At 63.9% G+C, this 53,966-nt stretch carries 58 protein-coding genes and 4 tRNA genes; 46 read left to right on the top strand and 16 right to left on the bottom strand.

Annotation, left to right across the window (positions count from 1 at the left end; all coding sequences use genetic code 11):
- Positions 1-252: 252 nt before the first annotated feature.
- The 5 genes from CXK94_RS20965 to CXK94_RS20945 form a co-directional block, all read right to left on the bottom strand.
- Positions 253-471, bottom strand: a complete 219-nt coding sequence (locus CXK94_RS20965; protein WP_037041244.1) for a Nif11-like leader peptide family natural product precursor — start codon at positions 469-471, stop codon at positions 253-255.
- A gap of 162 nt (positions 472-633) precedes the next feature.
- The gene (gene modC / locus CXK94_RS20960) at positions 634-1,731 is read right to left on the bottom strand and encodes a molybdenum ABC transporter ATP-binding protein (protein ID WP_102895754.1); all 1,098 of its coding nucleotides are present in this window, start codon (positions 1,729-1,731) and stop codon (positions 634-636) included.
- Positions 1,732-1,743: 12 nt separating this feature from the next.
- A complete protein-coding gene (gene modB, locus CXK94_RS20955; protein ID WP_102895753.1) occupies positions 1,744-2,424 on the bottom strand; it encodes a molybdate ABC transporter permease subunit in 681 nt (226 codons plus the stop codon).
- Positions 2,425-2,430: 6 nt separating this feature from the next.
- On the bottom strand, positions 2,431-3,183 hold the full coding sequence (modA, locus tag CXK94_RS20950; RefSeq protein ID WP_102895752.1) for a molybdate ABC transporter substrate-binding protein: 753 nt from the start codon (positions 3,181-3,183) through the stop codon (positions 2,431-2,433).
- A gap of 11 nt (positions 3,184-3,194) precedes the next feature.
- Complete coding sequence (locus tag CXK94_RS20945) at positions 3,195-4,001, bottom strand: TOBE domain-containing protein (protein WP_042921129.1); 807 nt, start codon at positions 3,999-4,001, stop codon at positions 3,195-3,197.
- Between the two features lie 396 nt (positions 4,002-4,397).
- Here CXK94_RS20945 and CXK94_RS20940 point away from each other — a divergent pair, with 396 nt between their 5' ends.
- From CXK94_RS20940 to CXK94_RS20890, 11 genes are all read left to right on the top strand, one after another.
- Positions 4,398-4,721 (top strand): HesB/IscA family protein, encoded by a 324-nt coding sequence (locus CXK94_RS20940; protein WP_011912526.1) that lies wholly within the window; start codon positions 4,398-4,400, stop codon positions 4,719-4,721.
- Positions 4,722-4,782: 61 nt separating this feature from the next.
- Positions 4,783-5,721 carry a Fe-S cluster assembly protein NifU gene (nifU, locus tag CXK94_RS20935; protein ID WP_102895751.1) on the top strand — a complete coding sequence of 313 codons (939 nt, stop codon included), beginning with the start codon at positions 4,783-4,785 and terminating at the stop codon, positions 5,719-5,721.
- Between the two features lies 1 nt (position 5,722).
- Positions 5,723-6,931: a cysteine desulfurase NifS gene (gene nifS / locus CXK94_RS20930; protein ID WP_102895750.1), complete on the top strand. Its 1,209-nt coding sequence runs from the start codon at positions 5,723-5,725 to the stop codon at positions 6,929-6,931.
- Positions 6,932-6,971: 40 nt separating this feature from the next.
- On the top strand, positions 6,972-8,117 hold the full coding sequence (gene nifV / locus CXK94_RS20925) for a homocitrate synthase (RefSeq protein WP_102895749.1): 1,146 nt from the start codon (positions 6,972-6,974) through the stop codon (positions 8,115-8,117).
- Entirely contained in the window at positions 8,114-8,857 is a 744-nt protein-coding gene (cysE, locus tag CXK94_RS20920) for a serine O-acetyltransferase (protein WP_102895748.1), read from the top strand. The genes nifV and cysE overlap by 4 nt, the downstream gene beginning before the upstream one ends.
- A gap of 12 nt (positions 8,858-8,869) precedes the next feature.
- Entirely contained in the window at positions 8,870-9,409 is a 540-nt protein-coding gene (locus CXK94_RS20915) for a hypothetical protein (protein ID WP_102895747.1), read from the top strand.
- A complete protein-coding gene (nifW, locus tag CXK94_RS20910; protein WP_102895746.1) occupies positions 9,406-9,753 on the top strand; it encodes a nitrogenase-stabilizing/protective protein NifW in 348 nt (115 codons plus the stop codon). The genes CXK94_RS20915 and nifW overlap by 4 nt, the downstream gene beginning before the upstream one ends.
- Positions 9,754-9,772: 19 nt before the next feature.
- Entirely contained in the window at positions 9,773-10,243 is a 471-nt protein-coding gene (locus tag CXK94_RS20905) for a nitrogen fixation protein NifZ (protein ID WP_042921139.1), read from the top strand.
- Positions 10,233-11,111, top strand: a complete 879-nt coding sequence (gene nifM / locus CXK94_RS20900) for a nitrogen fixation protein NifM (RefSeq protein WP_037041222.1) — start codon at positions 10,233-10,235, stop codon at positions 11,109-11,111. Before CXK94_RS20905 ends, nifM begins: the two co-directional genes overlap by 11 nt.
- Positions 11,108-12,424 carry an ATP-dependent Clp protease ATP-binding subunit ClpX gene (clpX, locus tag CXK94_RS20895; RefSeq protein WP_102895745.1) on the top strand — a complete coding sequence of 439 codons (1,317 nt, stop codon included), beginning with the start codon at positions 11,108-11,110 and terminating at the stop codon, positions 12,422-12,424. Before nifM ends, clpX begins: the two co-directional genes overlap by 4 nt.
- A 199-nt stretch (positions 12,425-12,623) precedes the next feature.
- Positions 12,624-13,166: a flavodoxin gene (locus CXK94_RS20890; protein ID WP_102895744.1), complete on the top strand. Its 543-nt coding sequence runs from the start codon at positions 12,624-12,626 to the stop codon at positions 13,164-13,166.
- A gap of 236 nt (positions 13,167-13,402) precedes the next feature.
- Here the strand turns inward: CXK94_RS20890 and CXK94_RS20885 are convergent, their stop codons facing one another.
- Together CXK94_RS20885 and CXK94_RS20880 are read right to left on the bottom strand one after the other, a co-directional pair.
- A complete protein-coding gene (locus CXK94_RS20885; RefSeq protein WP_102895743.1) occupies positions 13,403-14,671 on the bottom strand; it encodes an OmpP1/FadL family transporter in 1,269 nt (422 codons plus the stop codon).
- Positions 14,672-14,859: 188 nt separating this feature from the next.
- On the bottom strand, positions 14,860-15,705 hold the full coding sequence (locus tag CXK94_RS20880; protein WP_102895742.1) for a sulfurtransferase: 846 nt from the start codon (positions 15,703-15,705) through the stop codon (positions 14,860-14,862).
- Between the two features lie 198 nt (positions 15,706-15,903).
- On the opposite strand from CXK94_RS20880, the gene rnd reads away from it, so the two are divergent.
- The 12 genes from rnd (at position 15,904) to CXK94_RS20820 (ending at position 25,827) form a co-directional block, all read left to right on the top strand.
- Positions 15,904-17,028, top strand: coding sequence for a ribonuclease D (rnd, locus tag CXK94_RS20875; protein WP_102895741.1), 1,125 nt, complete (start codon positions 15,904-15,906; stop codon positions 17,026-17,028).
- Complete coding sequence (locus CXK94_RS20870; RefSeq protein WP_102895740.1) at positions 17,025-17,318, top strand: YcgL domain-containing protein; 294 nt, start codon at positions 17,025-17,027, stop codon at positions 17,316-17,318. Before rnd ends, CXK94_RS20870 begins: the two co-directional genes overlap by 4 nt.
- A gap of 85 nt (positions 17,319-17,403) precedes the next feature.
- Positions 17,404-17,820, top strand: a complete 417-nt coding sequence (locus CXK94_RS20865; RefSeq protein WP_037044696.1) for a hypothetical protein — start codon at positions 17,404-17,406, stop codon at positions 17,818-17,820.
- A gap of 128 nt (positions 17,821-17,948) precedes the next feature.
- The gene (locus CXK94_RS20860; protein WP_102895739.1) at positions 17,949-18,398 is read left to right on the top strand and encodes a YcgN family cysteine cluster protein; all 450 of its coding nucleotides are present in this window, start codon (positions 17,949-17,951) and stop codon (positions 18,396-18,398) included.
- A gap of 71 nt (positions 18,399-18,469) precedes the next feature.
- Complete coding sequence (locus tag CXK94_RS20855; RefSeq protein ID WP_102895738.1) at positions 18,470-19,690, top strand: hypothetical protein; 1,221 nt, start codon at positions 18,470-18,472, stop codon at positions 19,688-19,690.
- A gap of 82 nt (positions 19,691-19,772) precedes the next feature.
- Entirely contained in the window at positions 19,773-20,798 is a 1,026-nt protein-coding gene (gene ltaE / locus CXK94_RS20850; RefSeq protein ID WP_102895737.1) for a low-specificity L-threonine aldolase, read from the top strand.
- Between the two features lie 161 nt (positions 20,799-20,959).
- Positions 20,960-23,584, top strand: coding sequence for an alanine--tRNA ligase (gene alaS / locus CXK94_RS20845; protein ID WP_102895736.1), 2,625 nt, complete (start codon positions 20,960-20,962; stop codon positions 23,582-23,584).
- 150 nt (positions 23,585-23,734) lie between these two features.
- Positions 23,735-24,973 (top strand): aspartate kinase, encoded by a 1,239-nt coding sequence (locus CXK94_RS20840; RefSeq protein ID WP_037044687.1) that lies wholly within the window; start codon positions 23,735-23,737, stop codon positions 24,971-24,973.
- 180 nt (positions 24,974-25,153) lie between these two features.
- A complete protein-coding gene (csrA, locus tag CXK94_RS20835) occupies positions 25,154-25,339 on the top strand; it encodes a carbon storage regulator CsrA (RefSeq protein ID WP_003283978.1) in 186 nt (61 codons plus the stop codon).
- 62 nt (positions 25,340-25,401) lie between these two features.
- Positions 25,402-25,492 (top strand) — tRNA-Ser (locus tag CXK94_RS20830).
- A gap of 110 nt (positions 25,493-25,602) precedes the next feature.
- A tRNA-Arg gene (locus tag CXK94_RS20825) sits at positions 25,603-25,679 on the top strand.
- 71 nt (positions 25,680-25,750) lie between these two features.
- Positions 25,751-25,827, top strand: a tRNA-Arg gene (locus CXK94_RS20820).
- Positions 25,828-26,067: 240 nt separating this feature from the next.
- Here the strand turns inward: CXK94_RS20820 and CXK94_RS20815 are convergent.
- The gene (locus CXK94_RS20815; protein ID WP_102895735.1) at positions 26,068-26,550 is read right to left on the bottom strand and encodes a DUF4124 domain-containing protein; all 483 of its coding nucleotides are present in this window, start codon (positions 26,548-26,550) and stop codon (positions 26,068-26,070) included.
- Positions 26,551-26,898: 348 nt separating this feature from the next.
- Here CXK94_RS20815 and mgtE point away from each other — a divergent pair, with 348 nt between their 5' ends.
- The 4 genes from mgtE (at position 26,899) to CXK94_RS20795 (ending at position 31,676) form a co-directional block, all read left to right on the top strand.
- Complete coding sequence (gene mgtE, locus CXK94_RS20810; protein ID WP_037045152.1) at positions 26,899-28,341, top strand: magnesium transporter; 1,443 nt, start codon at positions 26,899-26,901, stop codon at positions 28,339-28,341.
- 138 nt (positions 28,342-28,479) lie between these two features.
- Positions 28,480-28,722, top strand: a complete 243-nt coding sequence (locus CXK94_RS20805; protein ID WP_102895734.1) for an OadG family protein — start codon at positions 28,480-28,482, stop codon at positions 28,720-28,722.
- Between the two features lie 22 nt (positions 28,723-28,744).
- A complete protein-coding gene (gene oadA, locus CXK94_RS20800) occupies positions 28,745-30,529 on the top strand; it encodes a sodium-extruding oxaloacetate decarboxylase subunit alpha (protein WP_102895733.1) in 1,785 nt (594 codons plus the stop codon).
- A gap of 10 nt (positions 30,530-30,539) precedes the next feature.
- Positions 30,540-31,676, top strand: coding sequence for a sodium ion-translocating decarboxylase subunit beta (locus CXK94_RS20795; protein ID WP_102895732.1), 1,137 nt, complete (start codon positions 30,540-30,542; stop codon positions 31,674-31,676).
- Positions 31,677-31,730: 54 nt separating this feature from the next.
- Here CXK94_RS20795 and CXK94_RS20790 read toward each other — a convergent pair whose 3' ends face one another.
- The 3 genes from CXK94_RS20790 to CXK94_RS20780 form a co-directional block, all read right to left on the bottom strand.
- On the bottom strand, positions 31,731-32,057 hold the full coding sequence (locus CXK94_RS20790; RefSeq protein WP_020307307.1) for an Arc family DNA-binding protein: 327 nt from the start codon (positions 32,055-32,057) through the stop codon (positions 31,731-31,733).
- A 254-nt stretch (positions 32,058-32,311) separates the two neighbouring features.
- Complete coding sequence (locus CXK94_RS20785) at positions 32,312-32,497, bottom strand: PA3371 family protein (protein ID WP_102895731.1); 186 nt, start codon at positions 32,495-32,497, stop codon at positions 32,312-32,314.
- A gap of 37 nt (positions 32,498-32,534) precedes the next feature.
- Entirely contained in the window at positions 32,535-32,747 is a 213-nt protein-coding gene (locus CXK94_RS20780; RefSeq protein WP_102895730.1) for a hypothetical protein, read from the bottom strand.
- Between the two features lie 298 nt (positions 32,748-33,045).
- Here CXK94_RS20780 and CXK94_RS20775 point away from each other — a divergent pair.
- A tRNA-Arg gene (locus tag CXK94_RS20775) sits at positions 33,046-33,122 on the top strand.
- A gap of 139 nt (positions 33,123-33,261) precedes the next feature.
- Here the strand turns inward: CXK94_RS20775 and CXK94_RS20770 are convergent.
- From CXK94_RS20770 to flgA, 4 genes are all read right to left on the bottom strand, one after another.
- On the bottom strand, positions 33,262-34,008 hold the full coding sequence (locus tag CXK94_RS20770) for a flagellar brake protein (RefSeq protein ID WP_102895729.1): 747 nt from the start codon (positions 34,006-34,008) through the stop codon (positions 33,262-33,264).
- Positions 34,009-34,061: 53 nt separating this feature from the next.
- Positions 34,062-34,532 (bottom strand): flagella synthesis protein FlgN, encoded by a 471-nt coding sequence (locus tag CXK94_RS20765; protein ID WP_102895728.1) that lies wholly within the window; start codon positions 34,530-34,532, stop codon positions 34,062-34,064.
- 42 nt (positions 34,533-34,574) lie between these two features.
- On the bottom strand, positions 34,575-34,904 hold the full coding sequence (gene flgM, locus CXK94_RS20760) for a flagellar biosynthesis anti-sigma factor FlgM (RefSeq protein WP_102895727.1): 330 nt from the start codon (positions 34,902-34,904) through the stop codon (positions 34,575-34,577).
- 126 nt (positions 34,905-35,030) lie between these two features.
- Positions 35,031-35,771, bottom strand: a complete 741-nt coding sequence (gene flgA / locus CXK94_RS20755; RefSeq protein WP_102895726.1) for a flagellar basal body P-ring formation chaperone FlgA — start codon at positions 35,769-35,771, stop codon at positions 35,031-35,033.
- A gap of 89 nt (positions 35,772-35,860) precedes the next feature.
- Here flgA and CXK94_RS20750 point away from each other — a divergent pair, with 89 nt between their 5' ends.
- From CXK94_RS20750 to CXK94_RS20665, 18 genes are all read left to right on the top strand, one after another.
- Entirely contained in the window at positions 35,861-36,793 is a 933-nt protein-coding gene (locus CXK94_RS20750) for a chemotaxis protein CheV (protein WP_102895725.1), read from the top strand.
- A gap of 38 nt (positions 36,794-36,831) precedes the next feature.
- On the top strand, positions 36,832-37,656 hold the full coding sequence (gene cheR, locus CXK94_RS20745) for a protein-glutamate O-methyltransferase CheR (protein ID WP_102895724.1): 825 nt from the start codon (positions 36,832-36,834) through the stop codon (positions 37,654-37,656).
- Between the two features lie 185 nt (positions 37,657-37,841).
- Entirely contained in the window at positions 37,842-38,246 is a 405-nt protein-coding gene (gene flgB, locus CXK94_RS20740) for a flagellar basal body rod protein FlgB (RefSeq protein WP_020307314.1), read from the top strand.
- Between the two features lie 14 nt (positions 38,247-38,260).
- Complete coding sequence (gene flgC / locus CXK94_RS20735) at positions 38,261-38,704, top strand: flagellar basal body rod protein FlgC (RefSeq protein WP_037039813.1); 444 nt, start codon at positions 38,261-38,263, stop codon at positions 38,702-38,704.
- Positions 38,705-38,723: 19 nt separating this feature from the next.
- A complete protein-coding gene (flgD, locus tag CXK94_RS20730) occupies positions 38,724-39,401 on the top strand; it encodes a flagellar hook assembly protein FlgD (protein WP_102895723.1) in 678 nt (225 codons plus the stop codon).
- Between the two features lie 42 nt (positions 39,402-39,443).
- Positions 39,444-41,051, top strand: a complete 1,608-nt coding sequence (locus CXK94_RS20725; protein ID WP_102895722.1) for a flagellar hook protein FlgE — start codon at positions 39,444-39,446, stop codon at positions 41,049-41,051.
- Positions 41,052-41,247: 196 nt separating this feature from the next.
- Complete coding sequence (gene flgF / locus CXK94_RS20720; protein WP_102895721.1) at positions 41,248-41,988, top strand: flagellar basal-body rod protein FlgF; 741 nt, start codon at positions 41,248-41,250, stop codon at positions 41,986-41,988.
- Between the two features lie 42 nt (positions 41,989-42,030).
- Positions 42,031-42,816: a flagellar basal-body rod protein FlgG gene (gene flgG / locus CXK94_RS20715; RefSeq protein ID WP_037039815.1), complete on the top strand. Its 786-nt coding sequence runs from the start codon at positions 42,031-42,033 to the stop codon at positions 42,814-42,816.
- An 88-nt stretch (positions 42,817-42,904) separates the two neighbouring features.
- Complete coding sequence (flgH, locus tag CXK94_RS20710) at positions 42,905-43,600, top strand: flagellar basal body L-ring protein FlgH (RefSeq protein WP_037039818.1); 696 nt, start codon at positions 42,905-42,907, stop codon at positions 43,598-43,600.
- Positions 43,601-43,614: 14 nt separating this feature from the next.
- Positions 43,615-44,715 carry a flagellar basal body P-ring protein FlgI gene (locus tag CXK94_RS20705; protein ID WP_164838444.1) on the top strand — a complete coding sequence of 367 codons (1,101 nt, stop codon included), beginning with the start codon at positions 43,615-43,617 and terminating at the stop codon, positions 44,713-44,715.
- A gap of 10 nt (positions 44,716-44,725) precedes the next feature.
- Positions 44,726-45,898 carry a flagellar assembly peptidoglycan hydrolase FlgJ gene (flgJ, locus tag CXK94_RS20700; protein ID WP_102895720.1) on the top strand — a complete coding sequence of 391 codons (1,173 nt, stop codon included), beginning with the start codon at positions 44,726-44,728 and terminating at the stop codon, positions 45,896-45,898.
- A gap of 3 nt (positions 45,899-45,901) precedes the next feature.
- Entirely contained in the window at positions 45,902-47,956 is a 2,055-nt protein-coding gene (gene flgK / locus CXK94_RS20695) for a flagellar hook-associated protein FlgK (protein WP_102895719.1), read from the top strand.
- Between the two features lie 11 nt (positions 47,957-47,967).
- The gene (gene flgL, locus CXK94_RS20690) at positions 47,968-49,242 is read left to right on the top strand and encodes a flagellar hook-associated protein FlgL (protein WP_102895718.1); all 1,275 of its coding nucleotides are present in this window, start codon (positions 47,968-47,970) and stop codon (positions 49,240-49,242) included.
- Positions 49,243-49,365: 123 nt separating this feature from the next.
- Entirely contained in the window at positions 49,366-49,683 is a 318-nt protein-coding gene (locus tag CXK94_RS20685; RefSeq protein WP_102895755.1) for a ComEA family DNA-binding protein, read from the top strand.
- A 369-nt stretch (positions 49,684-50,052) separates the two neighbouring features.
- The gene (locus CXK94_RS20680; RefSeq protein ID WP_037039825.1) at positions 50,053-50,502 is read left to right on the top strand and encodes a YkvA family protein; all 450 of its coding nucleotides are present in this window, start codon (positions 50,053-50,055) and stop codon (positions 50,500-50,502) included.
- Positions 50,503-50,637: 135 nt separating this feature from the next.
- Entirely contained in the window at positions 50,638-50,964 is a 327-nt protein-coding gene (locus CXK94_RS20675) for a helix-turn-helix transcriptional regulator (protein WP_102895717.1), read from the top strand.
- Positions 50,961-51,341 (top strand): hypothetical protein, encoded by a 381-nt coding sequence (locus CXK94_RS20670; RefSeq protein ID WP_102895716.1) that lies wholly within the window; start codon positions 50,961-50,963, stop codon positions 51,339-51,341. The genes CXK94_RS20675 and CXK94_RS20670 overlap by 4 nt, the downstream gene beginning before the upstream one ends.
- Positions 51,341-51,808 (top strand): sel1 repeat family protein, encoded by a 468-nt coding sequence (locus CXK94_RS20665; protein WP_102895715.1) that lies wholly within the window; start codon positions 51,341-51,343, stop codon positions 51,806-51,808. The genes CXK94_RS20670 and CXK94_RS20665 overlap by 1 nt, the downstream gene beginning before the upstream one ends.
- On the opposite strand, the gene CXK94_RS20660 is transcribed toward CXK94_RS20665, so the two are convergent.
- Positions 51,775-53,571, bottom strand: coding sequence for a bifunctional diguanylate cyclase/phosphodiesterase (locus CXK94_RS20660; RefSeq protein ID WP_102895714.1), 1,797 nt, complete (start codon positions 53,569-53,571; stop codon positions 51,775-51,777). The genes CXK94_RS20665 and CXK94_RS20660 overlap by 34 nt on opposite strands.
- Between the last annotated feature and the right edge of the window lie 395 nt (positions 53,572-53,966).

Here is a 53,966-nt window from a genome sequence, read left to right as displayed (position 1 = left end):
TCGTATAACTGAACAGCTCGTTTTGTTTGAGGTCGAGTCCACGCATCGGCTTGGGCTGGCTTCGGCAGAAGAGGATGGCCGCCATTTTGCCAGAGCCACGCGGGCTCTGGCTTTTTTCAACGGCCTGCTAGCCTGATTTATGAACGTCATCGAGGTGGGCTGAAGCCCACCCTGCTGTACTGAAAAGCATCGCCCTGGGGGCGGGCCTCCCACAAAAGCAGTTCCGTAGGGTGGGCCGGGCGGCGTTCCGTTTCAGGCCCGCAGCAGCGCCTTGGCCATCTTCGGCGACAGCTGGGCTTCGCTGAATTGCGGCTCGTTCGGCGGATAGAGCAGGTCCTCGATGATGCTGTAGCCGTGTTCCTTGCCGAGGGCGATCACGTCGCGGACCTTTTCACAGGCCTTGAGTTTTTCGCCGAGCGCCGGGTCGTTCAGGGCTTGGTTCGAGAAGGCTTGGATTTCCTTGATGGACATAGGGTTCTCTCTGTTGCGATGACTGGAACCAGCGCCGAACGGCTGGCGAGGCATGCCATAGCAACATCGATGCCTGAGATCATTCCATTGAATATCAATGGCTTATGATGTTTTGACGGGCTGCCGATTGTCGTATTGGCGACAATCGGACAACAGCCGGGCTCAACCCAGCAGGGCCACGGCCTTGATCTGTGCCCACAGCGTCAGCCCGGGAGCGATGCCCAACTGGTCGGCCGAGCGGCGAGTGATGCGCGCCAGCAGCGGCGTGCCGCCGGCATCCAGGCGCACCAGCACGTGGGCCGGGGTGTCTGCCGCGACCAGCGCTTCGACTCGCGCCGGCAGCAGGTTGGTGATGCTGCTGCCCTCGGCACGGGTCAGCGCCAGGCTGACGTCGCGGGCATGCACGCGAAAGCGCAGGCGCTGGCCGAGCGCTTCCGGCCGCTGCGCCACCAGCACCTCGCCGCCGGGGAAGGTCAGGCGGGTCAGGTGGTAGGCGTCGTCGTGTTCGGCCACGTGGGATTCGACCACCACGCCGGCGTCCTCGCCGAGGGCGGTGGGCAGGTCCAGTCGTGCCAGGGTTTCGCGCAGGCCGCCGGCGGCTACCGCCCGGCCCTGGTCGAGCAGCACCACGTGATCGGCCAGCCGCGCCACTTCGTCCGGCGAATGGCTGACGTAGAGCACCGGGATGTCGAGTTCGTCGTGCAGGCGTTCCAGGTAGGGCAGGATTTCGTTCTTGCGCTTGAGGTCCAGCGCCGCCAGCGGTTCGTCCATCAGCAGCAGGCGCGGGCTGGTGAGCAGGGCGCGGGCGATGCCGACGCGCTGGCGCTCACCCCCGGACAGCGTTCCCGGCAGGCGCTCCAGCAGGTGTTCGATGCCCAGCAGCTTCACCACATGGTCCCAGTCGACCCGGCGCTGGGCGGCCTTGACCCGGCGCAGGCCGTATTCCAGGTTGCGCCGTGCCGTGAGGTGCGGGAACAGGCTGGCTTCCTGGAACACATAACCCAGGGCGCGCTCGTGCGTCGGGACGAACAGCCCGCGCGCACTGTCCTGCCAGCGTTCGCCGTTGACTTCCAGGTACGCCTCGCCGGCGCGCTCCAGGCCGGCGACGCAGCGCAGGCAGGTGGTCTTGCCCGAGCCCGAGTGGCCGAACAGCGCCGTCACGCCGCGGCCAGGCAGGGCGAGGTCGACGTCCAGTTCGAATCCGGACCAGGCCAGGCGGAAGCGGGCGCGGATCTGTCCGGTGGTTGGTGAGTCGTTCATGCACGAATCCCTTCAATTGAGCCCGGGCTTGACACGACGGCTGGAGTACAGCGCCAGCAGCACGCAGAAGGAGAACACCAGCATGCCGCCGGCCAGCCAGTGGGCCTGGGGGTACTCCATGGCCTCGACGTGATCGAAGATCTGTACCGAGACCGTGCGGGTGACGCCGGGGATGTTGCCGCCGATCATCAATACCACGCCGAACTCGCCGACGGTATGGGCGAAGCCGAGGATCGAGGCGGTGACGAAGCCCGGCCTGGCCAGCGGCAGCACTACGCTGAAGAAAGTGTCCCAGGGACTGGCGCGCAGGGTGGCGGCCACCTCCAGCGGGCGCTCGCCGATGGCCTCGAAGGCGTTCTGCAGCGGTTGCACGACGAAGGGCATGGAATAGAACACCGAGCCCACCACCAGCCCGGCGAAGGTGAAGGGCAGCAGGCCCAGGCCGAGGCTCTGGGTCAATTCGCCCACCGGGCCGTGCGGGCCCATGGCGGTGAGCAGATAGAAGCCCAGCACGGTCGGCGGCAGCACCAGTGGCAGTGCCACCACTGCGCCGAGCGGCCCCTTGAGCGGCGAACGGGTACGCGCCAGCCACCATGCCAGCGGCGTGCCAATCAGTAACAGTAGTGCGGTGGTGAGGCTGGCCAGCTTGAAGGTCAGCCAGATCGCTGCGAAATCGACGCTGTCGAGCATCATCGCGGTTCAGTCCAGCTCATAGCCGTAGGCGCGAATCAGCACGGCGGCGGTATCGCCCCTGAGGTAGTCGAGCAGCGCCTGTGCCGCCGGGTTGCCCTCGCCATGGCGAAGCAGCAGGGCGTCCTGGCGGATCGGCGCGTGCTGGTCGGCCGGCACCACCCAGGCCGAGCCGCGGGCGATGCGACCGTCCTTGGTCACCTGGGACAGCGCGACGAAGCCCAGCTCGGCGTTGCCACTGGCGACGAACTGGTGGGCCTGGGCGATGTTCTCGCCCTGCACGAAGCGTGGCTGCAGCCGTTCGCGCAGGCCCAGGCGCTCGAGGGTTTCCAGTGCTGCGGCGCCGTAGGGGGCGGTTTTGGGATTGGCCAAGGCCAGGTGACGGAAGTCGCCGTCGGCCAGGATGCGCCCCTGCGGATCGACATAACCCTCGCGCGCCGACCACAGCACCAGGCTGCCGATGGCATAGGTGAAGCGGCTACCGGCGACGCCGGAACCCTCGTCCTCGAGTCGTGCCGGTGTGCTGTCGTCGGCCGCCAGCAGGATGTCGAAGGGCGCGCCATTGTTGATTTGCGCATAGAACTTGCCGGTGGCGCCGAAGGCCAGCACGGCGCGGTGGCCGGTGTCGCGGGCGAAGGCGGCGGCGATTTTCTGCATCGGCGCGGTGAAGTTGGCCGCCACGGCGACCTGCACGTCGTCGGCGATGGCGGTTAGTGGCAGGCCGAGCAGCAGGGCGGCGCAGAAGCGGCGGACGGGGTGCATGGCGACTCCTTTCAATCGACGGCGATGATGACGTGGGATGCCTTGATCAGCGCGGTGCAGGGCTGGCCCAGGGCCAGGCCGAGCTCTTCGGCGCTCTCGTTGGTGATCACGGCGCTGAGGGTGCGGTTGCCCGGCAGCAGCAGCTTGACCTCGCAGTTCACCGCGCCCGGCATCAGCGCGCTGATGGTGCCGGTGAGGCGATTGCGGGCGCTGATCTTCACGTCAGGATCGGGCGAGAGCAGCACGAAGCTGGCCTTGATCAGCGCCATGGCGGTATTGCCGGGCGCCAACTGCAGTTCGTCGATGCTGTCGTTGGTCAGCGTGGCGCTGATGCACAGGCCTGCGCCGATGTCCAGGCGCAGGCTGCCGTTGACGGCACCCTTGTCGACGGCGGTGATGCGGCCGCGGAATTGATTGCGTGCACTGGTCTTCATGGCGATGGCCCTCAGCAGCCGGTCGATGTCGTCGAAGCCTTCGATGCCCTCGGCGACCTGGGCGAGAAAGCGCTCGTATTCGGCCTGCATGCGCCGCCATACATGGAGCATCTCGCGGCCGAAGTCGGTCAGGCGCGTGCCGCCGCCCTGGGCGCCGCCGGCAGAGCAGATCACCAACGGCCGCTCGGACAGGTTGTTCATGGCATCCACTGCATCCCAGGCGGCCTTGTAGCTCAGCTTGATGGCCTTGGCGGCGCGGCTGATGGAACCGGTGGCCTCGATCTGCTCCAGCAGGTCGATGCGCTTGCCGCCCAGATAGCCCTTCTCGCCCCGGTTGAACCAGAGCTGGCCGTCGATGCGCAGGGGTAGGTCCGCTTCGTTCATGTCGTTTCCTCGGGCTCCGGCTCTGGGCCTGGGCCTGGAGCAAGCAAGAATGCATCCAGTCCTTTGTTTTCAAATAAATTCATGAAAATCAAAAGGTTAATGCTTTCATGGGAACTCTGTGGGCTGTCTGGAAGATGACATTGTGTGATTCGCTATATCGTTTTGTATATAGCGCTACAGAGGTATTCCGGCCAGCCCGAGGAACCGCGGCCTGGTGTGTCGCAAAGCCGACATTGCGCCCCATGCGTACCGTTCGCGACAGCGGGAAGGTCGTGCGATGAATCTATATGTATTTGAAAAATAATTGTTTTTCAGCTTGGCAAGGCTGGGCATGGGCGTTGCAGAAGTACCTGTGCCGGGTGGCCAGATCGCCGCCACAGCCGAGGAGACATGCCGATGATTACCCTGACTGAAAGCGCCAAGAGCGCGATTAACCGCTTCATCAGCAACGCCGACAAACCCACCGCCGGCTTGCGCATCCGCGTCGAGGGCGGCGGCTGTGCGGGGCTGAAGTACAGCCTGAAGCTGGAAGAGCAAGGCCTCGACGGGGACCAGCAGGTCGACTGCGGCGCCTTCACCGTGCTGATCGACGACGCCAGCGCACCGCTGCTCGACGGCGTGACCATGGACTTCGTCGACAGCATGGAAGGCAGCGGCTTCACCTTCGTCAACCCGAACGCCAGCAGCGGTTGCAGCTGCGGCAAGTCCTTCGCCTGCTAAGCGCCACTCGAGGCGGCCGGCCACGACCGGCCACCCAGCATTCACCGGGAGATCAGCCGTCATGTGGGATTATTCGGAAAAGGTCAAAGAACACTTCTACAACCCGAAGAACGCCGGCGCCGTGGCCGAGGCCAATGCCGTCGGCGACGTCGGTTCGCTGAGCTGCGGCGATGCCCTGCGGCTGTCGCTGAAGGTCGATCCGGACACCGACGTGATTCTCGACGCCGGCTTCCAGACCTTCGGCTGCGGCTCGGCGATCGCATCGAGCTCGGCGCTGACCGAGATGATCAAGGGGCTGACCGTCGACGAGGCGCTGAAGATCAGCAACCAGGACATCGCCGACTTCCTCGATGGCCTGCCGCCGGAGAAGATGCACTGCTCGGTGATGGGCCGCGAGGCCTTGCAGGCGGCGGTGGCCAACTACCGCGGCGAAACCCTCGAGGACGACCACGAGGAAGGCGCGCTGGTGTGCAAGTGCTTCGCCATCGACGAGGTGATGGTGCGCGAGACCATCCGCGCCAACCGGCTCTCCAGCGTCGAGGACGTGACCAACTACACCAAGGCCGGCGGCGGTTGCTCGTCCTGCCACGAAGGCATCGAGCGGTTGCTGGTCGAGGAACTGGCCGCGCGCGGCGAGATCTTCGTCCCGGCCGGTACCGGTGCCAAGGCGGCGAAGAAGGCCAAGGCGCCGCTGGTGACCCTGGAAACTCCGCAGGCGGCGCCCGCTGCGCCGCGCATGACCACCCTGCAGCGCATCCGCCGCGTCGAGCGCGTGCTCGAATCGATCCGCCCGACCCTGCAGCGCGACCACGGCGACGTCGAGCTGCTGGATGTCGAGGGCAAGAACATCTACGTCAAGCTGACCGGCGCCTGCACCGGCTGCCAGATGGCCAGCATGACGTTGTCCGGCATCCAGCAGCGGCTGATCGAGGAACTCGGCGAGTTCGTCAAGGTGGTCCCGGTCAGCTCCCCGGCCCACAGCGCGATGGCGGAGGTGTGAGATGAGCGGCATCTATCTCGACAACAACGCGACCACCCGTGTCGATGACGAAGTGGTGCAGGCCATGCTGCCGTTCTTCACCGAACAGTTCGGCAACCCCTCGTCGATGCACAGCTTCGGCAACCAGGTCGGCATGGCGCTGAAGAAGGCGCGGCAGAGCGTGCAGCGGCTGCTCGGCGCCGAGTACGACTCGGAAATCGTGTTCACCTCCTGCGGCACCGAGGCCGATTCCACCGCGATCCTCTCGGCGCTCAAGGCCCAGCCCGAGCGCAAGACGATCATCACCACGGTGGTCGAGCACCCGGCGATCCTCAGCCTGTGCGACTACCTGGCCGAGGACGGCTACACCGTGCACAAGCTCAAGGTGGACAAGAAGGGCCGCCTGGATCTGGGCGAGTACGCCGCGCTGCTCGGCGACGACGTGGCCATCGTCTCGGTGATGTGGGCCAACAACGAGACCGGCACGCTGTTCCCGGTGGAGCAGATGGCGCAGATGGCCGACGACGCCGGGGTCATGTTCCATAGCGATGCGGTGCAGGCGGTCGGCAAGGTGCCGATGAACCTCAAGGACAGCGCCATCCACATGCTCTCGCTGTCCGGCCACAAGCTGCATGCGCCCAAGGGCGTCGGCGTGCTCTACCTGCGCCGCGGCACGCGCTTCCGGCCATTGCTGCGCGGTGGCCACCAGGAGCGCGGGCGCCGCGCCGGCACCGAGAACGCGGCGTCGATCATCGGCCTGGGGGTCGCCGCCGAGCGCGCGCTGGCCTTCATGGAGCACGAGAACACCGAGGTCCGGCGCCTGCGCGACAAGCTCGAGGCCGGCATCCTCGCCGCGGTGCCCTATGCCTTCGTCACCGGCGATCCGGGCAATCGCCTGCCGAACACCGCCAACATCGCCTTCGAATACATCGAGGGCGAGGCCATCCTGCTGCTGCTGAACAAGGTCGGCATCGCCGCCTCCAGCGGTTCGGCCTGCACCTCCGGGTCGCTGGAGCCGTCCCACGTGATGCGCGCGATGGACATTCCCTACACGGCGGCCCATGGCAGCGTGCGCTTCTCGCTGTCGCGCTACACCACCGAGGAGCAGATCGACTATGTGATCCGCGAGGTGCCGCCGATCATCGCCCAGTTGCGCAAGCTGTCGCCCTACTGGAGCGGTAACGGCCCGGCCGAGGCAGTGGGCGATTCGTTCGCACCGGTCTACGCCTGACGATCGTCTGACCGCGGCGCCATCGCCGAGGAGGTTCAGCATGTCCATCGTGATCGACGACACCACCCTGCGCGACGGCGAACAGAGCGCCGGGGTCGCCTTCAGCGCCGAGGAGAAGCTCGCCATTGCCCGCGCCCTGGTACAGCTCGGCGTGCCGGAGCTGGAGATCGGCATTCCCAGCATGGGCGAGGAGGAGTGCGAGGTGATGCGCGCCATCGCCGGGCTCGCCCTGCCGGTACGGCTGCTGGCCTGGTGTCGGTTGTGCGACAGCGACCTGCTGGCCGCCTGCGGGACCGGCGTCGGCATGGTCGACCTGTCGCTGCCGGTCTCGGACCTGATGCTGCAGCACAAGCTTGGCCGCGACCGCGACTGGGCGTTGCGCGAGGTCGCGCGACTGGTGGGTGCGGCGCGCGACGCCGGGCTGGAGGTGTGCCTGGGCTGCGAGGACGCCTCGCGCGCCGATCCGGAGTTCATCGTTCGCGTGGCGGACGTCGCCCAGGCCGCCGGCGCGCGGCGGCTGCGCTTCGCCGACACGGTGGGGGTGATGGAGCCGTTCGCGATGCACGAGCGCTTCCGCTTTCTCGCCGGGCGCCTGGATCTGGAGCTGGAAGTACACGCCCACGACGACTTCGGCCTGGCCACGGCCAACACCCTGGCGGCCGTGCGCGGCGGCGCCACGCATATCAACACCACGGTCAACGGCCTCGGCGAGCGCGCCGGCAACGCCGCGCTGGAGGAGTGCGCGCTGGCGCTCAAGCACCTCCACGGCATCGACTGCGGCATCGACGTGCGCGGCATTCCCTCGATCTCGGCGCTGGTGGAGCAGGCTTCCGGACGCCAGGTGGCCTGGCAGAAGAGCGTGGTCGGTGCCGGGGTGTTCACCCACGAGGCGGGCATCCACGTCGACGGGCTGCTCAAGCACCGGCGCAACTACGAGGGGCTCAACCCCGATGAGCTCGGGCGCAGCCACAGTCTGGTGCTGGGCAAGCATTCCGGCGCGCACATGGTCGAGCTGAGCTACCGCGAGCTGGGCATCGAACTGCAGCAGTGGCAGAGCCGGGCACTGCTCGGCTGCATCCGCCGTTTCTCCACGCAGAACAAGCGCAGCCCGCAGAGCGCCGATCTGCAGGGTTTCTACCAGCAGCTGTGCGAACAAGGCCTGGCCCTGGTCGGAGGTGCCGCATGAACCTGTACCGCGAATGCCGCGACGATGTGCGCTGCGTATTCCAGCGCGACCCCGCCGCGCGCTCCACGCTGGAGGTGCTGACCACTTATCCGGGGGTGCACGCGATCATGCTCTACCGCCTCGCGCATCGCCTGTGGTGCCGCGAGTGGCGTTATGCCGCGCGCCTGCTGGGCTTCCTCGGGCGGCTGCTGAGCAACGTCGACATCCATCCCGGGGCCCGCATCGGCGCACGCTTCTTCATCGACCACGGCGCCGGGGTGGTGATCGGCGAAACCGCCGAGATCGGCGACGACGTCACCCTCTATCACGGCGTGACCCTGGGCGGCACCAGCTGGCGCAAGGGCAAGCGCCATCCGACCCTGGGCGACGGCGTGCTGGTCGGCGCCGGGGCGAAGATCCTCGGGCCGATCAGTATCGGCGCCAATGCCCGGGTCGGCGCCAACTCGGTGGTGGTGCAGGACGTGCCGGACGGCTGCACGGTGGTCGGCATCCCCGGCAAGGTGGTACGCCTGCGCGAGGCTGGCCGGCCCAACGTGCATGGCATCGACCTCGACCATCACCTGATCCCCGACCCGGTGGGCAAGGCCATCGCCTGCCTGCTGGAGCGCCTGGACAGCCTGGAGAAGCAGGTCGAGCAGGGCGGCCTGGTCGCCGCCGGCAGCCAGCAGCGGCGCTACCAGGAATGCCAGCCGGACAACAGCCTGTGTGAAAACGATTGTCCGGCCATGGCCGGGCGCTGACGGAGCACGCCCATGGACCTGCAGGATTTCGACGGCGCCGGCCTGTATTTCGACGAGCCGCGCCAGCCGCGCGTCGCGGCACTGCTGGACGAGGCGTCGGCGCAGTACGCCACCGGCACGGCGGAGCAGCCGCTGCTGGCGGCTCAGGCGCTGGCGCCGGGCGATCTCAGCGTGCTGGTCGGGCTCTACCGCTTCTACTTCTACCAGCATCGCCATGCCGATGCCTTGGCCATCGCCGCGCAGGTCCTGCAGGTGGTCGCGCCGCGCCTGGGGCTGCCTTGTGACTGGCGTGCACTGGATAGCAACTGCCTGGCACGCGTGGCGCCCGACGCCATCGGCCTGCTGCGTTTTCATCTGCTGGCGCTCAAGGGCGCTGGTTACCTGAGCCTGCGCCTGGGCCTGTTCGGCGAGGGCAAGGCGATGCTGAGCAAGGTCGCCGAGCTCGATGCGGACAACCGCCTCGGCGCGCGCCTGCTGCTCGATGTGCTGGCGGCCAACAGCGCCGCCATTTTCACCTTTCCCCCTGCTGCCACCGTGGAGACACGCCCATGAGCGAACAAGCCGCCGAACCGAACCTGGACGGGCCCCTGGACGAAGCGCTGGAAGAGCTGGTATCCGCCGAGGATTTCCTGAACTTCTTCGGCGTGTCCTTCGTGCCGTCGGTGGTACAGGTCAACCGCCTGCACATCATGCAGCGCTATCACGACTACCTGTGTCAGGCCGGCGACATCGAGCACCTGCAGGATGCCGTGCGGTATGCGGTGTATCGCAAGCTGCTGGTACGCGCCTACGAGGATTTCGTCGCCTCCGATGCGCAGACCGAAAAGGTCTTCAAGGTCTTCCACATGCACGAGCCGCAGACGACCTTCGTGCCCATCGATCAACTGCTGGGCTGACCCGCGGGAGGTGAGCGCCATGAGTCTGCCGCTCTACGAATATGGCCAGGCCGTCAGGCTGATCCGCAACGTACGCAACGACGGCACCTACCCCGGCAAGGACACCGGCGCCCTGCTGATGCGCCGCGGTGCGGTGGGTTGCGTCTACGACGTCGGCACCTACCTGCAGGATCAGCTGATCTACCGCGTGCATTTCCTCGATCAGGGCTGCACGGTGGGCTGCCGCGAGGAGGAGCTGATTCCCGCGTCGGACCCCTGGATACCCAACCTGTTCGAGTTCCGCGACCAGGTGGTCGCCACCCGCAGCCTGGCCGTGCGCGGCGAGGTGGTGGTGGAGCAGGGCCGCACCGGCAGCATCGAGAAGGTGCTGCGCGACCTGCCCGGCGGCATCCAGTACCACGTCTATTTCGGCGACGGCCGGGTGCTTCAGGTGCCCGAGACGAGCCTGGCCTGGGCCGACGCGCAGGCGGGAGGCGAGCATGAGCATTGATCTGGTCACCGGCGAGGATGCCCGCTACCAGCTGCTGAAGGTCGCCCACGAGCGTTTCGGCTGTGCCCCGGCCGCCCTCAGTTCGCCACAGCGTGAACAGGCCGAGCGCATCGTCGGTCGCCAGCTGCAGCTGGAGAACGCCGTGCTGCACAGTGCCGAGGCCTGCGGTGTGGTGATCCCGGACGAGCAGGTCGCCGATGCCTGGGCCGAGATCGCCGCCCGCTACGAGGACCCGCTCGCGCTGCACAAGGCGCTCGACGACAGTGGCCTGGACGAAGCCGGCCTGCGCCAGCTGCTGGCCCGCGAACTCAAGGTCGAAACGGTGCTGCAGCGCGTCTGCGCCGGGCTGCCGGAAATCACCGATACGGATGTCAGCCTGTACTACTTCAATCATCCGGAGCGCTTCGTGCGGCCCGCCACGCGCCTGGCGCGGCAGATCCTGATTACCGTCAACGAGGATTTCCCGGAAAACAGCCGGACCAGCGCCTGGCGCCGCATCAACCTGATCGCCGAGCGCCTGTTGCGCAAGCCGCAGCGCTTCGCCGAGCAGGCGCTCAAGCATTCCGAATGCCCTTCGGCGATGGAGGGCGGAAGTCTCGGCCTGGTACGCCCCGGCGTGCTCTATCCGCAGCTGGAGGCCTGCCTGTTCGCCCTGCGCGCAGGCGAGATCGGCCCGGTGGTGGAGACGCCACTGGGCTTTCATCTGCTGTTCTGCGAGGCGATCCATCCGGCGGGCCAGTTGTCGCTGCAGGAGGTCTTGCCGCACCTGCGCGAGAAGCTCCGCGCCCGTCAACACGCGCGGCACCAGCGCGCATGGCTGGCCGGTTTGCTGCAGTCCGCCCCAACCTCACCGGAGTCGCTGCCATGACTGATACCGACAAGCCCTGCTGTTCGTTCTGCGGCGCGGAAAAATCGCCGACGGTGCCCTTGATCGCGGGTAACGAAGGCCGGATCTGCGAGGCCTGCGTCAAGCTGGCCCACCAGGTGGTGACCAGTTGGGGGCAGCGGCGCCAGGCCCAGCAACTGGCACCGCAACTGCTCACGCCGGCGGCCTACATGCAGCACCTGGACGAGTCGGTGATCGGCCAGGACGAGGCCAAGGAAACCCTGGCGGTGGCGGTCTACAACCACTACCTGCGCCTGCTCAACTGCACCCGCGAGCCGGTCTGCCAACTGGGCGGCACGGTCGAGCTGGAGAAGTCCAACATCCTCATGGCCGGCCCTTCGGGCACCGGCAAGACGCTGCTGGTGCGCACCCTGGCGCGCATCCTCGGCGTGCCCTTCGCCTCGGCCGATGCCACCACCCTGACCCAGGCCGGCTACGTCGGCGACGACGTCGACAGCATCATCGCCCGCCTGCTGGAAGCCGCCGGTGGCGATGTGCAGAAGGCGCAATGGGGCATCGTCTATATCGACGAGGTGGACAAGCTGGCACGGCGTGGCGGGGGCGGCACGGCGGTGCGCGACATCTCCGGCGAAGGCGTGCAGCAGGCGCTGCTCAAGCTGGTCGAGGGTAGCGAGGTGCGCATCGGCAAGGGGGGCCGGCGTGGCGAACACGGCGAGGAGCAGGTGGTGGATACGCGCAACATCCTGTTCATCGCCGGCGGCGCCTTCCCGGGCCTGGAAACCCTGGTCGGCAGCCGTGTGCATCCACGCGGCAGCGCGATCGGCTTCCATGCGCGGCCGCAGCAACAGACGCCGTCGCTCAACGAGCTGCTGGCGGCGCTGTTGCCGGACGATCTCCATGAGTTCGGGTTGATTCCGGAGTTCATCGGCCGCTTCCCTATCATTACCTTCCTCCGCGAGCTGGATCACGCGACGTTGCTGCGCATCCTCAGCGAGCCGCGCAACGCGCTGGTCAAGCAGTACCAGCAACTGTTCGCCTACCAGGGCGTGAAGCTGGAGTTCAGCCCGGCGGCGCTCAGCCATATCGCCGACCAGGCGCTGCTGCGCCGCACCGGCGCGCGCGGGCTGCGCGCGGTCATGGAGGGCGCGCTGCAGCGCACCATGTTCGAGATGCCGGCGCAGCCGCAGCTGCGCAGTTGCCTGCTCGACCTCGACGGGGAAGGTGGCGAACTGGTGGTGCTCAGGCAGTTCGACGAGCACCTGGACGCGCAGGCCGATGCCGCTCGGCCGGCTATATCGGCGGGGGCACGCGCGCTGCTGAGGGTGGATGGCTGAATGTCGCAATACCGACAGCGGCGCGCAGCTGACGGCCGCCGGCTGTACGCTTTGCTACAGCCTATCCGTGCTTAAAGTCGTTTGTTTTCAATTGCTTATAAGAATTTATCGGCTGGCGTGCTTCCTGCTAGAAGTCTTTTGCCGAGCGGGTGCGGACCCTGCGCGGTGTTTATTCATCCAACAGCAATGAGGTGGCGTGATGGCCAGGATCGGACTTTTCTTCGGCAGCAACACGGGCAAGACGCGCAAGGTCGCCAAGATGATCAAGAAGCGCTTCGACGACGACACCCTGGCTGATCCGCTCAACGTCAACCGTACGAGCGCAGAGGATTTCGCCGCCTATTCGCACCTGATCCTCGGCACGCCGACCTTGGGCGAGGGGCTGTTGCCGGGGTTGAGCGCCGATTGCGAGAACGAGAGCTGGGAGGAGTTCCTGCCGCAGATCGAGGGGCTGGATTTCAGCGGCAAGACCGTGGCCCTCTTCGGCCTAGGCGACCAGGTCGGCTATGCCGACGAGTTCCTCGACGCCATGGGCGAGCTGTATGAATTCTTCAGCGAGCGCGGCGCCACCCTGGTAGGCGAGTGGCCGACCACGGGCTACGAGTTCACCCACTCCGAGGCGGTGGTGGAGGGCAAGTTCGTCGGGCTGGCGCTGGATCTGGACAATCAGAGCAACCTGACCGAGGAGCGGCTGGACGGCTGGCTGCGGCAGATCGCCCCGGCCTTCGACTTGCCGTTGTGAACGGTCGTTGAGCTTCGTTCGGTTGCAGCCACGCATTGGGCGTCGCGCGGCGAAAAACGGTGCGACGCCGATACGAAAAGCTCCGGCGAGACCGTAATGCTGTTTAGATAAGCACAGAGAGTATTTGTAGGAGCGCGCCATGCGCGCGAATCGCGGGCGTGGCCCGCTCCTACAGATCCAACATCCAGCTTGTCGTCAAGTGAACAGCATTACGGCGAGGCCGGGGTTTTCTTGCATCAGAAGCGGTAGCTCAGGGCAGCGCCGAAACCGTGGGCGCTGTTTTCATAAGTGGAGCTGTAGGCTCCGCGAGAGCTATTCACACGGTCTACCTTGATGTCCTCTTCCCATAGGTAGGAATAAGCCAGGTCAACAGTCACGTCCTCGGTCGGATTCCAGGCCAGCCCGACACTTATGGCAGTGCGATCGCCGGACGGGATGCGTGGCGAACGATGGACGTTGTTGGTCGGGCTCTGGTCGAAGGCCAGACCGCTGCGCAGGGTCCAGGTGCGGTTCAGCTTGTAGGCGGCGCCTAGGGCATATGACCAGGTGTCGTGCCAATCCTGCTCTTCGATGATGGGTTGCAGGGTCGGCGGCAGCAGCGGCGACATTCCCTCGTTCTCGATGACAATCGCTTCGAAGCGGCTCCAGCGCGTCCACATCGCACCGGCATAAAGCGTCCAATCGTCGTTCAGTTCGTGGGTCAACGACACATCAACGGATTCGGGAGTGGTCAGGTCCAGTGAGGCATCGTACTTGGTCCCGGAGAACGGGCCGAAGCCGCTGCCGGATATCTTTGTATCGCCTTCGAGCGTGTACTCCACTTTCGAATGGTAGGTCACGCCCATGCGGGTATGGGGGGTGAACTCGTAGAGTACGCCGAGGTTGAAGCCGACGGCGGTGTCATCGCCCTTGACCTTGACCCGACCATCGTTGGCACCTGGGGTGGCTGGGTTGAGTGTCGCGCTCTGCAACTCGCCATCGATGCGGTTCAGTGTCGGCCCGAAGCCAATCGACAATTGTTCGTTGAAGCGATAGCTGACAGTCGGCTGCACGGTAACCACGCGGACTTCGCTGTAGTCGCCGAAATAGCGGCCCTGGAAGCCGCCTTCGTAGTCGGTGATCAGGCCGAACGGTACGTAGACACCAACGCCCACGGCCCATTTGTCGTCGATCGGTTTGACGTAGTACCCCATCGGTACCGCCGTGAAAGGCACCATGTCACCGTCGTTGGAGCCGGTGCCAGGAAAACTGCTGGCATCGTCGATATCGCTCTTGGCATGAATCGCCGCCACACCGAAACTGACTTCCTCGCGCTTGAGGCGCGACATGCCGGCGGGATTGCCGAACAGCGTGGTGGCGTCGTCGGCAGAAGAAGAGCGGCCAGCGAAGGAGGTGCCCATGCCGCTGATGCTCTGTTCGTTGAGGGCGAAACCGGCTGCCATGGCCTGGCTGGACAGAACCCCTGCGGCTACCGCGGCTGCGGTCTTCAACCATGTTGTTTTCATTGTTGTACTACTCCGGGATGAAAGCGGGTCGGAACCTAGCAACTTTCTCGGACAGGTAGCAAGATAATGAATTGCAATTTTTCGTAAACCTGACGACGATCGGTCGTGAAAACAGAGCAAACTTCGGTGAAAACCGAACGGCCTGTTTGTGACCGGTCGGCCAGTTTTCGTGCATCGCCGCCTTTTCGTCAGGCGATCGGCCTCCGTGGGTCGGTGATCCATTCGCTCCAGGATCCCGGATACAGCGCAATCAGCGGGTAGCCGGCCAGGCTGAGGGCGAACAGGTTGTGGCAGGCCGTCACGCCGGAGCCGCAGTAGGCCACCGCGGCCTGTGGCGGCCGTTCGCCGAGCAGCCCGGCGAAGCGCGCATGCAACTGCGCAGGGCTCAGGAAGCGGCCGTTGGCGTCCAGGTTGTCGCCGAAAGGCGCGCACAGGGCGCCGGGGATGTGCCCGGCGATCGGGTCGATGGGTTCCACCTCGCCGCGATAGCGCGGCAGGGCGCGGGCATCGAGCAATGTCAGCTCGGGGCTGGCGAGGCGTTCCTCGAGTTGTGGGGCGTCGACGACCAGTGCCGCATCCGCCTGGCCATTGAAGGTGCCTCGCCGGGGGGCGGGAACTGTCGTGTCCAGCGGCAGGCCAGCTTCGCGCCAGGCAGCGAGGCCGCCGTCGAGCAGGTAGAGTCCGTCGCGCTTGCCCAGCCAGGCCAGCAGCCACCAAGCGCGTGCGGCGAAGGCGCCGGGGCCGTCGTCGTAGAGTACCACCTGGCTATCGTCATCCAGACCCCAGGCCTGGAGCCTGGCGAGCAACTGCTCCGGCTCCGGCAGCGGGTGACGGCCCGTCTTGCCGGGGACCACCGGGCCGGAAAGGTCCTTCTCCAGATCGGCGAAGCGGGCGCCGGGTATGTGCGCCGCGGCATAGCTGCGCTGGCCGTAGGCGGGATCTTCCAGCGCGAAGCGGCAATCCAGGACCAGCAGCTGCGGGTCCTGCAGGCGGTCGGCGAGCTGCGTTGGGCTGATCAGTTGGGCTAGCGGCATGGGGCGGGGCTCCGGCAGAGAACGAGTCCGAATAGTAGGCGCTGTTGGCGCCCGGCTGCGAGCCGTGACGAGAGCAGTGGGCGATTTCCGGTCGGATGGCCTGCTTCCGGTCATGAACGCCCGATGGGCATGGAGCACGATATATACTGCGCGCCTCGTTCGGCCGCGCGCCGGTCGTCAGCCGAAAAGGAGGGCCGTGTGGCCATCGAAACGCAATGGGTCCTGGATGATGAACATCTGGCCCGCCTGTGCGCCGAGTGGCGCCAGCTGCCCTACGTGGCAGTGGATACCGAGTTCATGAGGGTCGATACCTTCTATCCCATCGCTGGCCTGGTGCAGGTGGGCGACGGCCGGCGCGCCTATCTGATCGACCCGTTGAGCGTGCGCGACTGGTCGCCCTTCGCCGGCGTGCTGGAAGACCGGACGGTGGTCAAGGTGCTGCATGCCTGCAGCGAGGACCTCGAGGTGCTGTCGCGCCTGACCGGCCGCCTGCCGCAACCGCTGTTCGACACCCAGTTGGCGGCCGGCTATCTGAACCTGGGGTTTTCCATGGGCTACTCGCGCCTGGTGCAGAGTGTGCTCGGGCTCGAACTGCCCAAGGGCGAGACGCGCTCGGACTGGCTGCAGCGGCCGTTGAGCGACATGCAGGTACGCTATGCTGCCGAGGATGCCCAGCATCTGGCCGAGCTCTACGAAGCCCTGCTGCCCAGGCTTTCCGACGACAAGCGGGCCTGGGTGCTGGAGGACGGCGCCGAGCTGGTGGCCAACCTGCAGCGTGAAACCGACCCGGACGAGGCCTATCGCGAGGTCAAGCAGGCCTGGCGGCTCAAGCCGCAGCAGCTTGCCGTGCTGCGGGTGCTGGCGGGCTGGCGCGAACGCCAGGCGCGGGCGCGCAACCAGCCGCGCAACCGGGTGCTGCGCGAGGCCAGCCTGTGGCCGCTGGCGCGTACCCAGCCGCGCGACCTGGTGGCGCTGGCGCGTATCGAGGACATGCATCCGCGCACCGTTCGCCAGGACGGGGAAACGCTGCTGGAACTGATTCGCCAGGCCGCGGCCACGCCCGAACAGGACTGGCCGGCGCCGCTGCCCGAGCCGCTGCCGCTGGAGGTGTCGGGCCTGTTGAAGAAACTGCGTGCGGTCGGCCAGCGCGAGGCCAAGGCGCTGGATATCGCGCCGGAGCTGATGCTGCGCAAGAAGACCCTCGAGGCGCTGCTCAAGAGCGGCTACCCTGACGGCCCCTACGAACTGCCCGATTCCCTGCGTGGCTGGCGCCGCGCGCGAATGGGGCATGCCCTGCTCGATGTCCTGGAAAAGCGACCATGAAACGCATCTGCTCTATCTACAAAAGCCTGCGCAAGAACGAGATGTACCTGTATGTCGACAAGCGCGATGCCCTCAAGCGTGTGCCGGAGGGATTGCTCGCGGCGTTCGGCCCACCGCAGCTGGCCTTCGAAATGCTGTTGACCCCCGAGCGCCAGCTGGCGCGCGAGGATGCGGCCAAGGTGCTGGCCAATATCGAGAAGCAGGGTTATCACCTGCAGATGCCGCCAGCCGAGGACGAGTACATCGAGCACCTGCCCGAAGAGCTGTTGCGCATGAACGATCCGCTGTAGGCGATCACGCCAGGACTGACCGCGGACAAGGAATCGGGCCGAAATCAGGCCTATGCTCGGGCGACGTGTACAAAGGAGATGGCTCATGAAAACGCGTTCCTGGATACTCGGCTCCATCCTGGCTGGCCTGGCACTGACTGCCCATGCGCAGCAGGCGCCGGACTACGACAACCAAGCCTGGCAGCAGCACTGGCAGAAGATGCAGGAGTACCGTCAGGCCTGGCAGGCTGCGAAGACGCCGGAGGAGCGGCAGAAGCTTCGCGACGAACACTGGCAAAGCATGCAGTCCGGCTTCGGCATGATGGGCGGCTGCCCGATGGGTGGGCCCGGCGCTGGCATGGGCAAGCAGGGCGGCAAGCCTATGCAGGGCGGTATGGGTGGCATGGGCGGTGGGCGCATGATGGGCGCGCCTTCCAAGGAAATGCTGGATATGCGCATCCAGCACATGGAGCAGATGCTCGAGCAGATGCGCAGTCATCGCGAACTGCTCGACAAGTCCTGACGAGGCCGAGGCTGCCCATCGCCTCGCGGGGCAGCCTCGCATCTTTCCGGGCGACCGGCTGGCCGCCCGCTATTGGCCGGTCATCCGCCAATGGCTAGACTTGCCGTTTTACCGGTAGTGACACCTTCATGGCGGCCAAAGTCGAACCCTTCTGGAAACGCAAAACCCTTGCCGAACTCGACCCCACCGAGTGGGAGTCGCTGTGCGATGGCTGCGGACTCTGCTGCCTGCAGAAACTCGAGGACGAAGAGGACGGTGCCGTCTATTACACGCGCATCGCCTGCAAACTGCTCGACCTCGAGAGCTGCCAATGCAGCGACTATGCGAATCGGCGCGCCAGCGTGCCGGATTGCATCCAGCTCAATGCCGCGGACGCCGCGCAATTCAAATGGCTGCCGCCCACCTGCGCCTACCGCCTGGTCGGCGAGGGCAAGGACCTGCCGCTCTGGCACCACCTGGTCTGTGGTGATCGCGAGGCGGTGCACGCCGAGCGTATTTCGCAAGCCGGGCGGATGCTCGCTGAAGGTAGCGTTGCGGAAGAGGACTGGGAGGAGCATCTGATTTTTCGTGCCGGTTGAATCAAACCGCCGTTCACAGCGTCATAGATCAACCGACACCGCATACGACCCGATCCCTGGAGCTGTCTTCAATGCCTGCCCGCTCGCTGTTGCTGTTTGCCTTCCTTCTGTTTTTCGGTGCACATGTCCAGGCGGCCAAGCGGGTCGATCTGGACTATCGCGTGCGCTTGCTGCCCGATGAAGACCAGGCCGAGGTCCAGTTGCTGCTGGAAAAAGGCGAAATGGTCCGCCTGCTGGAATTCAACCTGGGTGACGAAGGCTACTACAGCGATTTCAAGGCCGACGGCGAATGGCGGCAGGAGACGCCCGAGCAGGGCACCTGGCTGCCCGGGAAGGGCAAGGCGCGGTTGAGCTATCGGGTGCGCATCAGCCACCCGCGCGGCGATGGTCGCTTCGATGCGCGGATGACCGAGAACTGGGCGCTGTTTCGTGGCGACGACCTGGTGCCGCCCGCGCGCCTCGACCAGGTCGACGGGGTGAAACTGGTGTCGCGGATCAGCTTCGAGCTGCCGGAAGGCTGGAAAAGCATCGAAACCGGCTGGCCGCGCGTCGGTAAGAACCGTTTCCGGGTGGACAACCCCGAGCGCCTGTTCGACCGGCCGACCGGCTGGATGCTCGCCGGCAAGCTGGGAAGCCGCCGCGCCAAGCTCGGCGAGACCGACGTGACGGTCGCCGCGCCGGTGGGCGAGGGCGTGCGCCGCATGGATATCCTGACCATGCTGACCTTCGTCTGGCCGGAGATCCAGCACGTATTCCCACGCGATCCGGAGAAACTCTTGATCGTCGGCGCGGGCGATCCGATGTGGCGTGGTGGCCTGTCCGCTCCCAATTCGTTCTACATGCATGCCGACCGTCCGCTGGTCAGCGAGAACGGTACCAGTTCGCTGGTCCACGAACTGGTGCATGTCTTCAGCCGGATCCAGGACACCGACCGCAGCGACTGGATCAGCGAGGGCTTGGCCGAGTACTACGCCATCGAACTGGTGCGGCGCGCCGGCGGCATGAGCGAGGACCGCTACCAGGCCGTGCGCGAGGATCTGAGCGACTGGAGCCGCAAGGTCGACAGCCTGCGCACCGCGCGTTCCACCGGTCCGGTGACCGCGCGGGCGGTGCTGCTGCTGCAGGAGCTGGACAAGGAGATCCGCCAGCGCAGCAAGAGCCGTTATTCGCTCGACGACGTGAGCCGCGGGCTGATGCGGCTGGACAAGGTCAGTACCCAGGACTTCATCGACATCACCGAAACATTGCTGGGCGGCGGCTCGAAGGTGCTCGACACACGCCTGCTGCGCTGAGCCCGCTGTTCGTTAACGATTCGCCGCGCCGCTGAAATCATTTAGGGTGGCAGGCTTGTTTCGACGAGGAACCGGAGCTTCCATGAGCATCATCGATCTGCGCAGCGACACCGTCACCCAGCCGACCGCGCCGATGCGCGAGGCCATGCTGCGTGCCGCGACCGGCGACGACGTCTATGGCGAGGACCCCACGGTCAACCGGCTGGAACGCGAACTGGCCGGGCGCCTGGGCTTTTCCGCCGGGTTGTTCGTGCCGTCCGGCACCATGAGCAACCTGCTGGGGCTGATGGCGCATTGCGAGCGTGGCGACGAGTACATCGTCGGGCAGCAGGCGCATACCTACAAGTACGAGGGTGGCGGCGCGGCGGTGCTGGGCTCGATCCAGCCGCAGCCCATCGAAATGGAAGCCGACGGTTCGCTGGACCTGGCGCGTGTCGAGGCGGCGATTAAACCGGACAATTTCCACTTCGCCCGCACCCGCCTGCTGGCGCTGGAAAACACCATGCAGGGCAAGGTGCTGCCGCTGGACTATCTGGCCGCCGCGCGTGCGTTCACCCGCGAGCGGGGGCTGCAGTTGCACCTGGATGGCGCGCGGCTGTTCAACGCGGCGGTGAAGCTCGGCTGTGACGCACAGGCGATCACTCGCCATTTCGATTCGGTGTCGGTCTGTCTGTCGAAGGGCCTGGGAACGCCGGTCGGCTCGGTGCTCTGCGGCAGCGACGCGTTCATCGCCAGGGCGCGGCGCCTGCGCAAGATGGTCGGTGGCGGCATGCGCCAGGCCGGCATCCTCGCCGCGGCGGGCCTGTATGCGCTGGAGCACCACGTCGAGCGGCTGGCCGCGGATCATCAACTGGCGCAGGCGATCGGTTCCGGGCTGGCGGCGCTCGGCTATGTCGTCGAGCCGGTGCAGACCAACATGGTCTACCTGGATATCGGCGATCGGGCAGCGGCGCTGGCGGCGTTCTGCGCACAGCGCGGCATTCGCCTGACGCCGGCGCCGCGGCTGCGCCTGGTGACGCACCTGGACCTGCGCCCCGAGCATGTCCAGCCGATCCTCGACAGCTTCGCCGCGTTCGCCCAGGCTGATCGGGCGGGTGCCGTCGAATAGCTTGATTCAATCGACGTTATCCCCTATACCCGGCGCGCAGGCCCGATATAATGCGGCCCTTTGCCGGCTATCCGTTTGGGTAGTTGCGAACCGGCTTTCGGTGGTCCCGCCTCGCCGTGTCGTTTTGCAGCCGTTCGGCCGCAGTCCTCTGGAAGAAATCTATGAAAAGCGCAGAAATCCGTGAAGCCTTCCTCCGCTTCTTCGAAGAGAAGGGCCACACCCGCGTGGCCTCCAGTTCGCTGATCCCGGCGAACGACCCGACCCTGCTGTTCACCAACGCCGGCATGAACCAGTTCAAGGACTGCTTCCTCGGCCTGGAAAAGCGCGCCTACACCCGTGCCACCACCAGCCAGAAATGCGTACGCGCCGGCGGCAAGCACAACGACCTGGAAAACGTCGGCTACACCGCGCGGCACCATACCTTCTTCGAGATGCTCGGCAACTTCAGCTTCGGCGACTACTTCAAGCGCGATGCCATCACCTACGCCTGGGAATTCCTCACCAGTGACAAGTGGCTGAACCTGCCCAAGGAAAAGCTCTGGGTCACCGTCTATGCCAGCGATGACGAGGCCTACGACATCTGGACCCAGGAAGTCGGCGTGCCGGCCGAGCGCATGGTGCGCATCGGCGATAACAAGGGCGCGCCCTATGCCTCGGACAACTTCTGGGCGATGGGCGACACCGGCCCGTGCGGCCCCTGCACCGAGATCTTCTTCGACCACGGCGAGCACATCTGGGGTGGCCCGCCTGGCAGCCCGGAAGAGGACGGCGACCGCTACATCGAGATCTGGAACAACGTGTTCATGCAGTTCAACAGGACTGCCGACGGCGTGCTGCACCCGCTGCCGGCTCCGAGTGTGGACACCGGCATGGGCCTGGAGCGCATCAGCGCCGTGCTGCAGCACGTCAACTCGAACTACGAGATCGACCTGTTCCAGAATCTGCTGAGCGCCGCGGCCGAAGCCATCGGCTGCCGCAACGATGGCCAGGCGTCGCTGAAGGTCGTCGCCGACCATATCCGCTCCTGCGGCTTCCTCATCGCCGACGGCGTGACGCCGTCCAACGAGGGCCGCGGCTACGTGCTGCGCCGCATCATTCGTCGCGCCTGCCGCCACGGCAATAAGCTCGGCGCCAAGGGTAGCTTCTTCCACCGTATCGTCGTCGCGCTGGTGGCGGAGATGGGCGATGCCTTCCCCGAGCTCAAGCAGCAGCAGGCGCACATCGAGCGCGTGCTGAAGAACGAGGAAGAGCAGTTCGCCAAGACTCTGGAGCAGGGCCTGAAGATCCTCGAGCAGGATCTGGCGGAGCTCGAAGGCGGCGTCATTCCCGGCGAGGTGGTGTTCAAGCTGTACGACACCTACGGCTTCCCGGTGGACCTGACCGGCGATATCGCCCGCGAGCGCAGCCTGACCCTCGACGAGGAAGGCTTCGAGCGCGAAATGCAGGCCCAGCGCGAGCGTGCGCGTTCGGCCAGCGCCTTCGGTATGGACTACAACAGTCTGGTCAAGGTCGAGGGCGAAACCCGTTTCATCGGTTACCTGGGCACCGCCGGCAATGGCAAGGTGCTGGCGCTGTTCAAGGACGGCGTGGTCGTCGACAGCCTGGGCGCCGGCGAGGAGGGCGTGGTGGTGCTCGACCAGACACCGTTCTATGCCGAGTCCGGCGGCCAGGTCGGCGATTGCGGTTATCTGGCGGCACAGGACCTGCGTTTCGACGTGCGCGATACCAGCAAGGCCGGGGGGGCGTTCCTGCATCATGGCATCGTCGACAGCGGCAGGCTGCAGGTCGGCGCCGAGGTGGAAGCGATCGTCGACGCCTCGGTGCGCCAGGCCACCGCGCTCAACCACTCGGCGACGCACCTGCTGCACGCGGCGCTGCGCGAGATTCTCGGCGAGCACGTGAGCCAGAAGGGCTCGCTGGTCGACAGCCAGCGCCTGCGCTTCGACTTCAGCCACTTCGAGGCGATCAAGCCCGAGCAGCTCAAGGCCCTGGAGGATCGCGTGAATGCCGAAATCCGCCGCAATACGGCGGTGGAGATCGAGGAAACCGATATCGACAGCGCCAAGGCCAAGGGTGCCATGGCCCTGTTCGGCGAGAAATATGGCGAATCCGTACGGGTGTTGACCATGGGTAGCGGATTCTCGGTCGAACTGTGCGGCGGCACCCACGTCGATCGCACCGGTGATATCGGCCTGTTCAAGATCACCAGCGAAGGCGGCGTGGCCGCTGGCGTGCGCCGCATCGAGGCGGTCACCGGCGCGCAGGCGCTGGCCTATCTGAACGAGGCCGAGGAGCAGCTGAAAGAGGCGGCGAGCCTGGTCAAGGGCAGCCGCGAGAACCTGCTGGACAAGCTCGGCGGTATTCTCGAACGCAATCGTCAGCTGGAAAAGGAGCTCGAGCAGCTCAAGGCCAAGGCCGCCAGCGCCGCCGGCGACGATCTCGCCGGTTCCGCGGTGGATATCAAGGGCGCGCGCGTGCTCGCCGCCAGGCTGGACGGCCTCGATGGCAAGGCTTTGCTGGCGCTGGTCGATCAGTTGAAGAACAAGCTCGGCAGCGCGGTGATTCTGCTCGGCGGCGTGCTGGACGACAAGGTGGTGCTGGTCGCCGGCGTGACCCAGGACCTGACCTCGCGACTGAAGGCCGGCGACCTGATGAAACAGGCCGCAGCCGCCGTGGGCGGCAAGGGGGGCGGCCGCCCCGACATGGCACAAGGGGGCGGTACCGAGCCGGCCAGGCTCGACGAGGCACTGGCGCTGGCTCGCGCATTCGCCGAGCAGGGGCTGTAAACGGCCACGTGCGTCTGGTTTCGAAGGGCCTGCTCCGGATGGCCCGCTTCAGTTCGTCGGAGGCCGCCCGGGCGGCGGCCTCGGCGCTTGGCAGTGTTCGGAGTTGTATGTTTAATGAGCGCCCTTGACGGGGCATTAGGCGGCTAAGAAATGGCTTTGATCGTACAGAAGTTTGGAGGTACCTCGGTCGGCACCGTCGAGCGTATCGAACAGGTGGCCGAGAAGGTCAGGAAGTTCCGCGAAGGCGGCGACGATATCGTCGTCGTGGTCTCGGCGATGAGCGGCGAAACCAACCGCCTGATCGATCTTGCCAAACAGATCAGCGAGCAGCCCGTTGCCCGCGAGCTGGATGTGATGGTGTCCACCGGCGAGCAGGTGACCATCGCGTTGCTGGCCATGGCGCTGATCAAGCGTGGCGTTCCCGCGGTGTCCTACACGGGCAACCAGGTGCGCATCCTCACCGACAGCGCGCACACCAAGGCGCGCATCCTGCAGATCGACGCGCAGCGTATCCAGCGCGACATCAAGGCCGGGCGCGTGGTGGTGGTGGCCGGATTCCAGGGGGTGGACGAGAAGGGCAACATCACCACGCTCGGCCGCGGTGGCTCCGATACCACGGGGGTGGCGTTGGCCGCTGCGCTGAAGGCCGACGAGTGCCAGATCTACACTGACGTGGATGGCGTCTACACCACCGACCCGCGGGTGGTGGCCAAGGCCCAGCGTCTGGACAAGATCACCTTCGAGGAGATGCTGGAAATGGCCAGCCTCGGCTCCAAGGTCCTGCAAATCCGTGCGGTGGAATTTGCCGGCAAGTACAGCGTGCCGTTGCGCGTGCTGCACAGCTTTCAGGAGGGTCCGGGTACCCTCATTACCCTTGATGAAGAGGAATCCATGGAACAGCCCATCATTTCCGGCATCGCCTTCAATCGCGACGAAGCCAAGCTGACCATTCGTGGGGTGCCGGATACGCCCGGTGTGGCCTTCAAGATCCTCGGCCCGATCAGCGCCGCGAACGTGGAAGTGGACATGATCGTGCAGAACGTCGCGCACGATAACACCACCGACTTCACCTTCACCGTGCATCGAAACGACTACAACAATGCGCTGCAAGTGCTGCAGAGCATCGCCGAGGAGATGGGCGCGCGTGAAGTGATCGGCGATACCGATATCGCCAAGGTGTCCATCGTCGGCGTCGGCATGCGTTCCCACGCCGGCGTCGCCAGTCGCATGTTCGAGGCGTTGGCCAAGGAAAACATCAATATCCAGATGATTTCCACCTCGGAGATCAAGGTGTCGGTCGTGATCGAGGAGAAGTATCTCGAACTGGCCGTGCGTGCATTGCATACCGCCTTCGAGCTGGATGCACCGGCTGGCAACACTGCGGAGTGATTCGCAGAAGGCGCGCTAGGCCGCGCCTTCTGTCGTATTGGGCGGCGCGAAAAGGAACTTTAGGCTCCCGCGCGCTGGTCAATAGCTGTTGAAAGGCTCTGGCTTCAATGTCTTACGGAACACTATCCGTATTTATCTTTGCAGACTGTTTACTGACTGAATCCGTTTAAGGAGAAAGGAATGCTGATTCTGACTCGCCGGGTTGGAGAAACCCTGATGGTGGGTGACGATGTGACTGTCACTGTGTTGGGTGTGAAAGGGAACCAGGTACGTATCGGCGTCAATGCGCCCAAAGAGGTGGCGGTGCATCGCGAGGAGATCTACCAACGGATCCAGAAAGAGAAGGATCAGGAACCAAGCCACTAATTTTTCTGTAATTTTTGGCTTTGCAAACGGGGTAAAGATGGGTATGATGCGCCCCGTGTTGCGGAGAGGTGGCCGAGTGGCCGAAGGCGCTCCCCTGCTAAGGGAGTACACCTCAAAAGGGTGTCGGGGGTTCGAATCCCCCCTTCTCCGCCATTTTGCGTTCTAGGGTTTCGATTCTTGCGTCAGCCAGTTTTCCTGTCGGAAAGCGCCACGGCAAAATGCTTGACCATCATTGTTAACTCCCTATAATGCGCACGCTCAGCGCACTCATAGCTCAGCTGGATAGAGTACTCGGCTACGAACCGAGCGGTCGGAGGTTCGAATCCTCCTGAGTGCGCCATACATTGAATGACCGGCAGCGATGTAGGTCATTGAATCAACCAGCAGCGATCTGGTCTATCAAGCGCATACGCACTCATAGCTCAGCTGGATAGAGTACTCGGCTACGAACCGAGCGGTCGGAGGTTCGAATCCTCCTGAGTGCGCCATATCGAAGGGGCCTGCAGAAATGCAGGCCCTTTTCGTTTGTGGTCTGCCATCCCGGCTACGGGACGATTTGGGCTTCCCTTTGGCAGGCCTGCGGCCTGCATCGCCGCGAGGGCGCGCCTCCCACAGGGTTCAGGGTGACCCACTGCTTTTGTGGGAGGCCCGACCCCGGGGCGATGCTTTTCAAGCTTCAAGCTTCAAGCTTCAAGCTTCAAGCTTCAAGCTTCAAGCCGGCCGAGCTATTAGCGTTTGCCCTGCACGCAGCCATTTTCGTCGAAGCTCACCGTGCGGACCTGGCCGCCGGTGTCGCGGAAACGCAGGCGGGTGCGGCCATTGCTGCTCGTGATCTGCTCCGGCCGACCGAGCGCGCTTTCCACGTCGCGCCTGGTCATTCCGGCCCGGATGTTCTGGCTGATGATTGCGCTGCGCCGCTCGCGGCCCGTCACCTGGTTGCCGCAGCCATCATCCTGCTCGGCGACGACGGTCAGCGAATCTTCCTCCTTGCGCTTGCCGCTTCTGGCGGGCTTCGGCTTGGCCATGGGCACGGCCTTTCCCGAGCTGGGGGTGGGGTTGGCTGCTTGCTGCCGCTGCTGGTTCTGCTCCGAAGGGCAGCCTTGTTGGCTGAACGTGACGTGCCCCTGCTCGTCGATGCAGCGAAACACGCTTGCCGAGTGCGCCGGGGCCGCCAGCAACAGCAGGCTCATGCAGATCGATAGGCGCCGCATTTTCGTCCTCCTTGACTGAAAAATGGCCAGGCCAGCCTACTTGATAAAACTTGACCGTTCATTCGTGTCTCGCCGCAACGTGAAGGCGTCGACAGAACGGGCGGCTTCGGTTTTCCTGGAGTGAGGTCGCTTTTTTTATCCCGCAGTGCGCGCAAGTTGCTGTATTGACTACTCTTGGCGACGTCGAGCGCACCGCCGGATGTTATGATTGCCGCATCTGCCCGCGTGGCCTGTGGAACAACCCTTCTTATGGACTTGCCCAGTAGTCGTTCACGTTTCCTGCTTGCCAATCACGTATTGATTGATTGATTCCCCTGGCGTGCTCCGTGGCTGGGGGTGGAGTGCGCCATGACAGAAGTAGAAGCAAAGAAGCCGCAAGAAACCTTGCAGGATCGCCTGGCGCAGGTGATCGAACTGCTGCACCGGCACAAACTGATCGAAGACGCATCGCAGCGCCAGGATGACCAGCCGCCGGAATTCGCCGAGGACTTCGATCAGCGGCAGAACCTCGCCGAACTGCAGCGCAAGCTGGATGAGCTGCACCCCGCCGACGTCGCCCATATCCTCGAGGCGCTGCCGCTCGACGAGCGCCTGACCGTCTGGCAGCTGGTCAAGGCCGAGCGCGACGGCGACATCCTGCTCGAAGTCTCCGATGCGGTACGCGAGACCCTGATCGCCGACATGGATGATCACGAGTTGCTCGCGGCCGCCAAGGAGATGGATGCCGACGAGCTCGCCGACCTGGCGCCCGAACTGCCGCGTGACGTCGTCCACGAGCTGATGGAAACCCTCGATGCGCAGCAGCGCGAGCGGGTGCGTTCGGCCCTGTCCTACGAGGAGGACCAGGTCGGCGCGCTGATGGACTTCGAGATGGTCACCATCCGCGAGGACGTCAGCCTCGAGGTGGTGTTGCGCTACCTGCGGCGGCTCAAGGAGCTGCCGGGACATACCGACAAGCTCTTCGTGGTGGACTACGACGGCGTGCTCAAGGGGGTGCTGCCGATCAAGCGGCTGCTGGTCAATGATCCGGACAAGCAGGTGGCCGAGGTGATGGCCAGCGACCCGGTCACTTTCCATCCGGACGAGGACGCCTACGATGCCGCGCAGGCCTTCGAACGCTACGACCTGGTCTCCACGCCGGTGGTGGACAAGAGCGGCAAGCTGATCGGCCGTCTGACCATCGACGAAATGGTCGACCTGATCCGCGAGGAAAGCGAGAGTGAAGTCCTCAACATGGCCGGTCTGCGCGAGGAGGAAGATATCTTCGCCTCGGTCTGGAAGTCCGTGCGCAACCGCTGGGCCTGGCTGGCGGTGAATCTGATCACCGCATTCATCGCCTCGCGGGTGATCGGCCTGTTCGATGGCTCCATCGAGAAGCTGGTTGCCCTGGCTGCCCTGATGCCAATTGTCGCAGGCATCGGCGGCAATTCCGGCAACCAGACCATCACCATGATCGTGCGTGCCATGGCCCTGGATCAGGTGGGAACCGGCAACACCACCCGCCTGTTGCGCAAGGAGGTGGGCGTCGGTCTGGTGAATGGCCTGGTATGGGGCGGTGTAATCGGCCTGGTGGCCTACTGGCTGTATGGCAGCTGGTCTCTAGGGGTGGTGATGACTGCGGCGATGACGCTGAATCTGTTGCTCGCCGCGCTCATGGGGGTGCTGATTCCCATGACATTGGCGCGCCTGGGACGTGATCCGGCGATGGGGGCGAGCGTGATGATCACCGCCATGACCGATAGCGGCGGGTTCTTCATCTTCCTCGGTTTGGCGACGATCTTCCTGCTGTAGTTCGCTTTTCGTCGCTTATTCGGGTTTGCCTTGGCTCTCTGTTTCGGGCTACTGTTCGGCCGTTTCGCGTGTCGCGAAACAGGTCCGAACTAACGCCGCGAATAACAAGCAGCTTGAGCTGCTGACAAGGGAATCCCGATGACCCCCAGCCAACTCCTGCTTGAAGGTGTCGAACTCATGCTGTTCGGCATAGGTTTCGTCTACACCTTCCTCATTCTGTTGATCCTTTGTATTCGCTTGATGTCCTACCTGGCCGGTCGCTTCGTCGGCGAGCCTGTTCCTCAGGCGGCGTCCGCGCAGGCGGCCGCAGCCGAGACGGATGCGGATATTCTTGCTGCCATCCAGGCCGCGATTCATCAACACCGCGCGCGCCGCGGTTGACTCTGGAAAGGGAGTTCCTTCCATGACCGTTGCAAAACAGCCGCTCGGCATCACCGACGTGGTGCTGCGCGATGCCCACCAATCCATTCTCGCCACCCGTATTCGCCTGGAGGACATGTTGCCGATTGCGGCGAAGCTCGACCAGGTGGGCTTCTGGTCGGTGGAGAGCTGGGGCGGCGCGACTTTCGATGCCTGCATTCGCTATCTCGGCGAAGACCCTTGGGAGCGCATCCGCGAACTCAAGAAAGCCATGCCCAATACCCGTCAGCAGATGCTGCTGCGCGGCCAGAACCTGCTGGGTTACCGGCACTACGCCGACGACGTGGTGGAGAAGTTCGTCGAGCGGGCGGCGGTCAACGGTGTGGATGTGTTCCGCGTGTTCGATGCGATGAACGATCCACGCAACCTGGATACTGCGCTGCATGCGGTCAGGCGCCAGGGCAAGCATGCCCAAGGCACGATCTCCTACACCACCAGCCCGGTGCATACCCTCGAGATGTGGGTGGACCTGGCCAAGCAGATCGAAGACATGGGCGCCGACTCGGTGGCGATCAAGGACATGGCCGGCATTCTCACGCCGTACATGGCATTCGAACTGGTGTCACGGCTGAAGGCCAGCCTCGCCATTCCAATCCATATGCAGTGCCATGCCACGGCGGGGCTCTCCACGGCGGCCATTCTCAAGGCGGTGGAAGCTGGCATCGACAACGTCGACACCGCGATTTCCTCGCTGTCGATGACCTACGGCCATTCACCGACCGAGTCGGTGGTGGCGATCTTCCAGGGAACCGACCGCGATACCGGTCTGAACCTCGAGTTGCTCGAAGAGGTCGCGGCCTATTTCCGCGAGGTGCGCAAGAAGTACGCGAAATTCGAAGGCACCCTGCGCGGTGTCGACTCGCGAATCCTCGTGGCACAGGTGCCTGGCGGCATGCTGACCAATATGGAAGGGCAGCTGAAAGAGCAGGGCGCCCTGGACAAGTTCGACGAGGTGCTTGCGGAAATCCCGCGCGTGCGCGAGGACCTAGGGTTCATCCCGCTGGTGACGCCAACCTCGCAGATCGTTGGCACCCAGGCCGTGATCAACGTGCTGACCGGCGAGCGCTACAAGTCGATCACCAAGGAAACCGCCGGTGTCCTCAAGGGTGAATACGGCGCGGCGCCCGCTCCGTTCAATGCGCAGTTGCAGGCGCGTGTGCTGGATGGTGCCGAGGTCATCACCTGCCGTCCGGCCGACCTGTTGCAGCCGGAAATGGATCGCCTGACGGCCGAGCTGAACGGACTGGCGCAGGAAAAGGGCATCAAGCTGGCGGCGGATGCGATCGATGATGTCCTGACTTATGCGCTGTTCCCGCAGATTGGCCTCAAGTTCCTCGAGAATCGCGGTAATCCGGCGGCCTTCGAGCCCGCACCGACGGGCAATGAGCTGCCGCCGCGTGAGGCGGGCCAGCCGGAGGTGTACACCGTCGAGGTCAATGGCCGCTCCTTCGTCGTGCAGGTCAGCGATGGCGGCGATATCGAAGGTATCAAGCCGTTGGGGGGCTGCGCCGCGACGGTAGCCGCTCCGGCCGGGGCGGCGCTGGCGCCCAGCGCTGGCGAGCCTCAGGCCGCGCCGCTGGCGGGCAATATCTTCAAGGTATTGGTGCAGCCCGGGCAGCTGGTCCAGGAGGGCGACTTGGTGATGATCCTGGAAGCCATGAAGATGGAAACCGAGATTCGCGCATTCAAGGCGGGGACGGTCGCGGCGGTCAACGTCAAGGTTGGCGACGCGGTTTCGGTCGGTGACAGCCTGCTGAGCATCGCTTAAGGGGAGTTGCATGGATAAGTTGCTCAAGCTGTGGCAGGGAACCGGTCTGTACCATCTGGAACCAGGGCAGGCGTTGATGATACTCGTCTGCCTGGTGCTGATCTACCTGGCGATCCGCAAGGGGTTCGAGCCGCTATTGCTGATACCGATCGGCTTTGGCGGCATCCTGGCGAACATTCCCGTGGCCAATATGGCCGAGGGGGCCGGTATCCTGCACCTGTTCTACGAGGTAGGCCTGCCGACCAGCGTATTCCCGCTGCTGATCTTCATGGGTGTCGGGGCGATGACGGATTTCGGGCCGATGCTCGCCAACCCGAAGACCCTGCTGCTCGGGGCGGCAGCGCAGTTCGGTATCTTCGCCACCCTGCTCGGGGCGTTGGCGTTGACGGCTACTGGAATTCCCGGGATGGAGTTCACGCTGCGTGAAGCGGCTTCGATCGCCATCATCGGTGGCGCCGATGGCCCGACCTCCATCTTCGTGACGTCCAAGCTCGCGCCGGACCTGCTCGGCCCCATCGCGGTGGCGGCATACTCCTACATGGCACTGGTCCCACTGATCCAGCCGCCGATCATGCGCGCCATGACCTCTCCCGAAGAGCGGGCCATCGTGATGACGCAGCTGCGTCATGTCAGTCATGTGGAAAAGATCGTCTTCCCGCTGGTGCTCTGTCTGCTGGTTGGCCTGCTGTTGCCGGATGCGGCACCGTTGGTGGGCATGTTCGCGTTCGGTAACCTGCTGCGTGAATGCGGTGTGGTCGATCGCCTGGCCGATACTTCGCGTAATGCATTGATCAACATCGTCACCATCGCGCTGGGTCTGACGGTCGGCTCCAAGCTCTCGGCCGAGGCCTTCCTGCAGTTGAAGACGCTGGGGATCCTGTTGCTGGGGATGGTCGCCTTCTGCGGCGGTACTGCGGCGGGGATTTTCATGGCCAAGGTGATGAATCGCTTCAGCCATAACAAGATCAACCCACTGATCGGCTCCGCGGGAGTTTCGGCGGTGCCGATGGCGGCCCGGGTATCGAACAAGGTGGGGCTGGAGGCGAACCCGCAGAACTTCCTGCTGATGCATGCCATGGGGCCGAACGTGGCGGGCGTCATCGGCTCGGCCGTCGCTGCGGGGGTGTTGCTCAACTTCGTCGGCTGATCGCCAATGGAAAACAAGAAAGCCGGCTTGATGCCGGCTTTCTTGTTGGTGCGATCAGCTGTCTTCCTTGGCTAGTTCCGCATCCTGCGCAATCAGTGCAATCAGCGCGTTCTGCTGGCGATGAGTCAGCTGGCGGAAGCGCTGCAGCAGTTCCCGCTCATGCAGCGATAATTCCGGGCTATCCAATCGCATGCTCAGGTCGTCATCGAGCGCGCCCTCCTGCAACAGGCTCTGTTCCAGTCTGGCGATGATTTCCGAGTTCATGCTGCGATGGTGATTGCGAGCCACGTCGGCGATGCGCTCGCGCATGCCATCGGGAAGCCGAACCACGAATTTGTCAGCCGTGCGGCTGGAGTAAACTGCCTGTTTCATAGGGCGCATAGTAAACCGGTTAGTCAGGTGGGCGTGCTGGCGTATTGCCGGGGTGTCACCGGTCTGACAACCAACAGCACATGCTGTTCCGTCAGACGATAAAAAATATGAGACGGGTTGATGGCGCCAATTGTACGACGATTTGGTGATTAGTAAAGGCGTTGTAGTATCAAAGTGCCTTTACTGTGATGCAGTGCCGCTGTGACAGCAATTGGCGCCCTGAATGGCGGGGGCTCGAATGAGGCAGGGCGCCAAGGGAAGGGTCAGCGCAATACGGGATCGAACTTGATGCGACGGCCGATCAGCAGGGCGCCGACGAAAAGCATGCCAAAAACTGCCAGCCCCCCTTTGCTGACCGAGTTCAGGATTCCGGAATCGGCCGGTGCGAGGAAAATCCCTGCTCCGCAGATCGCTGCCAGCAGCAGGCAAGACAATGCGAATTTAGACATGGCTGTATCTCCCTTGCGGAACGATCCGCGCTAATCCTTAGAAGACCCAGCGCTGAGGCTGGGAAGGGCTGATCTCGGTGCCGCTGAGTGTAAGAACCCGTGCACCCTGTACGCTGTCGAGTCTCTGGATGGATTGAATGCCGGAAGCCGGGTTGTGCTGCGGTGTTCGCGTTTCGATTGTGGGTTGCTGCAGTGCAGCCAGAGCTGCAATCAGGATTCCTGCGCTGAGCAGATAAGCCGGCATGTTCATGAGGCGTTGTCCTTCGCATCACGTTGCTAAGTAAGCTTTTTCTGCAGGTGCTGTGCCAACCTTATTGAATATAAAAAACCTTTTAAATCAATGAGATAGTTTTTTTAGAATGATTATGAGATTGCGCTTTGCACGAGTGCTCGTACAGCTGTCGTGCATTTTGCATTACGTGACGATGCCATGATGATGAGCACTCGTATGGAAAGCCGCAGCCCGTATGACGCCGTTTTTGCTGGGTACTTCAGGCTGCGGGCATGACAAAACGCACGTGGCTCGTTAACATGCGCCCGCGCAATATGTCCCAGTAGCTCAATTGGATAGAGCATCCCCCTCCTAAGGGGAAGGTTGGAGGTTCGACCCCTCTCTGGGACGCCAGCGCTCCCTGCATCCCGCCTGCCCGTTTTCACACGCTGCGCCCGATCCGTTCGCGTAGGCGGTGTCGAATCCTGTTTTTACCGCTGTGCACCCAGGCCGTCGTTCGTGCGCGTAGCGCCCTTGCGGCAGCCGCGAGGTCTCAGCTGAACGGTGCTTCGGCGTCGTCGCGGCGCGCTTCGCGTTGCAGCTGGTAGACCAGCCGTTCGATCTGGCGTTGCGTCGGCCCGCTGATACGGTGGAAGCGCAGGCCGCAGAAGGTCGTATTGAGCTTTTCGTCGATGACCAGGTGACGCAGCTCTACTGCGGTCTGCACCGTGCCGATCGGAAGCTTCGTGGACAGTTCGTAGACTTGGCCGGTCTGCAGGCAACTCTGCTGATCGCCCTTGATGCTCAGCCTGCAGCCTGTGGCCGAGATGTCGAGCAGCTTGCCCTCGAGCGGTTTGCGCAACGAGGCGCCGCCGAGCACGGCCACCGCGATCATCTCCTTGAACTGGGCCCGGTATGCGTTGCGGCGCTGATGATAGATCAGCTCGGCGGGCGTCGGTATCCAGTAGCAGCGGGCTCCATCCGGCTCGTCCAGGTGGGCTGGCTGGTCGTTTGTCCAGGCTATGCGAACGCCTTCGTAGAACCCTTCCACCTGAAAGGGCTCGCCCTGCAGGAGCAGCCGCTCGCCGTCGGTGGGTATCAGTTCGTCGAGGGCGATCCAGCCTTTTTCGCGGTTCAACTCCACCAGAAAGCTCTGGTAGCGCTGATTGCGCTCGTGAAACCGAATGATCAGCGGGGTGTGGTTGTCCAGAAGCGGCCGCAGGTTGGCATATATCTCGAGCGGCGCCGTCAACAGCTTGGGGGGCTGTGGGCCTTCCTCGTCGAAGAATGGGTTAGACACGTTCCGATACTCTCCGGCGCATCACCATCGCGATCCGTCCTCGTCGGGCAGGGTCAGGCCTGGCTCAAGGGGCGCTGTTTGGTGACCTTGGCGGCTCCGCCGCGGTTGTCATAGAGGCTGGGGGTTTCGTTCTTGCCCTGAAGGATGCCCAGCATGTCGCCCACGGCGCTCTGGTTGGCGCGGATGAGGCGGCCGTTGCGCTCGTTCGCGCTGCGGCAGGCTTCGAGAGTGGCTTCGAGAAGCCGGGCCTGTTCGAGGATCGCGGCGCCTTTTTCCGAGCGGGCGGCCAGTGCTTCCAGGCCGGCCCGGTCGGCACTCAGCTGTTGCCCGATCAGCCACTGGCTGCGCTGGCTGCTATGTTGGCCGAGCAGGGCCAGCAGTGGCTGCTTCTTCGCCAGAATGCTTTCCAGACCCGCGAGGTCGCGTTCGCTCAGGGCGGTAAACTCCTGATCGGTGAGCTCAAGCAACTGGCCGGCTATGCCGATATCGTCGGTAAGCTGGTCAAGCAGGGTCGTGTCTTGCATTTCGGGCTCTTGGATGTGCTCGCGTCTGTGGTTCGTTCAGGTTCAGCGCTGCGTCTCGAAGGCGAGCAGCTTGGCGGCGACGCGCTGGCTATCGACCTGATAGGAGCCGTCGGCAATCGCTTGCCGGAGCTTGGCTACACGCTCCTGATCGACGGCGGGTTGTTCATTCAGCTTGTCGGCTGCCTGCTGCAGGCGCTGGGCCTCTGGGCTCAGTTGTACCGTATCGCCGGTGCTGGCGCTGGTGTTGCTGGTTTTGGGCGCATCGCCGGCTGCCCCGGGCAGGGGGCTGTTCGTGCGCTCGTTGCCTTGAACGGCACCGCGCCCGCTGGGGGCAGCGGCTGTGCTGTTAGGCCGATTGAAGTCGATGACCATGATGCAAACCTCGAAGGAATCAGGACGCTTGCCATGTGTTCGGCAACATTGGACGAAACTTTAGCGTTTTTTCGGGCGCTACACATGAAAAAGTGCTCATGTGCCGGTGGCTGATCGCCATGATCATCACATCGCGACCTCGACATGGCCGGGGCCGGTGACCCGCGCTTTTACGACGCGTCCGGAGCGCTGGTTCTTCACCGGAATCTGCTTGCCGGGCGCACCGTCCGCCATCGCTTCCCCGGGCATGCGGACATTTATCGTGCCGCTTCGAGCGGTGATCACTACCTGGTCGCCCTTGCGTACCACTTCGGCAAGCTCCAGCTGGTTCGGTGCGATCACCTGGTCCGGTTGCACCGGCCGGGTCAGCTTGTTGCCGAGCACTTCGTCCATGCGCGTCAGGTATCCCTGGGTGAGGTTGGAGACGTCGCGCTCGGCCAGGCTCACGTCGGCCTCGCTGAGCAGGCTGTCGCGCAGCAGTGAGCGATTGGCGACGATTACCGGTCGATAGAGGCGAACCTGTGCCGGGACGAATACGGACCAGGGGCTGCTTCCTTCGCAACTTATGCGTACGGTGACGCGTCCGATGGGTTGGGCGGCGGTGCCGAGCTTGGCGTCGAGCGGCTGGTCGCATTGTGCCAGGCGCAGCCTGGGGTCCAGGCGGTTGACGATGATTTCGTGACGGGCCTGTATGTCGCCGCGTCGCAAATAGTCGGCAACCGCCTGCTCAAGAAACTGTTGGGTCGCGTCGATAAGTTGTTCAGGATGTGACATGGTTGCCGCATGGGCCAGTTGACCCATCACGCAAAGCAAGGGTAGCAGCAGGTATCTGCACAGCGTTTGGCAGCCGCGTCGGAAATTAGTCATATGGGCGTTCATGCCCCAACCAAAGCAAGGGGCGTGCCGCACTTCGGCGTTCGGTCCCGCACAATCTGCAGGCAGAGAGGAAGACTGGCATGGCCGGTGTACTGGATTCGGTTAACCAGCGTACCCAATTGGTGGGGCAGAACCGTCTGGAGCTGTTGCTGTTTCGTTTGGAAGGCGAGCAGCTTTATGGCATCAACGTGTTCAAGGTGAAAGAGGTGCTGCAGTGCCCGCGCCTGACGATCATGCCCAAGTCCGGCAGGGTGGTGCGCGGAGTGGCCAGCATCCGTGGCAATACGCTGCCGATTCTCGACCTGTCCCTCGCGACGGGCAAGCCGGCGTTGGCGGACCTGCAGAACAGCTTTGCGGTCATCACCGAGTACAACAACCGGACGCTGGGCTTTCTGGTGCGCTCGGTGGAGCGAATCGTGAACATGAACTGGGAGGAAATCCTTCCTCCTCCCAAGGGCGCCGGGCGTGACCATTACCTGACGGCGGTGACCCACGTGGATAACCGCCTGGTGGAAATCATCGACGTCGAGAAGGTCCTGGCGGAAGCCGCGCCGACCTCCGAGCAGGTTTCACCGAACGTCGTGGATGCCGAGACCCAGGCCCGGGCGCTTTCCTGCCGGGTGCTGGTTGTCGACGATTCCTCCGTGGCACGCAAGCAGATCGTCCGCTGCCTGGAAAATATCGGGGTGGAGGTCGTCACGCTGAACGATGGCCGCGAGGCGCTCGATTATCTGAAGCGGATGGCCGACGATGGCAAGCGGCCGGCGGAGGAATTCCTGATGATGATCTCCGATATTGAAATGCCGGAAATGGATGGCTATACCCTGACTACTGAGGTGCGTCAGGATTCTCGTATGCAGGATATGCATATTCTCTTGCATACTTCGCTTTCCGGTGTGTTCAACCAGAACATGGTGAAGCGTGTGGGGGCGGACGATTTCCTCGCCAAGTTCCAGCCCGACGATCTCGCGGCTCGGGTGGTCGAGCGGATTCGAAAGGCGGATGCAAACTGAGGCTAGTCCTCTCATGGCTTTGATGGTGGGCTTTATTAGTGTCAGTTGATCTGGATTTCGAGCAGTTCCGGGTATTTCTAGAGAAGACGTGCGGCATTCTGCTTGGCAGCAACAAGCAGTATCTGGTGTCCAGTCGGCTGAACAAGCTGATGGAGCAGCAGGGTATCAAGACGCTGGGCGATCTGGTCCGCAGGATCCAGGCGCAGCCGCGCAGCGGCCTGCGCGAGCAGGTCGTCGATGCGATGACCACCAACGAGACGCTGTGGTTTCGCGATACCTACCCGTTCGAAGTGCTCAAGAGCCGGGTCCTGCCGGAAATGCTCAAGTCCGGTTCCGGCCAGCGCCTGCGCATCTGGTCGGCCGCCTGTTCCTCGGGGCAGGAGCCCTATTCGCTGTCGATGGCGATCGACGAGTACGAGCGCGCCAATCCCAGCCAGCCGAAGACCGGCATACAGATCGTGGCCACCGAGCTGTCGGGCGCGATGCTGGCTGCCTGCAAGGCGGCCGAGTACGACAGCCTGGCGATTGCCCGTGGGCTTTCCACCGAGCGCCTGCAGCGTTACTTCGACCTCAAGGCACCCGGGCGCTGGGCGGTGAAGCCGGCCATTCGCACGCGCGTCGAGTTCAAGGTCCAGAATCTGCTGGACAGTTACGCCGCCCTGGGCAAGTTCGACATCGTGTTCTGCCGCAATGTGCTGATCTACTTTTCCGCCGATGTGAAGAAGGACATCCTCAAGCGCATCCATGCGACCCTGCGTCCGGGTGGCTACCTGTTCCTCGGCGCCTCGGAGGCGCTCAACGGGCTGCCGGAGCTGTACCAGATGGTCCAGTGCAGCCCGGGCATCATCTACAAGGCGAAATAAGGCGGCAGAAAACCGTCATGCAAGATGGCGGTTGCGGCAAAACGGCGGAAAAGTCTTGCCGCTTTTGACGCCAGCGAACTGCGCGTGTATCGATAAATCCTATTAAATCAATGGCTTGTGTTCTATGGCATGGGCTTTGCTGGAGTATGCGCAAGCAGACTTGTATCCGGCAGAGGGCCAGATTCATGAGCATCAGTTTCGACAAGGCGTTGGGCATTCACGAGAAGGCGCTTGGTTTCCGCTCGCAGCGTGCCGAAGTGCTGGCGAACAACATTGCCAATGCCGATACGCCCAACTACAAGGCCCGTGATCTCGACTTCGACAGCGTGCTCGCCGAGCAGTCGGCGAAGAGCCAGGGCGGCTTCGGCGTCACCCGGACCAGCGACAAGCATATTGCCGCCGAGGGATTGGAGATTGCCGATGCCTCGCTGCGCTTCCGTACGCCGACCCATCCGTCCCTGGACCAGAACACCGTCGATCTGCAGATCGAACAATCCAACTACGCGAAGAACGCCGTGGACTTCCAGGCGAGCTTCACCCTGCTCAACAGCAAGTTCAAGGGGCTGATGAGCGCCCTGCGCGGCGAATAAAGGAGTTTCCATCGATGTCTCTAAGCAGCGTATTCAACATTGCCGGTAGCGGCATGAGCGCCCAGAGCACTCGGCTGAACACCATTTCCAGCAACATCGCCAACGCCGAAACGGTCTCCTCGAGTGTCGACCAGACCTACCGCGCCCGCCATCCGGTGTTCGCCACCGTGTACCAGCAGGCCAACGGCCAGCCCAACGAGTCGCTGTTCGCCGGACAGGACGAGGCCGGGGTGGGCGTGCAGGTATTGGGTGTGGTCGAGGACCAGAGCGAACTGCAGGCGCGCTACGAGCCCAACCATCCGGCCGCCGACGAGAACGGCTACGTCCACTATCCGAACGTCAACGTGGTGGAGGAGATGGCCGACATGATCTCCGCCAGCCGCGCGTTCCAGACCAACGCCGAGCTGATGAACACGGCCAAGACCATGTTGCAGAAAGTCCTGACGCTGGGTCAGTGATTCCTACGAGAGCATACGCATGAGCACTACAAGCGGCGTCGGCGGCACCAGCTCGATACTCGATCAATACCAGTTCGGCGAGGATCGCGAGGTCAAGGGCAACGACCTCGGCAAGAACGAATTCCTCGAGCTGCTGGTGGCCCAGTTGAACAACCAGAACCCGCTGGAACCCCAGGAAAACGGCGAATTCATCGCCCAACTGGCGCAGTTCAGTACGGTGGAAGGCGTCGAGAAGCTGAACACCAGCATGGAAAGCATTCTCTCCGGCTACCAGTCCTCGCAGGCGCTGCAGGCCTCCTCGCTGGTCGGGCGCAAGGTGATCGTGCCGACCGACAAGGCGGTGGTGGATACCAGCGAGACCTTCAAGGCCAGCCTGGTGCTGCCGGTGAGCAGCAACAACGTCTACGTCAACGTCTACGACGATACCGGCGCGGTGGTCAGCCGGGTCAACCTGGGGCAGCAGGAGGCCGGCAACGTCTCGTTCATGTGGGATGGCAAGGATTCCAGCGGCAATACCTTGCCGCCCGGCACCTACAAGTTCGAAGCGCAGGCCACCTACGACGGCGAAACCAAGGGGCTTTACACGCTGCTGCCGGCGAACGTCGACAGCGTGACCCTGGGTGGCAGCGAGCTGCTGCTCAATCTTGCCGGGCTCGGCAGCGTTCCGCTTTCCAGTGTCCAGGTCATCGGCCAGTAACTCTCGACCGTAACTGCCGGCAGTTCCGGCGAAGGAGCATTCATGTCGTTCAATATCGGTCTCAGCGGCCTGCGCGCCGCGAGCAAGGATCTCAACGTAACCGGCAACAACATCGCCAACGCCGGTACGGTCGGCTTCAAACAGTCGCGTGCGGAGTTTTCCGACGTCTACGCGGCGTCCGTGCTGGGCACCGGCAAGAACCCGCAGGGTAGCGGTGTGCTGATGTCCAACATCTCCCAGCAGTTCAACCAGGGCAACATCAACTACACGCAGAACGCGCTGGACCTGGCGATCAATGGCAACGGCTTCTTCCAGGTCAGCAACAACGGTGCGGTGAGCTATACTCGCGCCGGTTACTTCGGCACCGATCGCGAAGGCTTCCTGGTCGATAACTTCGGCTACAAGCTGCAGGGTTTCCCGGTGGACGGCAACGGCAACCTGCAGAATGGTGTGGTGGGTGATCTGCAGATCCAGACCACCAACCAGGCGCCGAAGGCGACCAGTACCATCAATACCGCGTTCAACCTGAACTCGACGCTGAAGTCGCCGGTTACCTGGCAGTCGGCTTATGACGCCATCGTCGATGATGCCTACCAGACGGCCTATACGCCGGTATACAACAGCACGCTCGCTACACAGATGGCCGCCTATTACGCGGACCCGGCCAATGGCGTTGCCGACCCTGCCAACCCGACCGACGAAGAGATCGCCGCAGCAACCGCCTTCGCGACCCCGCTTGCCGAGACCGCCGCCGCCGCTGCCGGGAATCTGGCCGCCAGCGATGCGGCGGTGCTGAGCGCCGCACGCGCGGCGGCCAACGCCACCTTCAATCCGGCCGACCCGACCACCTATAACAGCTCCACCTCGCTGAATATCTACGATTCGCAGGGCAACGCCCACGTCATGACGCAATACTTCGTCAAGACCGGCGCCAATACCTGGGACATGAAGGTGCTGATCGACGGCCGCAATCCTGCCAATCCCGCGCAGGAGCCGCCGCAACCCTACGTGATGGGGCTGACCTTCAATTCGTCCGGCGCGCTTACCGGCATCAGCAATGCCAGCGCGTCGCCGTTCAGCGTTTCGCCCGACCTGAAGGTGACGCTGAACTCCGCTACCGGCACGCCGCCCACCGGGGGTTGGATTCCGGCCATTTCCGATGGCGGCACCCCCGCGACCTGGTCGGCCAATGGCGCCCTGGCCAACCCGGGCGGGATCGTCATGGACTTCGCCAAGTCGTCCCAGTTCGCCAGTTCCTTCGCCGTCAACAGCGTGGCCCAGGACGGTTACACCACCGGCGAACTGGCGGGGCTGGAAATCGACGATACCGGCGTGATCTTCGCGCGCTACACCAACGGCCAGTCCAAGGTGCAGGGACAGATCATCCTCGCCAACTTCGCCAACGTGCAGGGGCTGACTCCGGTGGGCAAGACCCAGTGGGTGCAGTCGTTCGAGTCCGGCGAACCGGTGATCGGTACCCCGGGTTCCGGCACCTTGGGCGCGCTGCAGGCCGGGGCGCTGGAAGATTCCAACGTCGAGCTGTCGGATCAACTGGTCAACCTGATCGTCGCCCAGCGCAACTATCAGGCCAACGCCAAGACCATCGAAACCGAAAGCGCGGTCACCCAGACCATCATCAACCTGCGTTGAGCATGAGCGGCAAGCGCATTGCCGCCGACGGCAGTATTCCGCCGCTCTCGTGAAAGAAGGCCCGCCAGGGCCTTCTTCTTTTTTGGAAAGTCTTTCTATTTCAGTGGCCTGGGTTTCTTCCTGGGCTGTGGCACGCGCCTTGCATTTTCGTGACTAACAGAATCGCAAGTGTCAATCTCGCGTCTCGGAGATGTCGATGGACAAGATGCTCTACGTGGCCATGACCGGTGCCAGCCAGAATGCGCGGGCCCAGCAGGCGCACGCCAACAATCTGGCGAACCTCTCCACCACGGGCTTTCGCCGGGATTTCGAGCAGGCGCGTTCGATGCAGGTGTTCGGCGACAGCTATCCGGCCCGCGTCTACGCGATGTCGGAGCGTCCGGGGACCGATTTCACCGCCGGTGCGCTGCAGGAAACCGGCCGGGATCTGGATGTCGCCGTGGAAGGCGAGGGCTGGATCGCGGTGCAGGCGCCGGATGGCAGCGAAGCCTACGTGCGTACCGGCAGCCTGAACATCGACGCGCTGGGCATGTTGCGCACCGCCGACGGCATGCCGGTGCTCGGCAACGGCGGGCCGATCGCCATTCCGCCGGAGGAAAAGGTGGACATCGGCCAGGACGGCACCATCAGCATTCGTGCCCTGGGCGAGGACCCGAACATCGTGGTCACGGTGGATCGGCTCAAGCTGGTCAACCCCGATCCGCAGCAGTTGGAAAAGGGCACCGACGGCCTGATCCGCATGAAGGGCGGGCAGCCTCTCGAGGCGGATGCCAACGTACGGGTCACCTCCGGGTTTCTCGAGGCGAGCAACGTCAATGCCGTTGCCGAGATGACGTCCATGCTGGCGCTGTCCCGCCAGTTCGAACTGCACGTGAAGATGATGCGCACCGCCGAAGACGACGCGGCTGCCATGGCTCGCGTACTGCAACTCAGCTAACACCAGCGCGTAGCGCCTGGCCGGCGCACGAGGAGAAAGCACATGCTTCCAGCACTTTGGGTCAGCAAGACCGGTTTGTCCGCCCAGGACATGAACCTGACGACCATTTCCAACAACCTGGCCAACGTCTCCACCACCGGCTTCAAGCGCGATCGCGCGGAATTCCAGGACCTGCTGTACCAGATCCGCCGCCAGCCCGGCGGCCAGTCCAGCCAGGACAGCGAACTGCCGTCCGGCCTGCAGCTGGGCACCGGCGTGCGCGTGACCGGTACCCAGAAGATCTTCACCACCGGTAGCCTGCAGACCACCGAGCAACCGCTGGACATGGCCATCAATGGCCGTGGCTTCTTCCAGGTGCTGCTGCCCGATGGCACGGTGTCCTACACCCGCGACGGCAGCTTCCACCTGAGTTCCGACGGCCAGCTGGTCACCGCCAATGGCTATGCGCTGGAGCCGGCCATCGTCGTGCCGCCGGAAACCCAGACCTTCACCGTCGGCGAAGACGGCACCGTGTCGGTCACCACGCTGGGCAATGCCCAGCCGCAGATCATCGGCAACATCCAGACCGCCGACTTCATCAACCCCGCCGGCCTGCAGGCCATGGGCAGCAACCTGTTCCTGGAAACCGCCGCCAGCGGCGCCCCGCAGGTCAGCACGCCGGGCCTGAACGGGTTGGGTACCGTATTGCAGAACACCCTGGAGAACTCCAACGTCAGCGTCGTCGAGGAACTGGTCAACATGATCACCACCCAGCGCGCCTACGAGATGAATTCCAAGGTGATTTCCACCGCCGACCAGATGCTGTCGTTCGTCACGCAGCAGCTCTGATCGGGCGTTGACCGTTAGCCGTTGTATACGGGCAGGCATTGGCCGCGCCCGCAGTCGTTTCGATGGCCTGTCAGGGCTTGAGGTGTCTATGAGCCGCTTGTTGATCGTTGTCTCGCTGTCGTCCGCCTTCGTGCTGGCCGGGTGCGTCGCCCCCGCACCCAAGCCGAACGATCCCTACTATGCGCCGGTGCTGCCGCGCACGCCGCTGCCAGCCGCACAGAACAACGGCGCGATCTACCAGGCGGGTTTCGAGAACTATCTCTACGACGACCGCAAGGCCTACCGGGTCGGCGACATCATCACCATCACGCTGAACGAGCGTACCCAGGCCAGCAAGAACGCGAGCTCCAAACTGTCGAAGGACAGCAGCGCGAATATCGGCCTCGGCTCGCTGTTCGGCGGTGCTGTTTCGATGGCCAATCCGCTGACCGGCAATTCCATGAGCCTCGGGGCCGAGTACGACGCTTCGCGCGACACCTCCGGCTCCGGCCAGGCGGGGCAGAGCAACAGCCTGTCCGGTTCGATCACCGTGACCGTTTCCGAAGTGCTGCCCAATGGCATCCTGGCCGTGCGCGGCGAGAAGTGGATGACGCTCAACACCGGCGACGAACTGGTGCGCATCGCCGGCCTGGTGCGCCAGGACGATATCGCCACCGACAACACCGTGTCATCGACCCGCATCGCCGATGCGCGCATCACCTATTCGGGCACCGGCGCCTTCGCCGACGCCAGCCAGCCGGGCTGGCTGGACCGCTTCTTCATGAGCCCCCTGTGGCCGTTCTGACCGGAGCCGATGGCATGCTGAAGAAAATGCTTCTGCTCACCGGGTTGCTGTTCCTCTGCGCGAACGCCCAGGCCGAGCGACTCAAGGACGTGGCGACCATCCACGGCGTGCGCGCCAACCAGCTGATCGGCTACGGGCTGGTGGTGGGCCTCAACGGCAGTGGCGACCAGACCACGCAGACGCCATTCACCGTGCAGACCTTCAACAACATGCTGGCGCAGTTCGGCATCAAGGTGCCGAGCGGCGGCAACATCCAGCTGAAGAACGTCGCCGCGGTGTCCATCCATGCCGAGCTGCCGCCCTTCGCCAAGCCGGGCCAGACCATCGATATCACGGTTTCCTCGATCGGCAACGCCAAGAGCCTGCGCGGCGGCAGCCTGCTGATGGCGCCGCTCAAGGGGATCGATGGCAACGTCTACGCCATCGCCCAGGGCAACCTGGTGGTCGGCGGCTTCGATGCCGGTGGCGCGGACGGTTCGCGGATAACCGTCAATTCGCCGTCGGCCGGGCGCATCCCCGGCGGCGCGACCGTCGAGCGGCCGGTGCCGAGCGGCTTCAACCAGGGCAATACGCTGACGCTGAACCTCAATCGCCCTGACTTCACCACGGCGAAGAACATCGTCGACCAGATCAACGAACTGCTCGGTCCGGGTGTGGCGCAGGCGCTCGATGGTGGCTCGATCAGCGTGAGCGCACCGCTGGACCCGAACCAGCGGGTGGACTACCTGTCGATCCTGGAGAACCTCGAGGTCGAGGTCGGCCAGGCGGTGGCCAAGGTCATCATCAACTCGCGCACCGGCACCATCGTCATCGGCCAGAACGTGCGCGTGCAGCCGGCCGCGGTTACCCACGGCAGCCTGACCGTGACCATTACCGAGGACCCGCAGGTCAGCCAGCCGGAAGCCTTCTCCGGTGGCCAGACCGTGGTCGTCCCCAACTCCAAGGTCAAGGCCGAACAGGAAGCCAAGCCGATGTTCAAGTTCGGCCCCGGCACCACGCTGGACGAGATCGTCCGGGCGGTGAATCAGGTGGGCGCTGCACCCAGCGACCTGATGGCCATCCTCGAAGCGCTCAAGCAGGCCGGCGCGCTGCAAGCCGACCTGATCGTGATCTAAGGGCAACGCCATGGACAATCGCTTCGCCAGCGGCAGACGCGCCCTCGACAGCGGCAGCTACACCGACCTCAATCGCCTCAATCAATTGAAGGTGGGCAAGGACCGGGACGGCGAAGAGAACGTGCGCAAGGTCGCGCAGGAATTCGAGTCGCTGTTTCTCAACGAGATGCTCAAGTCGATGCGCTCGGCTACCGAGGTCCTGGCCAAGGACAACCCGCTCAACAGCCAGGCCAGCAAGCAGTATCAGGACATGTACGACCAGCAGCTGTCGGTCAGCCTGTCGAAGGAGGGCGGCGGCATCGGTCTGGCCGACGTGCTGGTGCGCCAGTTGAGCAAGCAGACCGAGGCGGTCACGCGCAGCAACCCGTTCGCGCAGGTCGCCCAGACCGAGGGCGCGGCCTGGCCGAGCAAGCCGGCGGCGGCCGCCGAGTCCGTGCGCGACGATTCGCGCTTGCTCAACCAGCGGCGCCTGGCGCTGCCGGGCCGGGTGAGCGAGCGGCAGCTGGCGAACGTCTCGGCGACCGATCCGGCACGCGGTACCGATACGCCACAGCCGCTGGTGAACCTCGACTGGCAGCCCGCCACCGCCTTCGCCGCGCCGCAGGGCAAGCCGTTGACCGTCAACGGCGTCGAGGTCGATACCGCCAGGGCACCGAGCAAGACCCGCTTCGGCTCGCCGGAAGAATTCATCGCCACCATGCTGCCCATGGCCGAGAAGGCCGCGCAGCGCCTGGGCGTCGAGCCGCGCTTCCTGGTCGCCCAGGCCGCGCTGGAAACCGGCTGGGGCAAATCCATGATCCGCCAGAAGGATGGCAGCAACAGCCACAACCTGTTCGGCATCAAGTCCACCGGCTGGCAGGGCGCATCGGCGACCGTGACGACCACCGAATACGTCAATGGCAAGGCCACCCGCGAGAAGGCGGGCTTCCGCGCCTATGACTCGTTCGAGCACAGCTTCAACGATTACGTCACCCTGTTGGAAAACAACGATCGCTACCGCACCGCCATCCAGGTGGCGAGCAACACCGGCGATTCCGAGCGCTTCGTCAAGGAACTGCAGAAAGCCGGATATGCCACCGACCCGCAGTACGCGCGCAAGATCAGCCAGATCGCACGCAAGATGCAGACTTACCAGACCGTCGCCGACGCGAGTTCGGCGCCCGCCATGCGGACCAGAGGCTAAATCATGGCTGACCTATTGAACATTGGCCTGTCCGGCCTCGCTGCCAGCAAGACCCAGCTGTCCATCACCGGCCACAACATCACCAACGTCAACACCCCGGGCTACAGCCGCCAGGACGCATCCCAGGCGACCCGTTCGGCGCAGTTCAGCGGCGCCGGCTATATCGGCTCCGGTACCACGCTGGTGGACGTGCGCCGGACCTACAGCGAGTTCCTCACCAGCCAGTTGCGCAGCAGCACCTCGCTGTACAGCGACGTCGCGGCCTACAAGAGCCAGATCGACCAGCTCGACTCGCTGCTGGCCGGCAGCACGACCGGCATCACGCCTTCGCTGCAGAGCTTCTTCTCCGCGCTGCAGACCGCCGCCGAGGACCCCGCCAACATTCCCGCGCGGCAACTGGTGCTGGCGGAAGCCGAGGGGCTGGCGCGGCGCTTCAACACCGTCTACGACCGGCTTTCCGAGCAGAACAGCTTCACCAACAAGCAGATGGCCGCGGTCACCGACCAGGTCAACCGGCTGGCTGGCAGCATCGGCAGCCTGAACGAGGCGATCGCCGTCGCTGCCGCCAACGGCAAGCAGCCGAACGACCTGCTCGATGCCCGCGACGAGGCCGTACGCCAGCTTTCCACCTATATCGGCGTGACCGTGGTGCCGCAGGACGACAGCAGCTTCAACATCTTCATCGGCAGCGGCCAGCCGCTGGTGGTGGGCAGCAGCGTGGCGCGCCTGGAAGTGGTGCCGGGGCAGGGTGATCCCAATCGCCACGAGGTGCAGTTCATCAGTGGCGGCTCGCGGCAGGGCATCACCTCGCAGATCACCGGCGGCGAGCTGGGCGGCCTGATCCGTTATCGCGAGGAAGTGCTGGATTCGACCATGAACTCGCTGGGACGGCTGGCGCTGGCGGTCAGCGACCAGATCAACAGCCAGCTGGGGCAGGGCCTGGACCTGAAAGGCCAGGTGGGGGCTGCGCTGTTCGGCGATTACAACGACCCGGCGCTGGCCAAGCTGCGGGTCAACGCCTACTCCGGCAACAGCAGCAACGCGCAGCCGGCGTTGAACATCACCGACACCAGTGTGCTGACCACCAGCGACTACCTGATGGAGTATGACGGCACCAACTACAAGGTCCGGCGCTTGAGTGACAACCAGCCGATGACGGTCACCACCGCCGCGGACGGCACCCTGACCATCACCGACAGGAACGGCCGCGACCAGGGCTTCCAGATCGTACCGGGGACGCCGGCACCGGCGGCCGGCGACAAGTTCACCCTGCAACCCACGCGTCGCGGCGCCACGGACATCAGCGCCGTGCTCGACCAGGCCGACCAGCTCGCCTTCGCGTCGCCGGTGCGTGCCGAGAGCGACCTGCAGAACGCCGGTACCGGCGCGATCAGCCAGCCGGACATGGTGGCCGCGCCTTCGCCCATCGACCTTGCCGAGCTCAATACGGCCTTCGGCAGTGGATTGAACCTGACGGCGAACGTCAACGCCAACGGCACCTATACCCTGACCGATACGGGCTCTTTGCCTGCCGGCTGGTCTTATGTGGATGAAAAAGGCAATCCGCTGGCAGCGGCTCCGACGCTCCAGTCCGGCAACAGCAACACCGTGCGGCTGGCCTATACGGGCGCCTCGGGAGAGACCTACCGGTTCGATTTCAGCGTCAGCGGACGGCCACAGACGGACGACAGCTTCTCGCTCACCTTCAACCAGAGCGGTGTATCGGACAACCGCAATGCGTTGAAGCTGGCCGATCTGCAGAGCAAGCAGACCGTCGGCGTCGACGGCTCCGTCGCCGGCTCGGGCTTCAGCTTCACCGACGGCTATGGTGAGCTGGTCGAGCGGGTCGGCACTTTGACGGCGCAGGCGCGGATGGACAGCGAAGCGACCGGTTCCATCCTCAAGCAGGCCACCGACAACCGTGATTCGTTATCGGCGGTCAACCTCGACGAAGAAGCGGCCAACCTGATCAAGTTCGAGCAGTACTACAACGCCTCGGCCCAGATCATTCAAGTTGCCCGCTCTTTGTTCGATACATTGATCAGCTCCTTCAGGTAACAGGCCCGTCCATGCGCATCTCGACCTTGCAAGCCTTCAACAACGGCGTCACCGGACTGCAGCGCAACTATGCCAACGTCACGCGCACCCAGGAGCAGATCAGCACCGGCAATCGCATCCTCACGCCGGCCGACGACCCGGTCGCCTCGGTGCGCTTGCTGCAGCTGGAACAGCAGCAGAACGTGCTGAGCCAGTACAACTCCAACCTTACGGCGGCGAACAGCAGCCTGACCCAGGAGGAAGTGACGCTCAACTCGGTGAATACCGTGCTGCTGCGCGTGCGCGAGCTGGCCTTGCGCGCCGGCAACGGTTCTCTCGATGCGGAGGATCGCCAGTCCATCGCCGCCGAACTGCGTGAGCGCGAGGACGAACTGCTGTCGTTGATGAACACCCGCAATGCGCGTGGCGAGTACCTGTTTTCCGGCTTCCAGGGCAAGACGCAGCCCTTCGTGCGTGCCGCCGACGGCAGCTACAGCTACCAGGGCGACGAAGGCCAGCGCAAGCTGCAGATCGCCAGTTCGCTGAGCATCGCCATCAGCGACAGCGGCAAGGCGGTATTCGAGAACGTCACCAATGCGGGGCGCTACAGGAGCGAAGTCGATAGCTCGGCGGCCGCGCCCGGTTCGACATTGAGCGTTTCCGCTCCCCTGGTGCAGGACGAGGTCTCTGTCGCGGGCAACCCGGCGTTTCCGGCGGCGGGTGTGGGCGTGCACTTCACTTCCGAGACCGAGTACGTCGTCTACGCTCTGGATAATCCGCCGGCGGATTTTGCCGATCCTTACGCCATTCCGGGTCAGGTGCTCGCCTCGGGCTCGGTCGATGGGGACGGGGAAACCGCCGACGAGCTGATCTTCCGCGGCGTGATGATCAAGTTCGATGGCATGCCGACCGGTGGGGAGTCGATAGAAATCACCCTGGACCCCTCGGCGCAGAAGCAGGGCATCCTGAGCACCATTGCCAACCTGCGCATGACCCTGGAAGACCCGGCTTCCAGCAATGCCGACATTCGCGATGCGGTGGCGGTGAGTCTGACCAACCTCGATCACGGCATGGTCAGCGTCGATGCCGCGCGGGGCAATATCGGCGCACGCTTGAACGTGATCGATACCACCCTGACCGACAACGAAGACGTGGCGCTGGTGAACCAGTCGGTACAGGCCGAATTGCGCGAGCTGGATTATGCCGAGGCGCTGTCGCGACTCTCGTTCCAGACCATCATTCTCGAGGCGGCGCAGCAGAGCTACGTGAAGATCAGCAGCCTCAACCTGTTCAATGCCATGCGGTGATGAAAGTTGACGAGGTTCGCAAAAATGCGGCCTCGTTTTTGACATCGAACTGTTGGTGGTTAAATTGACTGAACGCGGAGCAGGAAGTCCCGCGGCTCATCTCGACTTCATAAGGACATGAACATGACCAAGGCTTTTCTTGCTTCTGTGGCTTTCGCATTGCTTGCCAGTGCCTCCCTCTCCAGCCATGCCGCTCCCCAATCCAGCCCCGCCGATGCGCCTGCCGCGGCAGTCGCCCAAGCGGTAACGGTAAATCTCAATACGGCCGATGCGGAAACGCTCAACCGCGAGCTGAAGGGCATCGGCGCGACCAAAGCCCAGGCCATCGTGGCCTATCGCGAGGAACATGGCCCGTTCAGTTCGCTGGACGAGCTGCTGGAAGTCAAAGGCATCGGTGCTTCCACGCTGGAAAAGAATCGCAGCAAGCTTAGCTTGCAATAACGCTGCGTCATGAGGGCTGTTCGCAACGATCAGCCCTTCGACCAAGGCGGCTATAGTCGCCTTCAGGTCGAACGCCCCGTGCATCTGCCAGTCAAAATGCTTGTGAAAAGCATTGACTTCCTATGGGTTATGCACATTGGGAATAGTATCTTGCCCGCTTCTCAATCTTCCCCGGCAATATCCTGTGCTCTTGCATAAGTCATTGATTTTGAATGACTTGATGAGCTGGACAAAAAAACGTCGATCCGTTGTGGGGGCCCATGGATAGGGCGTTTGCGGCAGTCATCCATAATCTGTAAACAGGTTTATCCACAGCTTCGGTGGATAACCTTTCAATGTCAGCAATGACGCTGGCTACAGGAATTCGAGATGAAAGCTCCCTGGAATTTCCTGCGCTACTTCCCTCTCGCGCAGCGTTTGATCAGACACGGCAAGATTCCCGCCCTGCTGCTTGCCGTGGCACGCAAATCATCCTCGAAGCGGGGCTTGCTGAAGGGGTTGCGCGAAGACCTGAGCCTGTTTCAGGCCCTTTGCGTCGCCTGGTGGCGTGGCGAGTACCGGGCGATAAGTCCACAAGCCCTGGTGGCTGTGGTCGCCGGCTTGCTTTATTTCCTCTCGCCCATCGACGCCATCCCTGACTGGCTGCCGGGGCTTGGCCTGGTCGATGACCTGGCCGTACTCACCTGGGTGATGCGCAAGTGGTCGGATGAGTTGCAGGCCTTCCGGCTCTGGAGGGATGCGCAGACCGCGGAGCGCAGAGCCGGACTGCAACGCTTGCCGGAACTGACCGAACCCAGGGCCGGTGGAGGCTCCGCCTGACTGCTGCGGGGCGATACCCATGCTTTTGCGGTTCAGGTTCCGATTCACGCTTCGCTGTGCCCGGTTTGTCGCTTCAAGGATTCCCTCAGGCTGTTAAGATTCTGCCTCTGATCGTTAGCTGCCAGGGGAACGCGAATGAATGTCCAGGTCATCGTGCGTGACGGTTCGCCGGAATATGCCGTACTGCCATGGGAGGAGTATCAGGCGCTTCTGAATGCCGTCGGCGCCCAACCGTCGGCGGCCAAGGACCATTCTCCTGTCCAGGCGCAGAAGCCTGCCCTGACGCAGCTATCCACCCTGCGTGCGGCACAGGGCATGAGCCAGGAAGCCCTGGCCCGTTCGGTAGGCATCAGCCCGGCCTATCTTGGATTGATCGAAGCCGGAGAGCGTGAGCCGGATACCGCCATTCGTCGTGCGCTGGCCCGCGCGTTGGGTGTCTCTGGCTGGGAGGACGACGCTTGAGTCAGCGACCTGCGGCTGTGAGCATCAGCCGCCAGCACTGGCAGGCGCTGCTGGCCGAACTGGCCGAAGCGCGCCGCCAACGCCATCTGGTGACCTACCGGGCGTTGGTCGAACGCCTGCAGTTGCCCACGCCTGCCATGCAGACACTTACTGCGGCACTGGAGCACCTTGCCGCGCTGGATGCTCGTTCGGAGCGACCGTTGCGCAGTGCCCTGGTCATCAGCCAGGGTGCCAGCCGGTTGCCCAGGACCGGTTTCTTCGAATGCGCTGCTCGCCTGGGCCGCTTCAATGGGGCGGCCGACGGCTTTGCCGCTGCGTCCTGGCATGCCGGGGAGGTGGCGCGCGTATTCGAGTTCGATTATCCGGAGGTGCCCTGATGTTGTGGAAACTGCGTGCCGGGATTGGATATTTCGTTGCCCGCAAGTTGATGATGTCGCGCCAGGCTGTTAGCCAGCCGAAACTCTGGCGCTGGATGGAGGGGCAGTTCTCGCGGATGGCTGCGCTGGGCAATGTGGGCGCCCAGAGCTTCTACGGCCATATCCTGTATTTTCGCGGCCAGGGTTTCGGCGCCAAGCAAGAGGGCGCCCGCTTGCTGCGACTGGCGGCCGAGGCGGGGGATGCCAAGGCCGCCTACCAGATGGGCGTGATCAGTCTGAGCGAAGATGCCACGCACGGCCCGGATGGCGGCGAGGCGGCACGCTGGTGGTCGAAGGCCGCCGATGCCGGGCATCCGTTGGCCACGGTGCGCCTCGAGCAGCTTTACCGCGCAGGTGGCCATGGCCTCGGCGCCGATGCGCAACAGGCCGACCGCTACAAGTCGAAGGCGGCCAAGCTGGGCTTGTGAGTCGCGGCCGGCAGGTCGGCCGAGTCGATCAGGTAGAGGCTCGAGCCGCTTTCCTGCTTGGCCTGCCGCTTGGCGTCGGAGGCCAGGGCGGCGAGCCCGGCGGCATCCAGTTGGTCGCAGTTCTGCGCACGCACCCTGACCGCGCCGATCGACAGGGCCAGTAATGGATAGCGTTGTTCACGTCCTTCGCGGCTGGAGGCGATGAAGCAGCCCGCGGCCAGATGCTCACTGCGGTAGAAGAGCTGGCAGCGCCTGTGAAATTCTTGCAGCAGCTGTTCGATGCGCCGCTCCCAGTCGGTGCTGGTCAAGACCAGCATGAAATCGTCGCCGCCGATATGACCGACGAAATCGAAGCCCGGGTCGACGCTTTCGTTCAGGCAATGCGCCAGGCACAGCAGGACCTCGTCGCCCTTGGCGTAGCCGTAGAGGTCATTGAAAGGTTTGAAGTTGTCGATGTCCACGTAGCAGATCAGCGCGTCGCGTTTCTGTTGCAGCAGGCGCGTCAGGCATTGCTGGATCGGCACGTTGCCCGGCAGCAAGGTCAGTGGATTGGCGTGGCGGGCCTGCTGGATCTTCATTTCGGTGATCAGCCTGAGCACGTCGATGACCCGCCCGAGTCCGTGATAGCGCCCGGCCAGGGTGATGACGAAATCCTCCTCGATGCGCTGACGGGCACGGCTGGTGAGCAGGCGACTGACCTGCTGCAATGACTGGCCGAGTTCGACCGCGAGAAAGTCGGTGCTCATCAGGCGACTGATCGGCTTGCGCGCCAGCAGATCGGTGGCGAAGGGTTTGAGCAGGGCGCCTGATATCAGGTTGCGGTGGACGATACCCACTGGCCTTTCGTCGGCATCCAGCACGGCGATGGAGTTCAGGCTGGCCTGCAGGCGGAAGGTTTCCAGCATCTCGGCGACCGGTCGCTCGGCCGACATCGCCGGCTGGCGCACGAGCAGGGCGGAAAGGTCGCCAGTGTCCTCGTTGAGTCCGGCCTGTTGCGCCTCCAGCGAAGGCAGCACGTCATCGATTTCCAGCGCGGGGAGTTCCTGTGGACGTCCGAGCAGATAGCCCTGGACCAGGTCGACCCCCATATCCGACAGGACGGTCAGTTCTTCCGCCAGCTCTATGCCTTCGGCGATGACCTGCGCCCGCGAGGCCCGCGCAATCTTGAGGATCGACTCGACGAACTCGCGCTTCACCGCGTCCTGATGGATGCCATCGATGAAGTAACGGTCGATCTTCACGTAATCCGGGCGCAGTTCCGACCACAGCCGCAGGCTCGAATAGCCGGCACCGAGATCGTCGAGAGCGATGCTGAAGCCCATCGCCCGGTAGTGATGCAGGGCCTTGTCCAGTAGTTCGAAATCGTCGGTCGGCGTCTGTTCGGTCAGCTCGATGACCACCTGGCCGGCCGGGATGCCATAGGCGTTCAACAGCTCCAGCGTGCGGCCGGGCTTGTGCGATGCTTCGAGCAGTGTCTCGGGGGATGCGTTGAGGAACAGCTTGCCGCGCAATGCGCCTTGGCTGTAGCGGCGGCAGGCGCTTTGCCGACAGGTCATTTCCAGTTCGTTCAGTCGCCCGGCCTGCCGCGCGGTGGCCAGCAGGTTGATCGGCGAATGCAGCGGGCTGTTGGACGGACCGCGGCTCAGTGCTTCATAGCCGAGGATACTGCGTTCGGAGAGCGAGACGATGGGCTGGAACAGCGTGGTGATGTCGCCGTGAGCAAGGATGTGTCCCAACATGCTCAACTGCTCGGTGACGGTCATGGGATTCTCGAAGGCCGTGAATGAAGGGCCACAGCTGTGGCCCTTCCATTTCACGGTTCGTACATGTCAGCTTGATGACACGGGGTGGCGTTTTGCCGGTATTCAAGCGACCGTAGATTGGGTCGAGCGCAGCGAAGCCCAACGCGCGAGGCCGCAGGCGGCGGAGCCGTTGCGTTGTCGGGGGTTGTGATCTACATGATTCGTCTGAGCAACGTTGGGCTTCGGTGCCGTGCACCTCAACCCAACCTACGGGGAAGGGGGAATGGTCGTAAGCGTCCAGCCAAGTCATCTTCCGAAGCTGTATCACATGGTGCACGGGTAGGCTGTATCACATGCTGCACGCCTACTCTGTATCACACGCTGCACGCATAAAAATCAGTGCGAGACTATTACGG

The sequence above is a fragment of the Stutzerimonas stutzeri genome, from assembly GCF_002890915.1.
Taxonomy (GTDB): Bacteria; Pseudomonadota; Gammaproteobacteria; order Pseudomonadales; family Pseudomonadaceae; genus Stutzerimonas; species Stutzerimonas stutzeri_AF.
The sequence above is the reverse complement of the archived record's forward strand: the minus strand, read 5'-3'. Positions and strand labels throughout refer to the sequence as shown.

Coding starts and splice junctions, on each gene's coding strand:
- CXK94_RS20705 (WP_164838444.1), top strand. CDS start 43,615: ATGCTGAAGAAAATGCTTCTGCTCACCGGGTTGCTGTTCCTCTGCGCG.
- CXK94_RS20780 (WP_102895730.1), bottom strand. CDS start 32,747: ATGAACATGCCGGCTTATCTGCTCAGCGCAGGAATCCTGATTGCAGCT.
- CXK94_RS20885 (WP_102895743.1), bottom strand. CDS start 14,671: ATGAAAACAACATGGTTGAAGACCGCAGCCGCGGTAGCCGCAGGGGTT.
- CXK94_RS20660 (WP_102895714.1), bottom strand. CDS start 53,571: ATGACCGTCACCGAGCAGTTGAGCATGTTGGGACACATCCTTGCTCAC.
- flgA (WP_102895726.1), bottom strand. CDS start 35,771: ATGACTAATTTCCGACGCGGCTGCCAAACGCTGTGCAGATACCTGCTG.
- flgB (WP_020307314.1), top strand. CDS start 37,842: ATGAGCATCAGTTTCGACAAGGCGTTGGGCATTCACGAGAAGGCGCTT.
- CXK94_RS20765 (WP_102895728.1), bottom strand. CDS start 34,532: ATGCAAGACACGACCCTGCTTGACCAGCTTACCGACGATATCGGCATA.
- CXK94_RS20790 (WP_020307307.1), bottom strand. CDS start 32,057: ATGCGCCCTATGAAACAGGCAGTTTACTCCAGCCGCACGGCTGACAAA.
- flgL (WP_102895718.1), top strand. CDS start 47,968: ATGCGCATCTCGACCTTGCAAGCCTTCAACAACGGCGTCACCGGACTG.
- flgC (WP_037039813.1), top strand. CDS start 38,261: ATGTCTCTAAGCAGCGTATTCAACATTGCCGGTAGCGGCATGAGCGCC.
- nifW (WP_102895746.1), top strand. CDS start 9,406: ATGAGCGAACAAGCCGCCGAACCGAACCTGGACGGGCCCCTGGACGAA.
- flgF (WP_102895721.1), top strand. CDS start 41,248: ATGGACAAGATGCTCTACGTGGCCATGACCGGTGCCAGCCAGAATGCG.
- CXK94_RS20945 (WP_042921129.1), bottom strand. CDS start 4,001: ATGAACGAAGCGGACCTACCCCTGCGCATCGACGGCCAGCTCTGGTTC.
- CXK94_RS20665 (WP_102895715.1), top strand. CDS start 51,341: ATGTTGTGGAAACTGCGTGCCGGGATTGGATATTTCGTTGCCCGCAAG.
- CXK94_RS20915 (WP_102895747.1), top strand. CDS start 8,870: ATGGACCTGCAGGATTTCGACGGCGCCGGCCTGTATTTCGACGAGCCG.
- CXK94_RS20905 (WP_042921139.1), top strand. CDS start 9,773: ATGAGTCTGCCGCTCTACGAATATGGCCAGGCCGTCAGGCTGATCCGC.
- CXK94_RS20680 (WP_037039825.1), top strand. CDS start 50,053: ATGAAAGCTCCCTGGAATTTCCTGCGCTACTTCCCTCTCGCGCAGCGT.
- CXK94_RS20815 (WP_102895735.1), bottom strand. CDS start 26,550: ATGCGGCGCCTATCGATCTGCATGAGCCTGCTGTTGCTGGCGGCCCCG.
- CXK94_RS20940 (WP_011912526.1), top strand. CDS start 4,398: ATGATTACCCTGACTGAAAGCGCCAAGAGCGCGATTAACCGCTTCATC.
- CXK94_RS20890 (WP_102895744.1), top strand. CDS start 12,624: ATGGCCAGGATCGGACTTTTCTTCGGCAGCAACACGGGCAAGACGCGC.
- CXK94_RS20750 (WP_102895725.1), top strand. CDS start 35,861: ATGGCCGGTGTACTGGATTCGGTTAACCAGCGTACCCAATTGGTGGGG.
- modA (WP_102895752.1), bottom strand. CDS start 3,183: ATGCACCCCGTCCGCCGCTTCTGCGCCGCCCTGCTGCTCGGCCTGCCA.
- mgtE (WP_037045152.1), top strand. CDS start 26,899: ATGACAGAAGTAGAAGCAAAGAAGCCGCAAGAAACCTTGCAGGATCGC.
- CXK94_RS20805 (WP_102895734.1), top strand. CDS start 28,480: ATGACCCCCAGCCAACTCCTGCTTGAAGGTGTCGAACTCATGCTGTTC.
- CXK94_RS20965 (WP_037041244.1), bottom strand. CDS start 471: ATGTCCATCAAGGAAATCCAAGCCTTCTCGAACCAAGCCCTGAACGAC.
- flgG (WP_037039815.1), top strand. CDS start 42,031: ATGCTTCCAGCACTTTGGGTCAGCAAGACCGGTTTGTCCGCCCAGGAC.
- nifV (WP_102895749.1), top strand. CDS start 6,972: ATGTCCATCGTGATCGACGACACCACCCTGCGCGACGGCGAACAGAGC.
- flgD (WP_102895723.1), top strand. CDS start 38,724: ATGAGCACTACAAGCGGCGTCGGCGGCACCAGCTCGATACTCGATCAA.
- csrA (WP_003283978.1), top strand. CDS start 25,154: ATGCTGATTCTGACTCGCCGGGTTGGAGAAACCCTGATGGTGGGTGAC.
- flgK (WP_102895719.1), top strand. CDS start 45,902: ATGGCTGACCTATTGAACATTGGCCTGTCCGGCCTCGCTGCCAGCAAG.
- CXK94_RS20860 (WP_102895739.1), top strand. CDS start 17,949: ATGGCGGCCAAAGTCGAACCCTTCTGGAAACGCAAAACCCTTGCCGAA.
- modC (WP_102895754.1), bottom strand. CDS start 1,731: ATGAACGACTCACCAACCACCGGACAGATCCGCGCCCGCTTCCGCCTG.
- flgJ (WP_102895720.1), top strand. CDS start 44,726: ATGGACAATCGCTTCGCCAGCGGCAGACGCGCCCTCGACAGCGGCAGC.
- modB (WP_102895753.1), bottom strand. CDS start 2,424: ATGATGCTCGACAGCGTCGATTTCGCAGCGATCTGGCTGACCTTCAAG.
- CXK94_RS20795 (WP_102895732.1), top strand. CDS start 30,540: ATGGATAAGTTGCTCAAGCTGTGGCAGGGAACCGGTCTGTACCATCTG.
- nifU (WP_102895751.1), top strand. CDS start 4,783: ATGTGGGATTATTCGGAAAAGGTCAAAGAACACTTCTACAACCCGAAG.
- oadA (WP_102895733.1), top strand. CDS start 28,745: ATGACCGTTGCAAAACAGCCGCTCGGCATCACCGACGTGGTGCTGCGC.
- CXK94_RS20880 (WP_102895742.1), bottom strand. CDS start 15,705: ATGCCGCTAGCCCAACTGATCAGCCCAACGCAGCTCGCCGACCGCCTG.
- flgM (WP_102895727.1), bottom strand. CDS start 34,904: ATGGTCATCGACTTCAATCGGCCTAACAGCACAGCCGCTGCCCCCAGC.
- clpX (WP_102895745.1), top strand. CDS start 11,108: ATGACTGATACCGACAAGCCCTGCTGTTCGTTCTGCGGCGCGGAAAAA.
- CXK94_RS20725 (WP_102895722.1), top strand. CDS start 39,444: ATGTCGTTCAATATCGGTCTCAGCGGCCTGCGCGCCGCGAGCAAGGAT.
- ltaE (WP_102895737.1), top strand. CDS start 19,773: ATGAGCATCATCGATCTGCGCAGCGACACCGTCACCCAGCCGACCGCG.
- nifS (WP_102895750.1), top strand. CDS start 5,723: ATGAGCGGCATCTATCTCGACAACAACGCGACCACCCGTGTCGATGAC.
- nifM (WP_037041222.1), top strand. CDS start 10,233: ATGAGCATTGATCTGGTCACCGGCGAGGATGCCCGCTACCAGCTGCTG.
- flgH (WP_037039818.1), top strand. CDS start 42,905: ATGAGCCGCTTGTTGATCGTTGTCTCGCTGTCGTCCGCCTTCGTGCTG.
- CXK94_RS20840 (WP_037044687.1), top strand. CDS start 23,735: ATGGCTTTGATCGTACAGAAGTTTGGAGGTACCTCGGTCGGCACCGTC.
- CXK94_RS20675 (WP_102895717.1), top strand. CDS start 50,638: ATGAATGTCCAGGTCATCGTGCGTGACGGTTCGCCGGAATATGCCGTA.
- cysE (WP_102895748.1), top strand. CDS start 8,114: ATGAACCTGTACCGCGAATGCCGCGACGATGTGCGCTGCGTATTCCAG.
- CXK94_RS20870 (WP_102895740.1), top strand. CDS start 17,025: ATGAAACGCATCTGCTCTATCTACAAAAGCCTGCGCAAGAACGAGATG.
- CXK94_RS20855 (WP_102895738.1), top strand. CDS start 18,470: ATGCCTGCCCGCTCGCTGTTGCTGTTTGCCTTCCTTCTGTTTTTCGGT.
- CXK94_RS20865 (WP_037044696.1), top strand. CDS start 17,404: ATGAAAACGCGTTCCTGGATACTCGGCTCCATCCTGGCTGGCCTGGCA.
- alaS (WP_102895736.1), top strand. CDS start 20,960: ATGAAAAGCGCAGAAATCCGTGAAGCCTTCCTCCGCTTCTTCGAAGAG.
- CXK94_RS20685 (WP_102895755.1), top strand. CDS start 49,366: ATGACCAAGGCTTTTCTTGCTTCTGTGGCTTTCGCATTGCTTGCCAGT.
- CXK94_RS20785 (WP_102895731.1), bottom strand. CDS start 32,497: ATGTCTAAATTCGCATTGTCTTGCCTGCTGCTGGCAGCGATCTGCGGA.